General features: G+C 70.1%; 57 protein-coding genes and 1 pseudogene (2 of these 58 only partly in view). 30 read left to right on the top strand and 28 right to left on the bottom strand.

Annotated features, from left to right (window positions below):
• On the top strand, positions 1 to 5760 hold the 3' portion of the coding sequence (locus LBW94_RS36915; RefSeq protein ID WP_416277026.1) for a fatty acid synthase subunit beta domain-containing protein. Its footprint begins 3558 nt before the window's first position; the window shows 5760 of its 9318 coding nt (coding positions 3559-9318); its start codon lies beyond the left edge, outside the window; it ends in the stop codon at positions 5758 to 5760.
• A gap of 136 nt (positions 5761 to 5896) precedes the next feature.
• Positions 5897 to 6319: a holo-ACP synthase gene (locus LBW94_RS36920; protein WP_225060455.1), complete on the top strand. Its 423-nt coding sequence runs from the start codon at positions 5897 to 5899 to the stop codon at positions 6317 to 6319.
• Positions 6320 to 6358: 39 nt separating this feature from the next.
• Here the strand turns inward: LBW94_RS36920 and LBW94_RS36925 are convergent, their stop codons facing one another.
• Positions 6359 to 6985 carry a TetR/AcrR family transcriptional regulator gene (locus LBW94_RS36925; RefSeq protein WP_225060484.1) on the bottom strand — a complete coding sequence of 209 codons (627 nt, stop codon included), beginning with the start codon at positions 6983 to 6985 and terminating at the stop codon, positions 6359 to 6361.
• Between the two features lie 233 nt (positions 6986 to 7218).
• On the opposite strand from LBW94_RS36925, the gene LBW94_RS36930 reads away from it, so the two are divergent.
• Positions 7219 to 8898, top strand: a complete 1680-nt coding sequence (locus LBW94_RS36930) for a hypothetical protein (RefSeq protein WP_225060454.1) — start codon at positions 7219 to 7221, stop codon at positions 8896 to 8898.
• 59 nt (positions 8899 to 8957) lie between these two features.
• Here the strand turns inward: LBW94_RS36930 and bcp are convergent, their stop codons facing one another.
• The gene (bcp, locus tag LBW94_RS36935; protein WP_225060453.1) at positions 8958 to 9431 is read right to left on the bottom strand and encodes a thioredoxin-dependent thiol peroxidase; all 474 of its coding nucleotides are present in this window, start codon (positions 9429 to 9431) and stop codon (positions 8958 to 8960) included.
• Between the two features lie 121 nt (positions 9432 to 9552).
• On the opposite strand from bcp, the gene LBW94_RS36940 reads away from it, so the two are divergent.
• Positions 9553 to 9777, top strand: a complete 225-nt coding sequence (locus tag LBW94_RS36940; protein WP_225060452.1) for a DUF3618 domain-containing protein — start codon at positions 9553 to 9555, stop codon at positions 9775 to 9777.
• Positions 9778 to 9854: 77 nt separating this feature from the next.
• Here LBW94_RS36940 and LBW94_RS36945 read toward each other — a convergent pair whose 3' ends face one another.
• Positions 9855 to 10166, bottom strand: coding sequence for an excalibur calcium-binding domain-containing protein (locus tag LBW94_RS36945; RefSeq protein WP_225060451.1), 312 nt, complete (start codon positions 10164 to 10166; stop codon positions 9855 to 9857).
• Between the two features lie 182 nt (positions 10167 to 10348).
• Positions 10349 to 11326 carry a pirin family protein gene (locus tag LBW94_RS36950; protein ID WP_225060450.1) on the bottom strand — a complete coding sequence of 326 codons (978 nt, stop codon included), beginning with the start codon at positions 11324 to 11326 and terminating at the stop codon, positions 10349 to 10351.
• 61 nt (positions 11327 to 11387) lie between these two features.
• On the opposite strand from LBW94_RS36950, the gene LBW94_RS36955 reads away from it, so the two are divergent.
• Complete coding sequence (locus tag LBW94_RS36955; protein ID WP_225060449.1) at positions 11388 to 11849, top strand: MarR family winged helix-turn-helix transcriptional regulator; 462 nt, start codon at positions 11388 to 11390, stop codon at positions 11847 to 11849.
• Position 11850: 1 nt separating this feature from the next.
• Here the strand turns inward: LBW94_RS36955 and LBW94_RS36960 are convergent, their stop codons facing one another.
• Together LBW94_RS36960 and LBW94_RS36965 are read right to left on the bottom strand one after the other, a co-directional pair.
• Positions 11851 to 12189 (bottom strand): hypothetical protein, encoded by a 339-nt coding sequence (locus tag LBW94_RS36960; RefSeq protein WP_225060448.1) that lies wholly within the window; start codon positions 12187 to 12189, stop codon positions 11851 to 11853.
• Between the two features lie 70 nt (positions 12190 to 12259).
• Positions 12260 to 12706, bottom strand: a complete 447-nt coding sequence (locus tag LBW94_RS36965; protein WP_225060447.1) for a MarR family winged helix-turn-helix transcriptional regulator — start codon at positions 12704 to 12706, stop codon at positions 12260 to 12262.
• A gap of 83 nt (positions 12707 to 12789) precedes the next feature.
• On the opposite strand from LBW94_RS36965, the gene LBW94_RS36970 reads away from it, so the two are divergent.
• The 10 genes from LBW94_RS36970 (at position 12790) to LBW94_RS37015 (ending at position 20913) form a co-directional block, all read left to right on the top strand.
• Positions 12790 to 13164, top strand: a complete 375-nt coding sequence (locus LBW94_RS36970) for a cupin domain-containing protein (protein ID WP_225060446.1) — start codon at positions 12790 to 12792, stop codon at positions 13162 to 13164.
• Between the two features lie 135 nt (positions 13165 to 13299).
• Entirely contained in the window at positions 13300 to 13887 is a 588-nt protein-coding gene (locus LBW94_RS36975; RefSeq protein ID WP_225060445.1) for an RNA polymerase sigma factor, read from the top strand.
• Positions 13888 to 13939: 52 nt separating this feature from the next.
• Positions 13940 to 14617 carry a Rieske (2Fe-2S) protein gene (locus LBW94_RS36980; RefSeq protein ID WP_225060444.1) on the top strand — a complete coding sequence of 226 codons (678 nt, stop codon included), beginning with the start codon at positions 13940 to 13942 and terminating at the stop codon, positions 14615 to 14617.
• Between the two features lie 102 nt (positions 14618 to 14719).
• Positions 14720 to 15223, top strand: a complete 504-nt coding sequence (locus tag LBW94_RS36985; RefSeq protein ID WP_416277028.1) for a cupredoxin domain-containing protein — start codon at positions 14720 to 14722, stop codon at positions 15221 to 15223.
• A gap of 14 nt (positions 15224 to 15237) precedes the next feature.
• The gene (locus LBW94_RS36990) at positions 15238 to 16146 is read left to right on the top strand and encodes a metallophosphoesterase family protein (RefSeq protein WP_225060482.1); all 909 of its coding nucleotides are present in this window, start codon (positions 15238 to 15240) and stop codon (positions 16144 to 16146) included.
• Positions 16147 to 16294: 148 nt separating this feature from the next.
• A complete protein-coding gene (locus LBW94_RS36995) occupies positions 16295 to 17545 on the top strand; it encodes an amidohydrolase family protein (protein ID WP_225060443.1) in 1251 nt (416 codons plus the stop codon).
• A gap of 27 nt (positions 17546 to 17572) precedes the next feature.
• Positions 17573 to 18850, top strand: coding sequence for an NADH-ubiquinone oxidoreductase-F iron-sulfur binding region domain-containing protein (locus tag LBW94_RS37000; RefSeq protein ID WP_225060442.1), 1278 nt, complete (start codon positions 17573 to 17575; stop codon positions 18848 to 18850).
• Positions 18847 to 19056, top strand: a complete 210-nt coding sequence (locus LBW94_RS37005; protein ID WP_225060441.1) for a ferredoxin — start codon at positions 18847 to 18849, stop codon at positions 19054 to 19056. The genes LBW94_RS37000 and LBW94_RS37005 overlap by 4 nt, the downstream gene beginning before the upstream one ends.
• A 128-nt stretch (positions 19057 to 19184) precedes the next feature.
• On the top strand, positions 19185 to 19811 hold the full coding sequence (locus tag LBW94_RS37010) for a TetR/AcrR family transcriptional regulator (protein WP_225060440.1): 627 nt from the start codon (positions 19185 to 19187) through the stop codon (positions 19809 to 19811).
• Between the two features lie 25 nt (positions 19812 to 19836).
• Positions 19837 to 20913 (top strand): XdhC family protein, encoded by a 1077-nt coding sequence (locus LBW94_RS37015; protein WP_225060439.1) that lies wholly within the window; start codon positions 19837 to 19839, stop codon positions 20911 to 20913.
• Positions 20914 to 20965: 52 nt separating this feature from the next.
• Here LBW94_RS37015 and LBW94_RS37020 read toward each other — a convergent pair whose 3' ends face one another.
• The 6 genes from LBW94_RS37020 to LBW94_RS37045 form a co-directional block, all read right to left on the bottom strand.
• Positions 20966 to 21823 carry a class I SAM-dependent methyltransferase gene (locus LBW94_RS37020; protein WP_225060438.1) on the bottom strand — a complete coding sequence of 286 codons (858 nt, stop codon included), beginning with the start codon at positions 21821 to 21823 and terminating at the stop codon, positions 20966 to 20968.
• Position 21824: 1 nt separating this feature from the next.
• The gene (locus tag LBW94_RS37025) at positions 21825 to 22169 is read right to left on the bottom strand and encodes a VOC family protein (protein WP_225060437.1); all 345 of its coding nucleotides are present in this window, start codon (positions 22167 to 22169) and stop codon (positions 21825 to 21827) included.
• A 4-nt stretch (positions 22170 to 22173) separates the two neighbouring features.
• The gene (locus LBW94_RS37030) at positions 22174 to 22338 is read right to left on the bottom strand and encodes a ribbon-helix-helix protein, CopG family (protein ID WP_225060436.1); all 165 of its coding nucleotides are present in this window, start codon (positions 22336 to 22338) and stop codon (positions 22174 to 22176) included.
• A gap of 39 nt (positions 22339 to 22377) precedes the next feature.
• Positions 22378 to 23265, bottom strand: a complete 888-nt coding sequence (locus LBW94_RS37035) for a class I SAM-dependent methyltransferase (protein WP_225060435.1) — start codon at positions 23263 to 23265, stop codon at positions 22378 to 22380.
• Positions 23266 to 23337: 72 nt separating this feature from the next.
• Entirely contained in the window at positions 23338 to 24213 is an 876-nt protein-coding gene (locus tag LBW94_RS37040) for a TIGR03621 family F420-dependent LLM class oxidoreductase (RefSeq protein WP_225060434.1), read from the bottom strand.
• A gap of 88 nt (positions 24214 to 24301) precedes the next feature.
• Entirely contained in the window at positions 24302 to 24754 is a 453-nt protein-coding gene (locus tag LBW94_RS37045) for a PPOX class F420-dependent oxidoreductase (protein WP_225060433.1), read from the bottom strand.
• A gap of 65 nt (positions 24755 to 24819) precedes the next feature.
• Here LBW94_RS37045 and LBW94_RS37050 point away from each other — a divergent pair, with 65 nt between their 5' ends.
• Both LBW94_RS37050 and LBW94_RS37055 read left to right on the top strand, forming a co-directional pair.
• Entirely contained in the window at positions 24820 to 25239 is a 420-nt protein-coding gene (locus LBW94_RS37050; RefSeq protein ID WP_225060432.1) for a MerR family transcriptional regulator, read from the top strand.
• A gap of 135 nt (positions 25240 to 25374) precedes the next feature.
• Positions 25375 to 25812, top strand: coding sequence for a hypothetical protein (locus tag LBW94_RS37055; protein WP_225060431.1), 438 nt, complete (start codon positions 25375 to 25377; stop codon positions 25810 to 25812).
• Here the strand turns inward: LBW94_RS37055 and LBW94_RS37060 are convergent.
• Positions 25784 to 26986 (bottom strand): FAD-dependent monooxygenase, encoded by a 1203-nt coding sequence (locus tag LBW94_RS37060; protein WP_225060430.1) that lies wholly within the window; start codon positions 26984 to 26986, stop codon positions 25784 to 25786. The genes LBW94_RS37055 and LBW94_RS37060 overlap by 29 nt on opposite strands.
• Before the next feature lie 93 nt (positions 26987 to 27079).
• On the opposite strand from LBW94_RS37060, the gene LBW94_RS37065 reads away from it, so the two are divergent.
• Entirely contained in the window at positions 27080 to 27826 is a 747-nt protein-coding gene (locus LBW94_RS37065; protein WP_225060429.1) for a TetR family transcriptional regulator, read from the top strand.
• 9 nt (positions 27827 to 27835) lie between these two features.
• On the opposite strand, the gene LBW94_RS37070 is transcribed toward LBW94_RS37065, so the two are convergent.
• Positions 27836 to 28411, bottom strand: coding sequence for a TetR/AcrR family transcriptional regulator (locus LBW94_RS37070; protein ID WP_225060428.1), 576 nt, complete (start codon positions 28409 to 28411; stop codon positions 27836 to 27838).
• Positions 28412 to 28490: 79 nt separating this feature from the next.
• Here LBW94_RS37070 and LBW94_RS37075 point away from each other — a divergent pair, with 79 nt between their 5' ends.
• A complete protein-coding gene (locus LBW94_RS37075; RefSeq protein ID WP_225060427.1) occupies positions 28491 to 29405 on the top strand; it encodes an oxidoreductase in 915 nt (304 codons plus the stop codon).
• A 308-nt stretch (positions 29406 to 29713) separates the two neighbouring features.
• On the opposite strand, the gene LBW94_RS37080 is transcribed toward LBW94_RS37075, so the two are convergent.
• On the bottom strand, positions 29714 to 30634 hold the full coding sequence (locus tag LBW94_RS37080) for a LysR family transcriptional regulator (RefSeq protein WP_225060426.1): 921 nt from the start codon (positions 30632 to 30634) through the stop codon (positions 29714 to 29716).
• 93 nt (positions 30635 to 30727) lie between these two features.
• Here LBW94_RS37080 and LBW94_RS37085 point away from each other — a divergent pair, with 93 nt between their 5' ends.
• Positions 30728 to 31915: a YbfB/YjiJ family MFS transporter gene (locus LBW94_RS37085; RefSeq protein WP_225060425.1), complete on the top strand. Its 1188-nt coding sequence runs from the start codon at positions 30728 to 30730 to the stop codon at positions 31913 to 31915.
• Between the two features lie 100 nt (positions 31916 to 32015).
• On the opposite strand, the gene LBW94_RS37090 is transcribed toward LBW94_RS37085, so the two are convergent.
• A complete protein-coding gene (locus tag LBW94_RS37090; protein ID WP_225060424.1) occupies positions 32016 to 32603 on the bottom strand; it encodes a winged helix-turn-helix transcriptional regulator in 588 nt (195 codons plus the stop codon).
• A 92-nt stretch (positions 32604 to 32695) separates the two neighbouring features.
• On the opposite strand from LBW94_RS37090, the gene LBW94_RS37095 reads away from it, so the two are divergent.
• On the top strand, positions 32696 to 33907 hold the full coding sequence (locus LBW94_RS37095; protein ID WP_225060423.1) for a pyridoxal phosphate-dependent aminotransferase: 1212 nt from the start codon (positions 32696 to 32698) through the stop codon (positions 33905 to 33907).
• Position 33908: 1 nt separating this feature from the next.
• Here the strand turns inward: LBW94_RS37095 and LBW94_RS37100 are convergent, their stop codons facing one another.
• From LBW94_RS37100 to LBW94_RS37135, 8 genes are all read right to left on the bottom strand, one after another.
• Positions 33909 to 34601, bottom strand: coding sequence for a cupin domain-containing protein (locus LBW94_RS37100; RefSeq protein ID WP_225060422.1), 693 nt, complete (start codon positions 34599 to 34601; stop codon positions 33909 to 33911).
• A gap of 173 nt (positions 34602 to 34774) precedes the next feature.
• Positions 34775 to 35602: a Fic family protein gene (locus LBW94_RS37105; protein ID WP_225060421.1), complete on the bottom strand. Its 828-nt coding sequence runs from the start codon at positions 35600 to 35602 to the stop codon at positions 34775 to 34777.
• A 533-nt stretch (positions 35603 to 36135) separates the two neighbouring features.
• Positions 36136 to 37029: a helix-turn-helix domain-containing protein gene (locus LBW94_RS37110; RefSeq protein WP_225060420.1), complete on the bottom strand. Its 894-nt coding sequence runs from the start codon at positions 37027 to 37029 to the stop codon at positions 36136 to 36138.
• 77 nt (positions 37030 to 37106) lie between these two features.
• On the bottom strand, positions 37107 to 37910 hold the full coding sequence (locus tag LBW94_RS37115) for a siderophore-interacting protein (RefSeq protein WP_225060419.1): 804 nt from the start codon (positions 37908 to 37910) through the stop codon (positions 37107 to 37109).
• A gap of 23 nt (positions 37911 to 37933) precedes the next feature.
• Entirely contained in the window at positions 37934 to 38515 is a 582-nt protein-coding gene (locus tag LBW94_RS37120) for a PadR family transcriptional regulator (protein ID WP_225060418.1), read from the bottom strand.
• A 202-nt stretch (positions 38516 to 38717) separates the two neighbouring features.
• A complete protein-coding gene (locus LBW94_RS37125) occupies positions 38718 to 40220 on the bottom strand; it encodes an FAD-dependent monooxygenase (RefSeq protein ID WP_225060417.1) in 1503 nt (500 codons plus the stop codon).
• 238 nt (positions 40221 to 40458) lie between these two features.
• A complete protein-coding gene (locus LBW94_RS37130) occupies positions 40459 to 41496 on the bottom strand; it encodes an LLM class flavin-dependent oxidoreductase (RefSeq protein ID WP_225060416.1) in 1038 nt (345 codons plus the stop codon).
• On the bottom strand, positions 41496 to 42008 hold the full coding sequence (locus LBW94_RS37135) for an SRPBCC family protein (RefSeq protein WP_225060415.1): 513 nt from the start codon (positions 42006 to 42008) through the stop codon (positions 41496 to 41498). The genes LBW94_RS37130 and LBW94_RS37135 overlap by 1 nt, the downstream gene beginning before the upstream one ends.
• Before the next feature lie 90 nt (positions 42009 to 42098).
• On the opposite strand from LBW94_RS37135, the gene LBW94_RS37140 reads away from it, so the two are divergent.
• A complete protein-coding gene (locus LBW94_RS37140; RefSeq protein WP_225060414.1) occupies positions 42099 to 42623 on the top strand; it encodes a winged helix-turn-helix transcriptional regulator in 525 nt (174 codons plus the stop codon).
• 90 nt (positions 42624 to 42713) lie between these two features.
• On the opposite strand, the gene LBW94_RS37145 is transcribed toward LBW94_RS37140, so the two are convergent.
• Complete coding sequence (locus tag LBW94_RS37145; protein WP_225060413.1) at positions 42714 to 43343, bottom strand: TetR/AcrR family transcriptional regulator; 630 nt, start codon at positions 43341 to 43343, stop codon at positions 42714 to 42716.
• Positions 43344 to 43681: 338 nt separating this feature from the next.
• Positions 43682 to 43921, bottom strand: a pseudogene (locus tag LBW94_RS37150) (cytochrome P450); the annotation flags it as partial.
• 598 nt (positions 43922 to 44519) lie between these two features.
• Between LBW94_RS37150 and LBW94_RS37155 the strand changes: the two are divergent.
• The gene (locus tag LBW94_RS37155) at positions 44520 to 44852 is read left to right on the top strand and encodes a histone-like nucleoid-structuring protein Lsr2 (RefSeq protein ID WP_225060412.1); all 333 of its coding nucleotides are present in this window, start codon (positions 44520 to 44522) and stop codon (positions 44850 to 44852) included.
• A gap of 143 nt (positions 44853 to 44995) precedes the next feature.
• Here LBW94_RS37155 and LBW94_RS37160 read toward each other — a convergent pair whose 3' ends face one another.
• Entirely contained in the window at positions 44996 to 45649 is a 654-nt protein-coding gene (locus LBW94_RS37160) for an Lrp/AsnC family transcriptional regulator (protein WP_225060411.1), read from the bottom strand.
• A gap of 227 nt (positions 45650 to 45876) precedes the next feature.
• Between LBW94_RS37160 and LBW94_RS37165 the strand changes: the two genes are divergently transcribed.
• Genes LBW94_RS37165 through hydA form a run of 5 tightly spaced genes read left to right on the top strand, consistent with a single transcriptional unit; the run spans position 45877 to position 51535 of the window.
• Complete coding sequence (locus LBW94_RS37165) at positions 45877 to 46965, top strand: ABC transporter substrate-binding protein (RefSeq protein WP_225060410.1); 1089 nt, start codon at positions 45877 to 45879, stop codon at positions 46963 to 46965.
• Positions 46962 to 47780, top strand: a complete 819-nt coding sequence (locus tag LBW94_RS37170) for an ABC transporter ATP-binding protein (protein ID WP_225060409.1) — start codon at positions 46962 to 46964, stop codon at positions 47778 to 47780. Before LBW94_RS37165 ends, LBW94_RS37170 begins: the two co-directional genes overlap by 4 nt.
• Positions 47777 to 49399 carry an ABC transporter permease gene (locus LBW94_RS37175; RefSeq protein ID WP_225060408.1) on the top strand — a complete coding sequence of 541 codons (1623 nt, stop codon included), beginning with the start codon at positions 47777 to 47779 and terminating at the stop codon, positions 49397 to 49399. The genes LBW94_RS37170 and LBW94_RS37175 overlap by 4 nt, the downstream gene beginning before the upstream one ends.
• A gap of 55 nt (positions 49400 to 49454) precedes the next feature.
• Positions 49455 to 50150, top strand: coding sequence for a GntR family transcriptional regulator (locus LBW94_RS37180; RefSeq protein ID WP_225060407.1), 696 nt, complete (start codon positions 49455 to 49457; stop codon positions 50148 to 50150).
• Positions 50147 to 51535, top strand: a complete 1389-nt coding sequence (gene hydA / locus LBW94_RS37185; protein WP_225060406.1) for a dihydropyrimidinase — start codon at positions 50147 to 50149, stop codon at positions 51533 to 51535. The genes LBW94_RS37180 and hydA overlap by 4 nt, the downstream gene beginning before the upstream one ends.
• A gap of 45 nt (positions 51536 to 51580) precedes the next feature.
• On the opposite strand, the gene LBW94_RS37190 is transcribed toward hydA, so the two are convergent.
• A complete protein-coding gene (locus LBW94_RS37190; protein ID WP_225060405.1) occupies positions 51581 to 52006 on the bottom strand; it encodes a DUF732 domain-containing protein in 426 nt (141 codons plus the stop codon).
• A gap of 274 nt (positions 52007 to 52280) precedes the next feature.
• Here LBW94_RS37190 and LBW94_RS37195 point away from each other — a divergent pair, with 274 nt between their 5' ends.
• The gene (locus tag LBW94_RS37195; protein ID WP_225060404.1) at positions 52281 to 53609 is read left to right on the top strand and encodes a salicylate synthase; all 1329 of its coding nucleotides are present in this window, start codon (positions 52281 to 52283) and stop codon (positions 53607 to 53609) included.
• 32 nt (positions 53610 to 53641) lie between these two features.
• Positions 53642 to 55234: the 5' portion of a (2,3-dihydroxybenzoyl)adenylate synthase gene (locus tag LBW94_RS37200; protein ID WP_225060403.1), read on the top strand. The gene runs 39 nt beyond the window's last position; the window shows 1593 of its 1632 coding nt (coding positions 1-1593); it begins with the start codon at positions 53642 to 53644; the stop codon falls past the right edge of the window.

Below are 55234 nucleotides of genomic sequence, written 5' to 3' on the forward strand. Positions count from 1 at the left end.
ACCGTGGGCGCCATGCGCGATCACGGGCTGGAGGCCCGGCCGGTGGCGAATCTGGTGGAGCGCTTCGCGATTCGCGGCCGCAACGGGGCCGGCTTGCTGGCCGATCCGCCGCGGGCCGCGGGCACCGTGTCCGAGGCCGCCGTGGACACCCCGCGCCGGCGTCGCCGCGACGTGGTGCTGTCCGCGCCGCGGGCGATGGCCGCGTTCGCCGCGGTCTCCGGTGACCACAACCCGATCCACACCAGCGATGCGGCCGCCAAGCTGGCCGGGCTGGGCAGCCCGATCGTGCACGGCATGTGGCTGTCGGCCGCCGCGCAGCACGCGGTGTCGGCGGTCGATCCGTCGGCCGCGCTGCCGCCGCGCACCGTGACCGCCTGGACCACCCGCTTCCTGGGGATGGTCCGGCCGGGCGCGCAGATCGACGTTCGCGTCGAGCGCATCGCCGTCGACACGGGCACCGAGATCGTCGAGGTGTCCTGCCGGACCGGTGGTGATCTGGTGATGACGGCGACGGGCCGGTTGGCCGCGCCGAAGACCGTCTACGCGTTCCCGGGACAGGGCATCCAGACCAAGGGGATGGGCCTCGATGCCCGGTCCCGGTCCAAGGCCGCCAAGGAGGTCTGGGACCGCGCCGACAAGCACACCCGGGAGGCGCTGGGCTTCTCCATCCTCGCGGTGGTGCGCGACAACCCGACCTATCTGAAGGCGCGCGGCGTCGAGTACCGGCACCCGCAGGGCGTGCTGCACCTGACCCAGTTCACCCAGGTCGCGATGGCGACCCTCGGTGTGGCGCAGGTCGCCGAGCTGCGGGAGGCGGGCGCCTTCGTCGAGGGCGCGATGCTGGCCGGTCACTCGGTCGGTGAGTACAACGCGCTGGCCGCCGTCGCCGGGGTGCTGCCGCTGGAGGCGGTGCTGGAGGTGGTGTTCCAGCGCGGTTCCGCGATGCACGAGCTGGTGCCGCGGGATGCGCAGGGCCGCAGCGACTATCGGATGGCCGCCATCCGGCCGTCCCAGGTCGGGCTGCCGGATGCCGAGGTCGTGGACTTCGTCGCCGGGGTCGGTCAGGCCGCCGGTGAGTTCCTGGAGGTCGTCAACCTGAACCTGCGCGGCTCGCAGTACGCGATCGCCGGCACGGTGGCGGGCCTGGAGGCGCTGGAGGACGAGATCGAGCGCCGCCGTGCGGAATTCGGCGGCAAGCGGGCCTTCGTGCTGGTGCCCGGCATCGACGTGCCGTTCCACTCGACCGTGCTGCGCGAGGGTGTGCCGGAGTTCCGGACCAAGCTCGAGGAGCTGCTGCCGCAGGACGTGCATCCGGAAATCCTTGCCGGACGCTACATTCCGAACCTGGTGCCGCGGCCGTTCTCGCTGGAGCGCGAATTCATCGCCGAGATCGCCGATTACGTGCCCTCGCAGCCGCTGCGGGACGTGCTGGCCGACTGGGACTCCTGGGCGGCCCGTCCGACCGAGCTGTGCCGCGTCGTGCTGATCGAGCTGCTGGCCTGGCAGTTCGCCAGCCCGGTGCGCTGGATCGAGACCCAGGACCTGCTGTTCGGTGAGCTGGATGTCGAGCGGTTCGTCGAAATCGGTTTGGCCGCAACGCCGACCGTGGCGAACCTGGCCTCCAACACGCTGAAGCTGCCGCAGTTCACCACCGCCCGGGTCGAGGTGCTCAACATCGAGCGCGAGGCCGCCGTGGTGTTCTCCACCGACACCGATCCCGCGCCGGTCGACGAGCCGGAAGAGGTTGTCGCCGAGACCAGTTCGGCTCCGGCCGCGGCTGCCGCCCCCGTGGCCGCCGCTCCGGTCGCTGCCTCCGGTGGCCCGCGTCCCGACGACATCTCCTTCACCGCCGCCGACGCCACCCGCGTGCTGATCGCGCTGTGGACCAAGCTGCGGCCGGATCAGATCGGCCCGGTGGACACCATCGAGGGCCTGTGCGACGGCGTGTCCTCGCGCCGCAACCAGCTGCTGGTCGACCTCGGCTCGGAGCTGTCGCTGGGCGCCATCGACGGCGCCGCCGATGCCGACATGGGCGCCCTGGCGGCGACCGTGCAGCGGCTGGCCCGCACCTACAAGCCGTTCGGCTCGGTGCTGTCCGACGCCATCGGCGACCACCTGCGCAAGGTGTTCGGCCCGTCCGGCAAGCGTCCGGCCGCGATCGCGGATCGGGTGAAGAAGGTCTGGCAGCTCGGCGACGGCTGGGCCCACCACGTGACCGCCGAGGTGTCGCTCGGCACCCGCGAGGGCGCCAGCGTCCGCGGCGGTGACCTCGGTGGCCTGGTGTCCGGTGCGCCGGCCGACGGCGGCGCCGTCGACGCCGCGATCGACGCCGCCGTGCAGGCGGTCGCCGCGCGGCGCGGTATCAGCGTGGCGCTGCCCGCGGCCGGCGGTGGCGGCGGCGCCACCGTGGACGCCGCGGCGCTGGGTGAGTTCACCGAGCAGATCACCGGCAAGGACGGCGTGCTGGCCACCGCGGCCCGGGTGGTGCTGGAGCAGCTCGGCCTCGCCGAGCAGGTCTCCGCGCCGGAGAGCAGCGACGATTCGCTGGTCGATCTGGTCTCGGCCGAACTCGGTTCGGACTGGCCGCGATTGGTCGCACCGGTCTTCGACGCCAAGAAGGCCGTCCTGGTCGACGACCGCTGGGCCAGCGCCCGCGAGGATCTGGCCCGGCTGTGGCTCGGCGACGACGCGGAGATCTCCGACAGTGCCGTGGACGGTTTCCGCGGTGCCGGCGAAGCCGTTGCGGCGCAGGCCGGTTGGTGGCGTGAGCGCGCGATGGGGGAGGCCCGCTCGGTGCTGGCCGGAACCTACGAGCGGATCGCCGCGGCGGCGGTCGACACCGCGCAGCCCGGCATCTGGTCGGACGAGGTCGCCGTGATCACCGGCGCCAGCAAGGGTTCCATCGCGGCGGCGGTCACCGGGCGGCTGCTCGGTGGCGGCGCGACCGTGGTGGTCACCACCTCCAAGCTCGACGACAACCGGCTGGCCTTCTACAAGCAGCTGTACCGCGACAACGCCCGCCACGGCGCGGCGCTGTGGGTGCTGCCCGCGAACATGGCCTCCTACCAGGACATCGACGCGCTGATCGAGTGGGTCGGCACCGAGCAGACCGACAACGCCGGTGGCGCGAAGGTGCTGGTGAAGTCCGCCTTGCAGCCCACGCTGCTGCTGCCCTTCGCCGCGCCCCGCGTGGCCGGTGACCTCTCCGACGCCGGCGCTCGCGCCGAGATGGAGATGCGGGTGCTGCTGTGGTCGGTGGAGCGCCTGATCGGCGGCCTGTCGAAGATCGGCGCCGACCACGACGTCGACGCGAAACTGCATGTGGTGCTTCCCGGTTCGCCGAACCGCGGCATGTTCGGCGGCGACGGCGCCTACGGCGAGGCCAAGGCCGCGCTGGACGCCGTGGTCGTCAAGTGGCGGGCGGAGAAGTCGTGGTCGCGCCGGGTCACCCTGGTGCACGCGCTGATCGGCTGGGTGCGCGGCACCGGGCTGATGGGTGGTAACGATCCGCTGGTCGCCGCGGTGGAGAAGGCCGGGGTGCAGACCTGGTCGACCGTCGAGATGGCCGACGAGCTGCTGAAGTGGGCCGGTGAGCGGGCCCGCCGCGTCACCGCCGACGGACCGCAGACCATCGACCTGACCGGTGGCCTGGCCAACGCCAAGCTGGATCTGCCCGCACTGGCCAAGCAGCGCGAGGCCGAACTCGAGGCGGAATCGGCTGTGGCGGTGCAGGAGAACCGGACCATTCCGGCGCTGCCGGCCCCGCCGACCCAGTCGTCGGCGCTGCCGGTGCCGCAGTGGGGCACGGTGACCGCCGATCTCGCCGACATGGTGGTCATCGTCGGCGCCGCCGAACTCGGCCCGTGGGGTTCCTCGCGCACTCGCTTCGAATTCGAGGTCGAGGACCGGCTGACCGCCGCGGGCGTGCTGGAGCTGGCCTGGACCACCGGCCTGGTGGTCTGGGAGAACGAGCCCAAGGCCGGCTGGTACGACGTCGCCTCCGGTGACTACGTCGACGAGTCGGAGCTGGTGGACCGCTACCACGACATCGTGGTCGAGCGCTGCGGCGTGCGCCGCTACGTGAACGACGGCGCCATGATCGAGAACGCGGCCCCGCTGCTCACCTCGGTGTTCCTCGACAAGGATCTGACCTTCGTGGTCACCAGCGAGGCGGAGGCGCGGTCGTTCCTCGCCGCCGATCCGGAGCACACCGTGGTCGCCCCGGTCGCCGATTCCGGCGACTGGCAGGTGACCCGTAAGGCGGGCACCGAGATTCGGGTGCCGCGCCGGGCCAAGCTGTCGCGGACCGTCGGCGGCCAGATCCCCACCGGCTGGGATCCGACCAAATACGGCATCTCCGCCGACATGGCCGGCTCCATCGACCGGGTGGCGCTGTGGAACATCGTCTGCACGGTGGACGCGTTCCTGTCCTCGGGCTTCACCCCGGCCGAGCTGATGAGCTGGGTGCACCCGGCGCTGGTCGCCAACACCCAGGGCACCGGCATGGGCGGCATGTCCTCCATGCGGTCGCTGTACATCGACAACCTGCTCGGTGAGCCGCGGGCCAACGACATCCTCCAGGAGGCGCTGCCGAACGTGGCGCTGGCGCACGTGGTGCAGTCCTATGTGGGCAGCTACGGCGGCATGATCCACCCGGTCGCGGCCTGCGCGACCGCGGCGGTGTCGGTCGAGGAGGGTGTGGACAAGATCCGCCTCGGCAAGGCCGACGTGGTGGTGGCCGGTGGCTACGACGATCTCGGTATCGAGGGCATCGTGGGCTTCGGTGACATGTCCGCCACCGCCGATTCGGCGGCCATGAGCGCCAAGGGCATCAGCGATCGGTACTTCTCCCGAGCCAACGACCGCCGCCGCGGCGGCTTCGTCGAATCCCAGGGCGGCGGCACGATTCTGCTGGCCCGCGGCGACGTGGCGCTGGCGGCGGGGCTGCCGGTGCTCGGCGTGGTCGCCTACGCGCAGTCGTTCGCCGACGGCGTGCACACCTCGATCCCGGCCCCGGGCCTCGGTGCGCTGAGCGCCGGTCGCGGTGGCGCGGAGTCCCGCCTGGCGGCCGCGCTGCGGAAGCTGGGTGTGGCGCCCGACGAGATCGCGGTGGTGTCCAAGCACGACACCTCCACGGCCGCCAACGATCCCAACGAGTCGGAGCTGCACGAGCGGCTCGCCGACGTGCTCGGCCGGACCGGCGGTGCTCCGCTGTTCGTGATCTCGCAGAAGTCGCTGACCGGGCACGCCAAGGGCGGCGCCGCCGCCTTCCAGCTGATCGGCCTGTGCCAGGTGCTGGAGCAGGGCGTCATCCCGCCGAACCGCAGCCTGGACTGCGTCGACGAGAAGATGCAGCAGTACCCGCACCTGGTGTGGCCGCGGCAGCCGCTGCGGTTCGGAGATCGGTTCGCGCTCAAGGCCGGTCTGGTCACCTCGCTGGGCTTCGGGCACGTGTCCGGGCTGCTGGCGGTGGTGCATCCGCAGGCGTTCATCGAGGCGATCGCCCCGGAGCAGCGCGACGAGTACCTGCGCCGCGCCGAGCAGCGTCAGCTCGACGGCCGGCAGCGGTTCGCCGAATCCATGTGCGGCGGCGCCCCGCTGTACGAGCGGCCGGCCGATCGTCGCCTCGGCGGCGACGGCACCCCGGCGGCCAAGATCCGGCAGCTGGAGGCCGACGTGCTGCTCTCGGATCAGGCGCGGCTCAGCGCGGACGGGGTCTACATCCCGACCGGCTGCACCACCACGCCGGCTCCGCGGTAAGTAGTCACTGCGACAATCGAAATCGCCGTCTCAGCGCGACCGGTGCCCCCGTACCGGTCGCGCTGGTATGTTGCTGCCTGGTATGCCTGCCGCGCGAACACATTCGCCGCACGAACGACGAGGAGCCTCCCCCGCTGTGACCATTCTCGGAATCGGCTTGGACCTGGTGACCATCTCGGAATTCACCGAACAGATCGAACGCACCGGAACCACGATGCTCCGGGAGAGTTTCACCGCCGGTGAGCGTCGCTACTGTGAGGGCCGGGCCACCGATCGCTCCCGCAGCTACGCCGCCCGCTGGGCGGCCAAGGAGGCGGTGCTGAAGGCGTGGGCCTCGTCGCGTTTCGCTCGCAGCCCGCAGATCGGTGACAATCCGTATCCGCTGATCGAGGTCGTCAACGACGCCTGGGGACGGCCCAGCATCAAATTGCACGGCCTCGCAGCCGAATTCCTGCCCCGGGTCCGGGTGCACCTGTCGCTGACCCACGACGGCGATACCGCCGCCGCGATGGTGGTGCTGGAGGATCCGGGCGAACTCGCCGACCTCATCGAGGGGTGAGCGGTCCGGTTGCCCGCCGCGGCAACCGGATTCACACCCTCAGTCCGGGCGCTGCCCGCCCATCCGGGATTCCTTCTCGGCGACCAGCAGATAGGCGACCATCAGCCGCTTGAGCTCGGCGACGGCATCCTCGTGGCTGAGCCCGTCCTGCACGGAGAAGTTCAGCATCGAATAGACCACGTGCACCAGCACCTGCGCCATGATCGCGCGCCGGGCCGGCGGGGTGCGCGGCATCAGCGGGCGCAGCATCTGCTGCACCACGTCGGCGAACTCGTTGAGATGCAGTGCGCCCGTGGCCCGGGTGGACGGGGTGGACTGCATGGCCAGCCACACCTCGCGCCGCGACGGATCGGTCAGCCACAGCCCGGCCAGATGGTCGACGAGCTTGTTCATGTGCCGCAGCCAGTCCATCGACGGGACCTCGCCGTGGAATTCCGACAATTCCTGGGTGACGGCCACCAGATCCTGGCGATTGAGTTCGCAGACGATCACGTACTTGTTGGCGAAGAACTGATAAAGCGTTCCGATCGGAACCTCGGCGCGGGCGGCGACTTCCTCACAGGTGAACGACTCGAATCCGACCTCGACCAGCAATTCCCGCGAGGACTGCAACAGGGCGTCGAACTTGCGCTTGCTGCGTTCCTGGGTGGGGCGGCGGCGGGGCATCAACTCCTGCGGATCGTCCTGCAACTCCACCGCGGGGTCCGGACGCCGTTTCTGCTTCGTCGCCGTGTGCACTTCCACCACATTCACCAGGCTAGCGGTAGCGACACACGGATGACACGCGCCAGTGCCACTGATATTCCGTTTCGTGGCCGCGCGCAGCCCATCCGGGCTGCTACCGGTGACGAACCCCTTCCACATTTTCATTGGAATCCACCTTGCGGAAGGCATTTCTTGTGGCTGTATCCGTGTTGACTTTCGGCGTTTCCACCGAACGCGGCACCGTCCACGCGGTGGCTCTGACCTGCCCCGGCGACGGCCCCGACGGTACGGAGGCGGCCAAGCTGCCCGACCGGGTCGTGGTGCATCGCACGCGCGAGGTCGGCGAGGCCGCCGACCTCGGTGTGCTGGTCGCCGAGATTCTCGCCGAACTGGCCGACGAGGTCGGGCCGGACTCGGAGATCGCCGGCACCGCGGTCACCTATCGCGATTCCGCGCAGCGGCGCGCGATCGTCACCGCCCTCGCGGGCGGGCGCTGGCACGACGCCTCGCTGGTGTCGGCCAGGTCCGCGCATCTGAGCCTGGCCGGCGCGCTGGCCTGGGCCGACGATTTCGACCATCTGATGGTGTGCGAGGTGTCGCCCGGATATCAGGCGTTCACCGTCGTCTCGCCGGATCGCGATCGGGTGCTGGCGACGTTCGCGGCCGCCTGCCCCGCGGTGACGGAGACGGCGCTGCGGCCCGTCGTGACGGCGGCCCGGGATCAGCTGGAGGCCGAGGACCTGCGACCGGACGCGGTGGTGCTGGTCGGTTCGGCGGCCCCGGAGGCGCAGGTCGCCGCGGCATTGAACGCGGGCTTCACCGCACCGGTGATCAAGTCCCGGATGGCCGCGAGCGCGGCGGCGATCGGGGCCGCGCTGGTGGTGCAGCCGGAACCGGCCGCCGCCGCGGGACCGGGCGGACGGCGGCGCGCCGCGCGCGGCAGTACGGCGCTGTTCGCGGCGGCCGGCGTGCTGGCCGGTGGGCTGGTCGTGGGCGGCGCCTACCAGATGTCGGTGTCGCACCGATCCGTCGAGCCGGTCACGAGCGACCCGCAGGTGGCCGCCGAGAACCATCGCGTGCTGCACCAGGCCCCGGAACAGCCGGAAACCCGCCCGGAAGGCGATCAGAGCGCCCCGACCGCGATTCCGGCACCCGGAACCGCCGCCGACCCGTCGACCGGCGCAGGCGACACCGAGACGGTCACCGTCGACCCCTCCGGGCTGCCCTGGAACACGGGCCGCAACGCGACGGCCACCGGACACGGCCGCTGGCCCATGCCGTTGAAGCCCGAGCGGGCGGGCGCGGACGCGGGCACCCCCGCCACGGACCCCGGAGCGGGCAGCCCGGACCCCGGTACGGCCGGGACGAATCCCGGCGCAGCCGGAACGGATTCCGGTACGGCCGGGACGAATACCGGGGCAGCCGGAACGGATTCCGGTACGGCCGGGACGAATACCGGGGCAGCCGGCGCGGATTCCGGGGCCGGTGGAGCCGATACCGGCGCGGGCGGTACCAGCACCGGGGCCGGTGGCGCAGGGGCCTCGAATTCCGGCGCGGGGGGAACGGATGCTGGTGCGACCGCGACGAATTCCGATGCGGCGGCCGGGCGGCACGGTGCAGACACGGGCGCCACCGGCGCGAATTCCGGAGTGGCCGGCGCGGATTCGAGTGCGGCGGGTTCGACCAACGCGGACGCGATGGTCATGATCCCTGCCGCGCAATCCAGTGTCGCCGCCGACACCCCCGGCGAGGGCCTGCTGTTTCCGGGCGAGACGGCCCCGCCCACCCCGGACAACCCCGAGTTCGGTCACTGGCTGGACAACCACTGGCGGATGACGATGCAGGCTGTGCTGTCCGCCATGCCCCGAACCTGATCAGCAGCGCACGACCCGGCCCGCGGCCCACCCGGCCGCGGGCCTTACGTCTTCGGCTCCTACACCGACAGGTCGCGGCGCAGTTTCGCGACGTGGCCGGTGGCGCGCACGTTGTACTGGGCGAGGGCGATCTTGCCCTCCTCGTCGACCAGGAAGGTCGAGCGGATCACGCCGGTGACGGTCTTGCCGTACATGGTTTTCTCGCCGAAGGCGCCCCACTCGGTCAGCACCGCGCGGTCGGGGTCGGACAGCAGCGGGAAGGTGAGCTGCTCGGCGTCGCGGAATTTGGCCAGTTTGGCGGGCTTGTCGGGGGAGATGCCGACGACGTCGATGCCCGCGCCGTCGAGCTCGGCCAGGCTGTCGCGGAAGTCGCAGGCCTGCTTGGTACATCCGGGGGTGCTCGCCGCCGGGTAGAAATACACGATCACCTTGCGGCCGCGATAGTCGGCGAGCGACACCGGTTTACCGTCGGCGTCGGGGAGGGTGAACGCGGGGGCGGTGTCACCGGTAGTCAGGCGGTGGTTCTCGGTCATGACCGAGCACGGTAGCCGACGGCGGTGACAATCACGCAGGCCCGCCACGACATCCCGGCGGTCGGATAAGCGCGGCTAGACTCGCGTGTCGACGGCAGCACACGAGAACACAGGAGACGACGTGGCGAGAGATACCGAGAGTATCGAGCGGGAGATCGAGGCCGCACGCAACCGGCTGGCGAACACACTCGACGAGCTCGCGGTGCGCGCCGACCCGCAGCGGATCGCCGACAACACCAAGCGTGCGATTCTCGCGAAGCTGGACCAGCCGAAGGTGAAGTACAGCCTGATCGGCGCCGGTGCGCTGGTCGTGCTGGTGACGGCGGTGCGGATCTTCCGGCGCTGACCTCGGGCGCTCGAAACACGAACACCCGGTGCGGATTCCGCACCGGGTGTTCCGGTCTCTGCGGCCGGGTGGGTGAATCAGACGGTCGGGCAGGCCATTCCGGTGCCGTCGGGATCCAGGTGCGGCGAGTAGCCGGGCTCGCCGCGGAACAGCGGCGCCCGGCCGGCCGCGCGGGCCTCGTCGCAGTTCTTGAACGTGCCGCCCGCCGAACCGGTCTGGGTCAGACCAGACGAACCGGTGGATCCGATGACATCATCGATCCCGGACGAGCCGGTGCCGGCCGAGCCGGTGATGATGGGGTCGGCCAGTGCGGCCGGGGCGGTGAAAGCAATCGGGGCTGCGAGGGTGATCAGTCCCGCGCCGGTCACGATGAGCCTGCGAACGTTCATGTAGTCCTCGATAGGTTGCGGTGGGTTCGGGCGAGCCGACCGGCGCTCCCCGTTGCGCCCGCCGCCTCGGAGCTGTATCCGGTGACTGCTGGACAGCGGCCCGGCCGCGAGCCGCCGAGTCCACCTTTCTGATGGGCCGCGCCGTTGTCAACTCGGGCGGCCTGAAGCCGCTTACCGGCGAGTCACTCGCCGAGCCGCCGGGCCGCCAGGTGCTCTGCGGGGATCGTACCCATCCGACCGGCCTCGAAATCCTCGATCGCCTCGATGATCTCCTGCTTGCTGTTCATCACGAACGGCCCGTACTGCACCACCGGCTCCCGGATCGGCTCGCCGCCGAGCAGCAGCACCTCCAGATTCCCGGTGGGGGTGTCCTGCCGCGCGTCGGCGGTCACCGTGATCGCGTCGCCGGCGCCGAGCACCGCGAGCTGCCCGGCGCCGATCGGCCGGCCCTCGGTCCCGGCCGTGCCGCTGCCGGACAAGACGTACACCATCGACGAGAAGTGCTGTGGCCAGGGCATTTCCAGCCGGGCTCCGGGGCTGATCGAGGCGTGTGCGTAGGCGATCGGGGTGTAGGTGGATCCAGGACCTTCGAATCCGTCGACCGTGCCCGCGATGAGGCGTACCAGCGCGCCACCGTCGTGCGTGGTGACCAGGGTGAGTTCGCTCGCACGCAGATCCTGGTAACGCGGCGGCGCCATCTTCAGCGCGCGCGGCAGATTCACCCACAGCTGGATGCCGTGAAAGAGGCCGCCGGAGATCACCAGCGGCTCGTCGGGCAGTTCGTCGTGCAGGATGCCGGAACCGGCCGTCATCCATTGGGTGTCGCCCTCGCTGATCATGCCGCCGCCACCGTTGGAGTCGTGGTGGACCATCGTCCCGTCCAGCATGTAGGTGACGGTCTCGAAGCCGCGGTGCGGATGCCAGGGCGCGCCCTTGGCCTCGTACGGCTGATAGGCGACCGGTCCCATCTGGTCGAGCAGGATGAACGGATCGGCCGAGCGCAGATCCATACTCGGGAACGGCCGGGTGACCTGGAATCCGGCGCCCTCGCGCTGGGTCTGCCCGGTGACGACGGCACGCACCGGCCGCTGCCGCTGGGTCTCGGCCGGGCGGGACAGCCGCGGCAGCACCAGGATGTCGTCGACGGTGATGGCGGGCATGGGGACCTCCTCGAACAGGTTTGGTGTCCATGTCAACTAAAAGCTGACTAGGATCATTCCCATGGTGCGATGGCTCTCCGCGGAGGAGCAGACGACCTGGTCGGCGTACATCCGGATGCGGCAGCGGCTGGAGGCCGCGATGACGGCCGGCCTGGCCCGCGACGGGCTCTCGATGCCGGACTACGAGATCATGGTGGCGCTGTCGGCCGCCCCCGGCGGCCGCCTGCGGGCCCGCGATCTGGCGGCGGAGATCTGCTGGGACAAGAGCCGGCTGTCCAAGCACCTGGCCCGGATGGACGCCCGCGGCCTGGTCGAACGCGCCCCCGCCGCCGACGACGCCCGCGGCATCTCGGTCTGCCTGACCGAGCACGGCCGCGACGCCCTGCACCGCGCCGCCCCCAATCACGTCGAACTGGTCCGCGAACTGTTCGTGGACGAGCTCAGCGCCGACGAATCGGTCCTGCTGCGCACCCTGTCCGAGCGTGTCGCCACCGCCGCCGAACGACTCACCGATCTGGACTGAATCAGGATTGCGCGGTCCAGGGCCGCACCGGGGGCTTGACCCAGAGGATCTTCTCGTCCGGGTTCTCCCGGCGGGCGGCGGGGTGGTTCGGATTGCGTTGCGCCCAGGCGTCTTTCTCGTCCAGCAGGTTCGTGACCAGGGTCCAGGTCTCGTCGGTGCTGGGTGGGTTGATCCCGGCGGCGCGGGCGAGTTTGCGGCGGGTGGCGGCGGGGACCTCGTGCAGTTCGGCACCGGTGATCCCGCGGTGCCACAGGTAACCGGCCAGCCGCCGGGCTTTCTCGGCGCGTTCTTTCGAGGCGTGCCCGGTGTGGGCCCAGTCGGTGTGGTCCGGGTCGGTCATGGCGGCGGTCATCCTGGCGGCGCGGGTGTGGACTGGGCGGCGGCGCCCGGCGTCGAGCGTAGCGGGCGGCTCACCAGAGGGCCGGGCGCACCCGTCCGGGCGTGACCACCCGGGCCAGCCGGTCGCGGGTCTCGCCGACGGCCTGCGGGCCGAGTATCGATGCCCAGCGCTGCGCGAAGCCGTTCGCGGCGGCCTCGGCCGCGCGGGTGACCGCCCAGCCGCGGTCGGTGAGGGTGATCAGCCGAGCACGGGCGTCGCGCGGATGCGGGTTGCGGACCGCGTAGCCCTTCGTCACCAACTCCTCCACCAGCTGGCTGGCCGCCTGTTTGGTGACGCCGAGATGGTCGGCGATCTCGCCGACGGTGGCCCCGACCGGGGCCATCCGCACGAAGGCGAAACCGTGGGCGGGGCGCAGGTCGGTGAATCCGGCCGCCGTGACGCCGGCGTGGATGGCGTCGGTGACCTCCGCGGCAGCCGCCAGCAATAGCAGGGGGAGATCGGTGGCAGGTGCGGACATGAGTACATGGTGGCACTTGACAGATTGGTCAACTAGATTGACTATATGGACAAGCTACTTGTCTATCTGGAGGAGTGATCCCGATGCCCGTCATCCATGCCGCCGACGCCGAGGTCCGCGATCTGCACAACGCCCGCTTCACCTCCTACATCCGGCCCGCCACGGGCAGCGCCGAACTGTGCCTGTGGCGGCTGGAGGTCCGGCCCGGCACCGGCGGTCAGGGCCACCGCATCCTGCGCGAGGAGGTGTTCTTCGTGCTGTCCGGCACGGCTACGCTCACCGTCGACGACGAGGCCACGGTGCTGGCCCCGGGCGATGCCGCCGTCGTGCCCGCGGGCTCGATGCTGCGGATCGACAACGCGGGTCCGGAGCCCGCGGAGTTCGTGGTGGTGGCGCCGGTCGGATTCACCGGCGAGTTGCCCGACGGCACCACCATCACCCCGCACTGGGTGAGCTGAACCCGCCTGCCGCGGCAACGGGCCGGGCGCATCGCGACGGCCGCTACACCGCGACAATGGGTGATGTAACCCGTCGCCCTATCTCTCTACAGGCGCGGCTGAAGCGCCGACAACCGTGTGGTGGAGGGGCGGCAGATGGCCGGACGACCGGGGCCCGAGCATCGGGCCGAACGTCCGCGTGCACGTGAGTTGCGACTGGTGCCCGCCGACGGGTACCCCGACTGGGAGTCGGTCTACCGGGACAATGTCACCTGGGTCTACGGCCTGATGTTCGGCAAGGTCGGCAATCGGCCCGATGCCGAGGACCTGACCGCCGAGGTGTTCACGACGGCGCTGCCGCCGCTGCGGCTGACCGCGACGGCCCCGGAGGTGCGCGCCTATCTGCGGGCCACCGCCCGCACGGTGCTCGCGGCGCATTGGCAGGCCCGGCTCGGCCGCGAGATCACCACCATCGACCCGGAGGACATCGACTCCGGCGCGCTGGGATCCGCGCCCGAGCCGGCGGCGGAGCCCGAACCCGGCGGCGCGGCGGAACGGCGGGCGCGGGCGGTGCTGGACCGGCTGCCGCCGCGGTACCGGCGCATACTGGAGCTCCGTTTCTTGCAGGGACTTTCGGTGCGCGATGCGGCCGCCGCGCTGGAGGTCACCGTCGCGAACGCGAAGGTGTTGCAGCACCGGGCATTACAGATGGCAGCGCGATCGGACGAGGAGGGTGCGTCGTGATCGGATCGTCGGCCCCGCGCGGCACGGCCGAATTCGATGCGGAGGTGACACTGTGAGCGACAGGGACGTCGAGCGTTACGTCGAGGATCTGCTCGCCGGTCGCCGGCCGCGCTCGTGGCAGCCCACCGAGGAGGAGGCGGAGCAGATCCGTGCCGCCATCGCCCTGCGAGCGGGCCGGCCCGGCGGCACCGAACCCACCGAGGAGTTCCGCACCGATCTGCGTCGCCGGCTGGCGGCCGAACTCGGCGAGCCGGCGGCGCCGTCCGCCGCTGGGACGCCGCGGCGGCGCTGGCTGATCGGCACCTCCGCGGCGGCGGTGGCCGCGGCGGCGGCCGGTGCCGTGGCCGACCATGCCCTCACCGGCGGTGCGCTGCCCGCCGCGCAGCCCCAGCCGACCCTGGTGCCCGCCCGAGGGGAATGGCGCACGGTGGCCACCTCCGCCGACCTGCCCGAGGGCGGCACCGTCGCCTTCGATGTCGGCACGACCCGCGGATTCGTCTGCCGCCGTAACGATGTCGTGTACGCGCTGTCGGGCATCTGCACCCATCAGGGCTGCGCGCTGTGGTTCGACGCGCCGGTGCTGCGCTGCCCCTGCCACAGCACCTCGTTCGACACCGCGGGTGCGGTGGTCACTCATGCGCTGCCGCAGGCGCCGGCGCCGCTGCCGCGCCTGGAGGTGCGTGAGAACAACGGTGCGATAGAGATTTTCGCGCCGATCCGGCAAGCATGACGGATCTTGTAACCCGCTCCGCTATCTCCTCACGACGACATCGAGTCGCCCGCCCGTCTGTGCGTCGGTGGCCGGTGTCGTTGCCTACCAAGGAGATCGCGAATGAAACCCTCGCCTCGAACGGCCCGTCTCGCCGGCTGCGCCTTCGCCGTGGCCGCTCTCGCCCTGGCCGCGACCGGTTGCGGCACAACGAATTCGAATACCACTCCGACGGATCCGACGCCGGTGTTCGCCTCCGGCGCACCGACCCCGGGTTTCCCGGGCAAGGGCACCCCGATGCCATCGATGCCCGGCATGTCGGCCCCGCCCGCGAGCGCCGCGCCCGCGGGCACCGGCACGGCCGCCGTCCCGGTCGCCGGGACCGCGGTGTCCATCGACAACTTCGCCTTCGCCCCGGCGAGCCTGACCGTCCGGGTCGGCAGCACGGTCACCTGGACCAACCACGACGAGGAACCGCACACCGTGGTGAGCGCCGACGGCACCCTGCATTCGCCCGGAATGGGTACCGGCGCAACGTATTCCTACACTTTCACCAAGGCGGGCACCGTCGACTACGTGTGCTCGATCCACCCGTTCATGCACGGCACCGTGGTGGTGACCCAGTGATCGGGAACGAGGGAATGAGCCGCCGCGGATTCCTGCACCATTCGGCCTGGTTCGGCGCCGCGGTCGGCCTGGCCGTGGCCGGTGGCGAGGTGGTTTCGCAGGTCGCCGGGGCCCCGATGGCGCGGGCCGAGTCCGGACGCCCGGAGTTGCGGTTCGTGCAACTGTCCGACAGTCACCTCGGTTTCCAGGGGCCGGCCAACACCGATGTGGTGGCCAGCTTCGCCGAGTCCATCGCGCGGGTGAACTCGCTGGGCTACACCCCGGATTTCGTCATCCACACCGGCGATCTCACCCATCTGTCCACCCCGGACCAGTTCGATCAGGTGAAGCAGATGCTGCTCGGCCTGAACACGCCGCACGTGTTCACCGTGCCCGGCGAGCACGATTCGGTGGACGACGGCGGCCAGAAATACCGCGCGGCGTTCGGTCAGGGCACCCGCGGCGACGGCTGGTACAGCTTCGACATCGCCGGCGTGCACGTGATCGCGCTGGTCAACACGCTGAACTTGCAGAGCCTCGGACATCTGGGGACCGATCAGGTGGACTTCGTCCGCAAGGACGTCCAGGGGCTGCACAACGACACCCCGATCGTGGTGTTCAGCCACATCCCGCTGTTCGCGATGTATCCGCAGTGGGGCTGGGGGACCGACGACGCCGCGCAGGTGCTGAGCCTGCTGAGCCGATTCGACTCGGTCACCTGCCTCAACGGCCATGTGCACCAGCTGTTCAGCAAGACCGAGGACAAGGTGGTCTTCCACAGCGCCACCACCACCGCGTACCCGCTGCCGCATCCGGGTGACGGCCCGGCGCCGAAACCGGTGACGCTGCCGCCCGGACAGTTGCACGCGGCGCTGGGGGTGCGGGAGGTGACCTACCGCAAGGGGCAGCAGGCGCTGGCGGTCACCGACACGCCGCTGCCCTGACGCACATCGCCGCCCTGGCAGCTCGGGAATCCACCGCTTCCACTCTCGCTGGAGAGTGATATTCTCCGATAAAGAGATGAGCAATCTCAGGGATGTATACGGGGTCGCTGGACGCGAGCAGGCGGCCCCGGGAGCAGTGAGGTGCCGGGTGAACATCGACGACATGATCTTGGTGAGCATCGACGACCACGTGGTCGAGCCGATCGATATGTTCGAAGGCCGGGTCCCGTCGAAGTGGGTGGATCTCGCTCCCAAGGTCGTCGTCGACGAGCAGGGCATCGATCGCTGGATCTACCGCGGCCGGCCCACCGGCGTCGCGGGCCTGAACGCGGTGGTCACCTGGCCGGCCGAGGAATGGGACCGTGACCCGGCGGGCTACGCCGAGATGCGCCCGGCGGTCTACGACATCCACGAGCGGGTGCGGGACATGAACGTCAACGGCGTCTTCGGGTCCATGTGCTTCCCGACCTTCACCGGATTCTCGGCCGGGCACCTGACCCACCTCAAGGACGAGATCACCGTCGGCATGATCTCCATCTACAACGACTGGCACATCGACGAGTGGGCCGGGGCCTATCCGGACCGGTTCATCTCGATCGCCATTCTGCCGCTGTGGGATCCGCAGCTGGCCGTCGCCGAGATCGAGCGGGTCGCCGCGCGGGGGGTACGCGCGGTGACCATGCCCGAGCTGCCGCACATCGACGGCCTGCCCAGCTACTTCGACGTCGAGTACTGGGGCCCGGTGTTCCAGGCGCTCCAGGACCACGACGTGGTGATGTGCCTGCACATCGGCCAGGGCTTCGGCGCCCTGAAGCTGGCCCCCGACGCCCCGATCGACAACCTGATGGTGCTGGCGCCCAGCGTGTCCCAGCTGGCCATCCAGGACCTGCTGTGGGGTCCGGCGCTGCGCAGCTACCCGGGCCTGAAGATCGCGCTGTCCGAGGGCGGCATCGGCTGGATCCCGTTCTACCTGGACCGCTCCGACCGCCACTACACCAATCAGAAGTGGCTGCGCCGCGACTTCGGCGGCAAGATGCCCAGCGACGTGTTCCGCGAGCACGTGCTGGCCTGCTACGTCACCGACAAGACCTCGCTGAAGCTGCGCCACGATATCGGCATCGAGAACATCGCGTGGGAATGCGACTACCCGCACTCGGATTCGTACTGGCCGGACGCGCCGGAACTGGTGCTGTCGGAGTTGCAGGCCGTCGGCGCCGACGACGCCGATATCGACAAGATCACCTGGCAGAACGCCTGCACGTTCTTCGGCTGGGATCCGTTCGCTCGCACCCCGCGTGAGCAGACCACCGTGGGTGCGCTGCGCGCGCAGGCCACCGATGTGGATGTCTCGACCCGCACCCGTGCGGAGTACGCGCAGCGCTACGCCCAGCGCGCCTGATCCCGTCCCCGCCGAGATGGAAGATTGATGACCGGACAATTCAATGTCGTTGTGGCCGACGGCTGTACGCCCCGGCTGTTGCGCGACCTCGGTGACACCGAGTCGCTGGACTCCTACCGGGGCACCGGCGGCTATGCCGACCTCCCCGATCCGGAGCCGTTCGTGGCCACCGTGACCGACGCGGGCCTGCTCGGCCGCGGCGGCGCGGCATTCCCGTTGGGCCGCAAGCTGTCCACCGTGCGCAATGCCGGGGTGACGCCGGTGCTGCTCGCCAATGGTGAAGAGGGCGAACCGGCTTCGGTGAAGGACCGCTGGTTGCTGCGGTACCGGCCGCATCTGATCCTGGACGGCATGCGCCTGGCCGCGCACACCGTCGGCGCCGATCGGGCCGTGCTGTACGTGTCGGATCCCGCCGGGGCCGAGGCCGCCTCGGCCGCGATCGCCGAATTCGACGGCCTGCTCGGTGGCGTCCGGCTGGAGCTGGTCACCGTCGCCCCCGGTTACGTGGCGGGGGAGGAGACCGCGGCGGTGCGCGCGGTCAACGGCGGTCCGGCCAAGCCGTCCGACAAGCCGCCGCGGCCGTTCCAGGAGGGTGTGGACGGCCGGCCGACGCTGGTCAGCAATGTGGAGACGTTGTCGCATCTGCCGTTCCTGCTCGCGCACGGCGCCGCGGAGTTCCGCTCGGTCGGCACCGCCGGATCACCGGGCACCTTCCTGTCGACCGTGACCGGGGCCGGCGCGCCCGTGACCTACGAACTGCCGCACGGCACCCCGGTGTCGGAACTGCTCGCCCAGCACGGTGTTTCGACCGACCAGGTGACCGGCCTGCTGCTCGGCGGCTACTTCAACGGCATGATCAACCGCCGCGCGCTGGACGCCACCCTGGACCACGAGACCCTGCGCGGCCTCGGTTCCGGCCTGGGCTGCGGTGCGGTCGCGGTGCTGACCGCCGAGACCTGCCCGGTCGCGGTGGCCGCCGCGGTGCTGCGGTACTTCGACCGGGAGAACGCCGGGCAGTGCGGCTCCTGCTTCAACGGCACCGCCGCCATGGCCGCGGCCGCCGAGGCGCTGCGCGACGGCCAGGCCACCGACGACGATCTGGACCGGCTGCGGCGCTGGTCGACGGTGCTGCGTGGCCGTGGCGCCTGCGGCACACTGGATGCGGCGACCAATGCCGCGGCGACCCTGTTCGCGGAGTTCCCGGACCAGGTGGCCGCCCACCGCCGGGGTGCGTGCCCGGTGTGTACCGCGCATCCGTACACCGCCGCGCGACCGTTCGAAGTGGAAGCTGGGGACCTGGTATGAAAGTCCGTCTGGATCGCACCCTCTGTGACGGGTTCGGCATCTGCGCCAAGCACGCCCCGGAGTACTTCCCGCTGGACGACTGGGGCTACGCCTCGATGGAGCGCAACGGCGACGACGTCCCCGCCGGTGACCACGACGCGGTGCAGCGCGCCCTGCTCGACTGCCCCGTCCACGCCATCATCGAGATGAACAACGGCGCACAGTAGTTCGATCGGCCCGCCCGTCTCGCAGGACCTCACACGACCTGCGCTTGAACGGTGAAATTCGCACTCCGACCAGGTAGGCTGAACAGGTGTTAAGCGCGCCGAACGGGACTGTCGAGCAGAATGTTCGCATGACCACGCCGCGCCGCATGGGTACCGAGCAGTCCAAAACCCGTCACCAGTTGCTCGACATCGTCGAACGGCTGATGCTCGAGGAGGGGTACGCCGCCGTCGGTATCCGGCGGGTGGCGCGCGAGGCGGGTGTCACCCCGCCGCTGGTGCACTACTACTTCCAGACCCTGGACGACCTGTTCATCGCCGCCCTGGAACGCCGCGCCGAGCAGTTGCTGACCCGCCAGGCCCAGATCCTGGAATCCACCGAACATCCGTTGCAGGTGATGTGGGAGCTGGCCGGCCAGCCCGCCGGGATCACGCTGACCAACGAGTTCGCCGCCCTGTCGGCCCACCGCAAGAACATTCGCTCCCATCTGGCCGAGTACGCGCGGCGCTACCGCGCGCTCCAGGTGACGGTGCTGACCCGGTATCTCGAGCGCACCGGCCGCAGTATGGACGGCATCTCGCCGGAGGCCGCGATCTTCCTGATGACGGCGATCTGCCAGGTCCGCATCCGGGAGGAATCGATGGGCATGACAATCGGCCACGCCGAGGCGCTGCTGCTCGTCGACGAGTTCATCCGACGGCTACAGGGCGAGGTGCCGCCCGCCGCCCCCGCACCGGCCGTCACCGTAGACGGCTGACCTGGCTGTCGAGAGGATGTGTGCGATGCGAGAATTGGCCGCCGAACTGTCGGCGTGGCATGCCGCGGGGCGAAGCTTCGCGGTGGCCACGATCGTGGACGTCACCGGCAGCGCACCCCGGCCCGTCGGCGCCACCATGGCCGTCGACACCGACGGCCGGGTGCTGGGCAGCCTCTCCGGCGGCTGCGTCGAGGGCGCGGTGTACGAATTGTGCCGGGAGGTCCTCGAATCCGGTCAGCCCGTGCGGGAGACCTTCGGCTACAGCGAATCCGACCCGTTCGCGGCCGGATTGACCTGCGGCGGTGCGCTGGACGTGTTCGTGCACCGGGTCACCACGGCCGATCGGGCCGTTCTCGACGCGGTCCTGCACGGCCCGGAACCGGTTGCGCTGGTACGTGATCTGAGCACCGGGCGATTGCTGGCGCTGGCCGGCGACGAGACGATCGGCGACCCGTTCCCTGCCGAGGTGATCGCCGCGGCGGCCGCGATGCTCGACACCGGCGCCACCGGATTGCGCACGGTCGGTTGCGAACCGGAGGAGATCACCGTCTTCGTCGAGTCCTTCACCCCGCCGCCGCGGATGATCGTGGTGGGCGCGATCGACTTCGCCGCCGCGGTGGCCGGGATCGGCCGCTTCCTCGGCTACCACGTGACGGTGTGCGACGCTCGCCCGGTCTTCGCGACCCCGGCCCGGTTCCCGGACGCCGACGAGGTGGTGGTCGACTGGCCGCACCGCTATCTGGCGAGTACCCGGATGGACTCGCGCACCGTCGTCTGCGTGCTCACCCACGACCCGAAGTTCGACATCCCGGTGCTGGAACTGGCCCTGCGGCTGCCGATCGCCTACGTCGGCGCCCTCGGCTCCCGCCGCGCCGACCGCGACCGCCGCGCGCACCTGCGCGCGGCGGGTCTCACCGATGCCGAACTGGCCCGGCTGCATTCACCGATCGGCCTGAACCTCGGCGGCCACACGCCCGCGGAGACCGCGGTCGCCATCGCCGCCGAGATCGTCGCCCACCGCCGTGGCGGCACCACCCGCCCGCTGTCGGCGACCGACGATCCCATCCACGCACCACGACCGGTTCCGGTGCCGCCCGGGTAGGCGGCGGCCCTCTGGCACCGGAAATCACTGTGGGACAGCGTTTCCGGGCCGCTCAGGTCCGGGCGACGAGCAGGTCCTCTCCGCTGGAGGGGTACAGACCGTCGCTGCGGCCGGTGAAATAGCGGTCGCCCAGCGCCTTTCCGGAGACGTGCGCGACCTCGGCGAAACCGCACGCGCGGGCCAGATCCAGCATGTCCTCGGGGGCGTAGAAACTGAGGAAAGGGGTTCCGGCGGCCGCGGCGCCGCGTTGCGACATCTCCAGGCCCGCGCGATCGGGCTCGTCGACGAGCTCGGCGGGCAGCAGGAAGGTCATCACCACCGTGGAACCCGGTGCGAGACCGGCGAGTTGGCGCAGGGTGGCGGCGGTGGTCTCCCTGGTGAGGTACATCGAGACGCCGGCCGAGGCCGCGACGGCCGGGCGGGTGGTGTCGAAACCGTTGGCGGACAGCTTGTCCCACCAGCTCTCCCCGGCCTCGAAGTCGACCGGGACCAGCCGCAGCCGCTCGGCCACCCCGTAGCCGAGTTCGATCAGCCGGTGCCGCTTCCACGCCTGGGTGCCCGGCCGCTCGACCTCGAAAACCGTTACCCGGGAACCGATATCGGTGCGGCGCTCGGCGAAGGTGTCCAGCCCGGCGCCGAGCAGCAGGTACTGGTCGACGCCCAGCTCCGCCTGCTCGGTCACCAGATCCTCGATGAACCGGGCGCGGGCCACGATCGACGCTCGGAAGCCGGCGGTGCCCTGCGGGTGCATATCGCCGCGGTCGCGCCACCCCGGCTCCGGATCGACCAGTTTCAGGCCGACCTCGTCCACCAGCACCGGCGGCGCGGCGTCGACCTCGGCGTGCAGCGCTCGCCACAGCGCGACCCGCACCGCGGTGTTGTCCGGCGGGTCGAGACGTTCGGTGGCCATCTCAGTTCCGCCCCGGCGCCTGGATGCTCCACAGCCGCCCGTCGGGATCGCGGACGGTCATCTCCCGGGTGCCGAAGTGGGTGTCCTCGAATTCGGTGACCACCTCGACCGCCGGATCGGGCCGGAAGGCGTCGGCGTCGGCGACCTTCAGCACCAGTTGCGCCTGCGGCGGCTGATCCTCGGGCACCTCGGCGACGAATATGTACGGCCCCTCGGCGGCGCGCAGCTGCCCGGAATTGTGGCCGGTCTCGAAATCGAGCGTGAAACCCAGGGCCTGGAAGAACTTCGCGGCTCGTCCCCAATTGTGCGTGGTGAGGAACACCGCCTCGATCCCGTCGGTGGTCATCGGATCACTCCTTGTGCGTCGATTGCTGTGCGTGTGCCTCGAGGTAGGCCCGTAGCGCTGTGGCGACCAGGGCCGACAACGACGAGCCCGACTCGATGGCGTGGAGCTTGACCTGCTTGATCAGTTCGACCGGCAGGTACACGTTGAACTGTTTGACGTCCTCGCCCACGCGCCGACACTAGCATGCTAGCAATCTAGCAACAAGAGGTCAGTGCTCGGGACGGCGCGCGACGTGCACGGTCTTGGCGGTGAGCAGGAAGACATCGGGTCGCCGATCGATGCCGGCCGGGTCGGCGGGGTCCAGCAGCCGGTCCAGGGTGGCGAGATCGTCGGCGTCGAGCAGGTCGGCCAGCGAGTCCCGGGAGCGTTGCAGATCCTGGCGCACCCAGTGCCGCGGCCCGCCGGTCAGCGGGGCCGGGCGGTCCACCAGATAGCTGCGGCTGCGGGCGTCGATCAGACCCGCCGCGCGCAGCATCTCCGGCCAATCCTCCACCACCGCAACCGATCCCGGCAGCTCCTCGCGCATCACGTCGAAGCGCGCGCTGACCAGCGCGTCCAGCCGGACCTGCAAGCCGGGCCGGCCGAAGCCGATATCGCGCGGCAGCATGCGCCGCGGCAGGCCGCCCTCGGCCACGGCCAGCACACCGCCGGGCCGCAGCCGCCCGGCCAGCGCGGTGAGCGCCCCCACCTGATCGCCGACGTGGTGCATCACGTGCGAGGTCCAGATCAGGTCGGCCTCGGGCAGGGCGGCCAGGTCGTCGGGGAACTGCGCGTGCACGGTGGTCAGCCGCACCCCGAGCCGGTCCGCGCGCCGCGCGGCGTGCTCCAGCAGTTCGGCCGTGCCGTCCACGGCGACGACCTCCGCCTGCGGGAACCGCTGGGCCAGCAGGCACGCCGCCACGCCGGGCCCGCTACCGATGTCGAGCACCCGCTCCGGCTTCAGCTCGGCGAGGTCGGCGAAGGCGCCGTCCAGCACGGGCTGGAACGCCTCCGCCTCGCCGACCAGTACTTCGGCCATCCCGGCCCAGTCGAAGTCGACGGTGGGCGCGTGGTGATGATGGTGGTGGTGAGGGGTGGAGTCATGGCTGTGCGTCATGCCACGACTGTGCGTGACAGCGTGGCGGTTCGGCAAATTTCGTTGCCGAATCGGCAAAAACTACCGGATCGATCAGGACCGCAGCAACGGAATCAGCGGGGCGAACTTCTCCATGTTCGGCTCCAGCACCGTCAGGTAACCGATGCCGAACCGCTCCCGCCGGGCCCGCACGGTCTCGGCCATCTCCGCATGGTCACCCACCAGCAGCATGGGCACCTCCTCGAGCCGGTCGGCGAGTTCCGGCGGCAGATGATCGGACATCCGCTCCCGCAGTATCGGCCGCTCCTGCGGCGCGGCCAGCGCCTGGATCAACAGGTTGAACTCGACCCGGTCCCGGCGCGGGCCGAGCAACTCCCGCACGTACTGGACCTTCTGCGCCAGCTCCTGCGGACCGGCCCCGGTGAGATGCCCGCTGTCGTCGGTCCCGCCGCCGGTGAAGGCGATCACGTCCGCATGCTCGGCGGCCACCCGCAGCAGCCGCTGCCCCCAGCCGGCGATCAGCAGCGGCGGCCCGCCGGGCTGCACCGGCTGCGGCTCGTACTCGCTGTCGCCGAACAACTTCCGGAAGGTGAGCGCCGTCTCCGCGACCGCTTCGACGCGCTGCCGCGCGGTCGGGAACGCGATCCCCGCCGCCTCGAACTCGGCCTTCACATAGCCCGCGCCGAGCCCGATCTCGGCCCGCCCGTCGGTGAGCCGATCGACGGTGGCCACCTCGCGCGCCAGCAGCACCGGATTGTAGAAGGGCACATTGAGCACGAAGCTGTTCACCCGGACACGTTCGGTGACCGCGGCCGCCAGCACCATCGCCGGCAACGGCGAGGGCAGGCCGAGATGATCCGGCACCCCGATCACATCGAACCCGAGTTCCTCGGCGCGGCGGCACTTTTCGATCCATTCCGCCCGCGAGCCGAGGGAGAGCATGTTGACGCCGAACCTGAAGTCGCCCATGGCTCCTGCCTACCACGTCCCGCGCGGCGGCGCCCGTGACGGGCGTCAGCGGGCCGCCGCGCGCGAGCGCCGCGGTGGATCGGGCCGATCAGGCGGCCCCGTCCAGCTCCACCCGCACGATCGCGCTGTCCGCCCACAGGCTGGTCGTCCGGATCCGCCGCAGCTTCTCGATCGGGCTCAGGTCGCGGTGGACGGCCACCACGCCGGGTATGCGGAGCATCGGAACCACATTCCATTGCCAGCCGTACCGCTGGTGCAGGGCTCGGTTCCCGGCCTCCGCGTCGGGTCCGGTGAGGATCGTGGCCTGTCCGGTCACCGCCACCGGGTCGCCGGTGACCCGGCCGCGATAGTCGCACGGCCGCAACTCGACTCGCGGGGATGCGGCCAGGCGGCGGGTCTTCGGGCCGATCTTGGTGCGGAACAGGACGGTGCTGCCGTCGATCCGGAACCAGATCGGAGTGTCGACGGCGGTGCCGTCCCGCCGGAAGCTGCGCAGCAGGGCGTATCGGGTGCGGGTCAGATCGGCAGGGGGGTTCGGCATACCGACTATTCGACTACTTCGAGCCGACTGGAAGTCAACCCCCGGCGCGCATCATGATCGATGTCATGTCGGCACAGCTGTCCATCGGTGAGATCGCCCGCCGCTCCGGTGTCGCGGCCACGACCCTGCGGTACTACGAGGATCGCGGGTTGTTGCGCGCACCGGAGCGGGTCGGCGGCCGTCGGTGCTACGACGAATCGGTGCTGATCCGGCTGCGGGCCATCGAGATCTGCAAGGCCTCGGGATTCAGTCTGGACGAGATCACGGTGCTGCTCGACGACGAGGCTCCCGGTCGTCCCGCGAGCCGCGCGCTGGGGGTGGCCAAACTGGCCGACATCGACGCCCGGATGGCCGTGCTGGCCGAGGCGCGTTCCATCATCGAAACGGGCCTGCGCTGTACCTGCCCCTCGCTCGAGGCCTGTACCTGCGGTGTCTACCCGCCGGTGGGAACCCGAACCGTCCGTTTGCCCGGTCCGGTTGGTTAGGCTCCGATACGCTTGGTACCGGAACGACTCCCGCTTGCGCACCGGTGCGATGTCGTTGGGGGTCCGCCCGGGTGGGTTATGGCTGGATCGGGTAGTACGGCGACGAGAGTCGTTACGCGGGAAGGACATCGACTGATGACGGTGCGTCGGATGGCAGCGGGGGTTGCGGCGGCGGCGGGAATCGCCGCGGCGGTGTGCGGTACGGAACCGGCGCAGGCCGATCCGTTGCCGCAGTTGCCGCCGTTCGGTACGACCTTGTTCACCTTCGGTGACGCGAATTTCTGTGCGGGAGCGATCAATATCGCGATGGAGGCCGCCCCGCGCGCCCCCGGTCACGTGCTCGCGCACGTGACACCGGCGGGTTACTTCCACGGCCCCTGCGGAAATCACGTGTCGATCGGCTGGCTCGGTTCCCAGGGCCTGCGCTCGGCGGACGTCTATGTGCGCGCCGACGCGAAGCCCGGCCAGACCGTCACCACGGACCTGTGGGTGGGCATGGGCATCGCCAAGATCATGGCCGCCAGCTGGCCGATGCAGGGCAACTTCACGGAGTGGTACCTGTACGTGCCGTAGCCAGCGGTGCGGTGTCGCGGGGAGCCATGATGCGCTCCATCCCGGCCAGCGATTCCAGCACCGGCAGCCGGGTGACGATGTTGCGCAGTGTGATACCGAGCCGTGTCCGCGGCATCAGCAGGCGCACATTCGGTCCGACCTGTTGCCTGCGGGCGACGGCCGGCCGATGCTCGCGCTCGTAGTGCGCGAAGGCCTGCCGGTGATCGCCGTCGGCGGCGGCGAGTGCGTCTGCCAGCCGGTACGCGCCGGTCAGCGCGAGTTCGGCGCCGCCGCCGGAAACCGGTGAGGCGCAATGGGCCGCGTCGCCGGTCAGCGCCACGCGGCCGTCCGACCAGGCGGGCATGTGTACCTGGGCGAGCGCGTCGAAGTACAGATCGTCGTCGGCGAGTGCGCCTGCCAGCAGGCGGGCCACGTGCCAGGCCCGGCTGCCGCCGAACCGCGCGGTCAGCGCGCGGCGCGCGGCGTCGAGGTCGCGCGGATCGAAATCCATTCGGGGACTGCGGAATGCGAGATACGCCTTCGCCTCCGGATGGTTGCCGGAGCGGTAGACACCGGCCATCGCCCCCGGAGTGTTGTAGACGGTGATCCAGCGATCCGGTCCGAGGCCGGAATCGGCCGTGGCGAAGGCGAAATAGTGATCCAGGTGGCGCACGAACCGCTGCTCGGGGCCGAAAGCACAGCGCCGCACCGCCGAATGCAGCCCGTCGGCACCCACCACCAGATCGAAGCGCCGCTGCCCCGCGCGGTCGAAGCCGACGGTGACCCCGTCCTCGTCCTGTGCCAACGTCCGGATCGACTCGCCGAACAGGTATTCCACGGTGCCGCTGTTGTTCTCGTGCAGCAGCCGGACCAGGTCGCCGCGCATGATCTCGACCTCGCCGCTGCCGATCCGTTCCTGGATCCGCTGGATGTTCACCTCGGCGCGGCGGCGGCCGTCGGCGCCGACGAAACGCATGCCGAGCACATCGGTGGCGGCCGCGCGCACCCGCGGCAGCAGTCCCATGCGCTCGACCACCTCGATGGCCTGCTCCCGCACATCGACGCCCTGCCCGCCGGGCCGCGGCGCGGCGGCGCGCTCGACGATCGTGGGCCGGAAACCGTACCGCGCCAGCCAGTATGCGAGGGTCTCGCCCGCGATGCCGGCGCCGGAGACGAGTATCCGCGGATTTCTCATAATCGAGTCCTGTCTCAAAAATATTGACCATCGGTCAGTCAACTCACCCTAGGATGCTGACCCGTGGTCAGTCAAGGCGTACTATCGGTCACCGTGACCGACGATTCCCGCGCGCGCATCCTGGCGATCTCGCTCGAGCTGTTCGCCGAGCGCGGCTGGCACGCCGTCACCGTCCGGGAGATCGCGGACCACGTCGGCCTGACGAAAACGGCTGTGCTGTACCACTTCCCGAGCAAGAACGAGATCGTCACGGCACTGGTCGAGCCGCTGCTGGCCGACAGTGAGACGGTGGTGGCGGCCGCCCGGGCCGTCGGCGACCCGCGGGAACGGGCCTGGGCGGTGGTCACCGGCCTGCTGGACGTATGGCTGCGGCACCGCACCCTGCTGCGGATCCATATGCAGGACCAATCCCTGGCCGCCGACGAGCGGACCTTCGTGCGCCTGCGGGATTTCGCGCTGGCGGTGCAGGAGGCGATCGCCGGGCCGGCGGCCGATTTCACCGCGCGGGTCCGGGCTGCGCAGGTGTACGCGGTGCTCAGCGATCCGGTGGTCATCTTCGCCGATCAGCCCGCCGAGCCGTTGCGGGCGGCGATTCTGGACGGCGCCGCCCGGCTGCTGGGCCGGTCCGAATCGGTTCCGCCGCCGGTTGAATCGGGGCCGCTAGCGGCCCCGCCGCCGCCACGCCCGGCACGGCGTGGGCGGCCCGGCGTGATGACCGCCGAGATGATCGAAGCGGCGCGCCGGATGCGCGACGAGGGTACGGCCTCGATCGACGAGATCGCGGCCCGGCTCGGGGTCTCCCGGGCGACGCTCTATCGGCATCTCACCGAGTCTCGATAAGCCGAGTATTTATGAGACAGATTCCGAGACGTCGCGGGGGAGCGGGCCCAGGGCCCGGCGGGCGAGGTCCAGCCAGCGCAACTGCTCGGATTCCGGCACGGCATCGCCGGGTGCGGTGGCCAGCAACAGGATCACGTCGTCCACGGTGACATCGGCGTACAGGGCGCCGCTGCGGTGGGCGGCGGCGACCAGCCGTTCGACCACGTTGCGGCCGCGCTCCTGAACCCGGCGCAGCGCCTCGGCGGCGGTGTCGGCCACGGTGAAACGCAGCAAGCGCTCTTGACGTACTTCCAGCGCCAGCAGCGCGGTGATCTCGTCCTCGGCCCGGCTCGCCCCGTCGTCGACGCGATCCGCTGCGGCGGTGAGGGATTCGTCGATCGAGGCCGAGAGGTCGTCCACGATCGCTTCCAGGAGAACCGCTTTCGAAGGGAAGTGACGGTAGAGCGTGCCGACCGCGACGCCGGCCTCGGCCGCGATCTCGTCCATCCCGACCTCGGGGCCGACCGTCATCACCAGATCACGCGCCGCCTCGGCGATCGCTGTTCGATTGCGCTGCGCGTCTGCGCGACGGCGCCTGTCGGTCATCCGCACACCTTACTTGCCCAGAACATGAACTGCTGGTTCACTTTAAAAGTGAACTGGGGGTTCATGTTAGGAGGGCGCAATGAGCACCTGGACCGAGGCCCAAATTCCCGACCTGCACGGCTGCGTCGCCGTTGTCACCGGCGCCAACACCGGAATCGGATTCGAGACGGCGCGGGCGTTGGCCGAACACGGCGCCACAGTCGTGCTGGCCTGCCGGAACGCGGATCGGGCCCGCGCCGCGGCCGACCGCATCACGGCATCCGTGCCGGACGCACGGGTGGACACCGAATTGCTGGACCTGGCCATGCTGGGTTCGGTGCGCACGGCCGCCGCCGCATTGCGCGATCGCTACGACCACATCGATCTGCTCATCAACAATGCCGGCGTCACCGGCCTGCGCGGTGTCACCGGGGACGGTTTCGAGAACCAGTTCGGCATCAACCATCTCGGCCACTTCGCGTTCACCGGCCTGCTGCTGGATCGCGTGATCGCGGCGCCCGCGGGCCGGGTGGTCACGGTCAGCAGCCTCGGACACCGCATGGGCCGCATCGATCCGGCCGATCCGGCCGCCGCCGGTGGAAACACCTACGGCAAGTCCAAACTCGCCAATCTGCTGTTCACCTATGCTCTCGACCGCCGGCTCTCCGGCTCTCCGGCACGCGCCCTGGCCGCGCATCCCGGCGGTGCGGACACCGACGTGGCGCGGTATTCGCCTGTCCCCGTGCGCGTCCTCAACCGCGCCCTGACCCGCGCCCTGGGCCGGACCCCGGCCATGGGCGCCCTGCCCACCCTGCGCGCCGCCGCCGATCCCGACGCCGCCGGTGGTGAATTCTATGGTCCCTCCGGTCTTTTCGAAGTTCGCGGCTACCCGGCAGTCGTCGAGCCCGCCGCCCCCGCCCGCGACCGGCAACGCCAGGACCGGCTGTGGGAGGTCTCCGAGGAGCTGACCGGCGTCCGCTACCCCGAACTGCACGTCGCCGACCAGCTGGGCTGAGCCAGCTCGACTGCCGGAATCGATTGCCGTGCAACAGGAGTACATGTGCTGGTGTGTGGCAGCCCGGAAGATGCCGGTCGGACACGACCGGCATCTCGCCGTGTGCATGTCACCGCCGGTGAGTGGGTCGTCCGTGTCGGCGATGATCGTCGTCGTCACCGTGCGCGCGCACGGCGTGTACCGCATACCGGGTCGGTGGGATCGGTTGTCCGGCCGGCGATCGGCACCGGCAGCTCACCGCTCGGCGCGCGGTCGATGCCGCACGGACGTAACAGGTTGTCCTGGAGCGCAATACATAGGCTGCACGGTTATGGCCCGGTCCGGTGCGGGTCGTCGGCCGGCAGCCACGTGCCGGGCGAGGTGAGTCCGAGATCGCCCACGCCCCGGCAGATCGCGTCGGCGGCGGCGGTCACGGCGGGCCGGTCGCCGTCGGCCCGGGTCACCAGCGACCACGTCCACACCGCCACGGGGTCGACAACCGGATGCCGGACGAGATCCGTTGGCAGCGAGGCATTCTGACCCTTCGGACTGTTCAGCACCGGACGGCCCAGCACACGTGCGTGGTCGAAGAAGGCCGGGCCGGTGATCCCGCCGTCACCGATGCGGAGGACCGTCGCGCCGGTGTCGGCGGCGAACTCCTGTGCGAACCGATTCCAGGACAACCAGGCCGTATCGTCGTCGTCCACCAGGACGACAACATCCCGGGCCCGGATCGGCGTGCCGTCTCGGGCGGTTGACACCGCATAGAGCCGGTCGGCGCCGAGCGGCCGGGCCCGCAAATCGTATCGCCGGAGGTCGTCGGTGCGGACCCCGCACACGGCGAGGTCCAGGCTGCCCTCGCCGACCCGCGCGACCTGGGTGTGCGAGGGCCCGACCCAGGTGTCCAGATGTAGCCGGGCCACCCCGGCCACCCGCTCGCTCAGATCCGCGGGCAGCCAGTTGACATAGCCGAGGCGCACCGATTCCGAACCCGCGAATTGCGCTGCGCGGCGGCGCAACTCGTCGGCGCGCTCCAGCAGCCCCCGGACCTGCGGCAGCAACGCCGCACCGGCCGGGGTGAGGGCCACGCTGCGCCGGTCCCGCACGAACAGTTGCACCCCGAGGTCCCGCTCCAAGGCTTTGATCTGCTGGGACAGCGACGGCCCGGCGATCAGCAACCGCTTCGCGGCCCGGCCGAAGTTCAGTTCCTCGGCGACGGCGACGAAATATCCGAGCTGACGCAGCTCCATACACCCGATGCTACGTGCGGTGGGAGGTTGTGCCTATCAGACGGGAGTATGCCGGTCGTGGCGCTCGCGCGGGCGGCGACCACACCATGAGGCATGACTCTGATCGCCGGGAGCGTCACCCTCGACGAGCGCGCGAACGCGTGGGGGACCGTGGTCCGTGGTGGCGCGGCCCTCGCCGCCGCGATGGGGGTCGGCCGCTTCGTCTACACCCCCATCCTGCCGTTGATGACGGCGCAGGCCGGATTGGCCCCGGCCGCCGGCGCGAGCCTGGCCACCGCCAACTACCTCGGTTACCTGCTCGGCGCGCTGGCCGCGGTGGTGGCGCCCGGCCCGATGCGATCGCGCACGGTGTTCCGGGGCTCGCTGGTGCTGCTGATTCTCACCGTCGCGGCGATGCCCGCCACGCGCAGCATCGCGGCGTGGTGGACGCTGCGCCTGCTCGCCGGAGTGGCGAGCGCGGTCGTCTTCGTGATCGCCGCTGGAGTGTTGCTGGACCAGTTGCGCGACCGTCGTGCTCATCTGGCCGGCTGGGGAATCGGCGGCGTCGGCGTGGGGATCACGGGGTCGGGGCTACTGGTGCTGCTGATCCGGCAGATCGGCGACTGGCGGTCGGCCTGGTGGGCGGCGGCTGTCCTGACCGCACTGTTCGCCGTGGCGGGCTGGTCCCTGCGCCTCGACCGCGCTACCGCGGCCACCGACTCCACCCCGACCGCGCCCTCGCACCGATGGTTCGCCGCCCTGTTCACCAGCTACACCCTCGAGGGCATCGGGTACATCATCGCGGGCACCTTCCTGGTGGCGGCGATCGACCAGGGTGCGCACGGCGCACTCGGCACCGTGGCCTGGGTACTCGTCGGAATATCGGCCGCCCCGTCGGCGGCCGTGTGGGCATGGCTGCAACACCGCTGGTCCCGCCCTACCCTGCTGCTGACAGCACTGGTGTTACAGGCCGTGGGAATCGCCCTGCCCGCCATGATCGGCGGCATCGCCACCGCGGCGCTCGCCGCAATCCTGTTCGGCGCCACCTTCCTCGGCGTCGCCACCCTCGCCCTGGCCGTCGGCGCCCATCTGAACTTCCCCCGCTCGGTGGCCCTGCTGACCACGGGCTATTCCGTCGGCCAGCTCCTCGGCCCACTGGTCGTCACCCCTTTGCTGCGGCACGGATACCACCAGGCCCTCCTGCTCGCGGCACTGACAGTCCTCGCCTCCGCCGGAGCCGCAGCACTGCTGCGCATCGGCTACCCCCACCACCTCGCCGCCGAGCAGCCGCGAGAGGTATAGCGGCACATACTTGTTGCCACGGTGGGCCGGATCGGGCCACCTTCCGGGCGGAAGTTGTTTCAGGACAGTCGTTCACGCAGCAGGCCGAGGCCGTCGCCGGTCAGGTCGGCTGCGGGATCCATTCGGCCGCGTCGGCCAGCGATTTCGCGCCGGTGGCCACGGCGGTCGCGGCGGTCCAGTCGAGGCGGAGTTCGGCATCCGGCTCGGCGGCGGGGCCGTCGTGGTGGGTGATCCCGTGCTCGCCGACCACGATGTGGAAGGTGGTGTCGCCGAGGTGCACGGTGACCGTGCCCGTGCCGATCCGGTCGGCGACGGCCCGCCCGAGCGGGAGGGCGAACCACTGCGGGCGCATCGCGTCGGTGGGCCGGCGCTCGCCGAGTAGCGTGGTGCCCCAGGTCGACAGGGCGTCGAGGACCGGGCGCAGCGCGGCGCCGGTGGGGGTGAGTTCGTAGACGGCGGTCGTCGCGCGCGGTCCCACCCGGTGCCGGGTCAGGATGCCGTCGTGTTCCAGGTCCTTCAGCCGGGCGGCGAGCACATCGGTGCTGATGCCGGGCAGATCGGCGAGCAGGTCGCTGTAGCGGCGCGGGCCCGCGCACAGTTCGCGGACCACCAGCAGCGCCCATCGGTCGCCGACGACGTCGAGGGCCCGGCTGGCGGCGCAGTAGTGGTCGTAGCTTCGGCGTGGCACATGCCTACTGTAGGCCACTGCTTGGAAATTCCAAGCACAAACTTGGAAAAACCAAGTAGAGTGTCGTCAACCGCACCGGAAAGAGGATGTTCATGCAGGTCAAACAGTCGAGCAAGCTGACGGGCGTTTCCTACGAGATTCGCGGCCCGGTGGCCGAACAGGCGGCACGACTGGAGGCCGAGGGGCACCACGTCATGAAGCTCAACACCGGCAACCCGTTGCTGTTCGGCTTCGAGGCGCCCGCGGAGATCCTCCAGGACATCGTGCGCTCGTTGCCCGGGTCCAGCGGCTACTCCTCCTCGAAGGGCCTGCTGCCCGCGCGGCGCGCGGTGGTGCAGTACTACCAGACCCTCGGGGTGGAGGGGCTCGAGGTCGAGGAGGTGTTCCTCGGCAACGGGGTCTCCGAGCTGATCATGATGGCCATGACCGCGCTGCTGGAGAACGGTGACGAGGTGCTGGTCCCGGCCCCGGACTTCCCGCTGTGGACCGCCGCGACGACGCTCAACGGCGGCCGGCCGGTGCACTACCTGTGCGACGAGCAGTCCGACTGGTACCCGGACCTCGCCGACATCGAGGCGAAGATCACCGACCGCACCCGCGCCATCGTGATCATCAACCCGAACAATCCCACCGGCGCCGTCTATCCGCCGGAGGTGCTGCGGCAGATCCTGGAGATCGCGCGCCGGAACAATCTGGTGGTGTTCGCCGACGAGATCTACGACAAGATCCGTTACGACGGCTCCGCCCACACCGCCGTCGCCGCGCTCGCACCGGATCTGTTGTGCCTCACCTTCTCCGGGCTCTCGAAGGCGTACCGCTGCGCCGGCTTCCGCTCCGGCTGGCTGGCCGTCTCGGGCCCGACCCAGCACGCGGAGAACTACCTGGAGGGCCTGGCGATGCTCGCCGGGCTCCGGTTGTGTGCGAATGTTCCTGCGCAGCAGGCGATTCAGGCGGCACTGGGCGGGTATCAGAGCATCTACGACCTGACCCTGCCCGGCGGCCGGCTGCGCGAGCAGCGCGACCGGGCCTGGGAGGCGCTCAACGCGATCCCGGGCGTGTCCTGTGTGAAGCCGGCGGGTGCGCTCTACGCCTTCCCTCGCATCGATCTGTCGATGTATCAGATCCACGACGACGAGCGGTTCGTGCTGGATCTGCTGTTGCAGGAGAAGCTGCACATCGTGCAGGGCACCGGGTTCAACTGGCCGCGCCCCGACCACTTCCGCATCATCACCCTGCCGCACGCCGACGAGCTGGAGGCCCTGATCGAGCGGATCGGCCGGTTCCTCGCCACCTACAAGCAGTAGCTCAGCTGCGCCGGGTCACCACGACGGGCCGCACGTCCTGCGGAATCCGATCGAAGGCCGACACCGGCACGCCGAAGGCCGCGGCCAGCACCTCCCGGGGCATCGCGTTGAACGCGGCGACGATCCCGATGTCGTCCTCGGCCTCCCGGGCGGCGGTGTTGAACACGATCAGCACCTCCAGCGGGATGTCGGCGGCGTTCTCGAAGTAGTGGAAGAACCCCTGGGGCGCGAACACCAGATCGCCCTGATGCGCCTCGAACACGTCGGTGCGGTAGCCGCTGCCCGGATGGGTGCCGAGCACCGTCCACTTCGCCGACCCGGACACCACGTAGTTCAACTCCCAGGCGGACGGATGCCAGTGCGGCTCCCGGACGCCGCCGGGCTCCAGCCGGACCAGATAGACCGAGCCGCGCTGGCCGGTGAGCACCGGGAAATTGCCCTCGTGCGCGCCCCGCAGCTCGCCACCGGCGAAACTCTCCGGCGCCGACGCGGCGAGCCGGAACACGTGCTCCGCGCTGTCGAGTCCCTCGTCGAGACCGCCCTCGCCACCGGGTGCGGCGCGAGTCGAATCGGTCTCCGCCGCAACGAGTCCCGCGCCCAGCGCGGCGCCGCCGAGGGCCGCTACCCCGGTGCTCAGCGCCGTCCGGCGGCCGATGCGGGGCCGGTCGCCCTCGGGCGTGGTGTCGTCCGTCATGGCTCGCTCGTCTCCGTTCCGGGTTCCGGCCCTGCGGGTGGCGTGTGCGGCCTGTCGAACGGATCGGTCCGAACGGACGCGCGTCGGTCATCGTAGCCGCCGATTCACGGCAGCAGGTGCAGGCGCCGGTCCGCAGCGGCGGTCGGCCGCTGCGGCCCACCCGGTGGTGACTGTCAGGATTTGTCCCCGGCCTCGAGGACGTCGAGGAATTTCTGCACGCTGTAGATGTCGTGGTCGTCGCCGGCCCGAAGCGGTGCGATGTAACCGGAGTGGCCGTTGTAGAGCGCTCGCAGGCGTTGCAGCCCGAAGATCTCGACGGGATCGGCGGAAGCTCCGAGTCGATCGAGACGATCCGCGCGCTCGGCGAACGTTCGACTGCCCGCGCGCACCGTTTCGGCCCATTCATCGGAGGTGGCCAGAATATCCCTGTCGAAGTTCGGCAGGACGCTCGGTGACAAGCCTTCGCGTTCCAACGCCCAGTTCATCAGGAGCCGTGAGGACCGGCCGTTGTAATCGGTGAACGGGTGAATGGACACGAAACGCTGTTGAAGCTCGGCGGCGAGTCGGTAGGGGTCGGTCCCGGGCGCACCGCGTGCGTTGTTGTACCAATCGGACAGGGACTGTAGCTCGTTCCGTATCGCGGCAGCGTCTTTGCGCTCGTAGGAGACGGCGCTCATGTTCCCCAGCGGTGGGGTGCCCGGTTCGATGTGCAACAGATGGGGATTGGCCTCCACGGTGTGCGCTTCTTCCGCGGTGAGCGGCCTGCCGAGGACGGCCCATCGCGTGCCCTCGGCGAAAACCCCGCTGTCCTGCGGCCCGAACTGTCCGGCCCGCTGATTGATTTCGGTCATGAACCGCACGGACAATTCCTGATCGCCGTAACTGCGAGTGAAGGCACGTGCATCGAGATAGCCCGCCCAATCGCTCTCACCGAACATCAACTCCGGTGTCGGATGACCCGAGACGAGGGCCGTTCGATGGAGGGGCTCGTCGATGAACAAACTGGACTCGAGTGCGCGCTGGGACGGTGTGCGCAACCCGAGTTCGGCCGACCGCCGTTCGATCAGCGTCGCCGGGTCCTCGACGGGTTCGACGGGTCGCGGCACCAGTGTGCTTCCCGCCGTGGAATCGGCGTCGACTGCGCCGATTCGGCTCGCACTCACCAGATCGGCTCGCTCGGCTGCCTGTGCCGCGTTCCGGCTGGTGTCACCGACCTCGCGCATGAGCCGCGCATCGTCCTCGGCGGCCAGTTTCGCCCGAAGGACCCGCGGTCCTATCCGCTCACGAATCAAATCCGTAATAGCGCTGCTGATCTGCACTCTGGTCTCGCTCGGTACACACCGCGGAGCCGAATTCGGCGCCGGATCGCGTCAACGCCCGACAGAGCGACGCTCTTCCTCCCCGCTGGCCGTGGGGTGACGAGGCAACGATTCTCGTCGCTGCACAGGTTACCGCATCCGAGGTGAGCGTTCGGAATGATGCTCTGGACGGTGGTCGTGCCCGGTGGAGGCGGAGACTCGTTCCGGCACGGCGGTCAGGACGGGAGGCTGTCGGCCCGCGGCGCCCGGCCGACATCGTCGATGGCGGTCATGGTGGTGGCCCATTCCGCGAGCAGTCGCAGTCGTTCGTCGCTGGGTGTGCCGGGTTCGGCGGTGTAGGCGAACAGGGTCAGGCCCGGATCGGCGGGCAGTTCCAGGGCCTCGTAGGTGAGTTCGAGCTCACCGACGATGCGGTGGTGCAACCGCTTGCGGCCGGTGCGGTGGAAGCGGACGTTGTGCGCGGCCCACCGGGTGCGGAATTCCTCACTGCGCGTGGCCAATTCGCCGATCAGATCCATCAGGGCGCGATTGTGCGGGCTGCGACCGGCATAGCTGCGCAGCACCGCGACGATATCGGCCGCGACGTCCTCCCACTCGGGGTAGTACGCCCGCGCGGCCGGATCGAGGAAGACGAAGCGCGCGGTATTGGCCGGCCGGATCGGGCTGGCCAGAATGTCCGAATACAGGGCCCGGCCCCTCTCGTTGGCGGCGACGAAATCCATCCGCTCGTTGCGGATCCATGCCGGGGCGCCGACGGCGTCCAGGAACCGTTGCAGGCTGGGCCGGATCTGGGTGGCCGCGGTGCGCCGGCGCGGCACCGGTCTGCTGTTGGCCGCGCGGGCGAGATCGAACAAATGTGCGTACTCGGCCTCGTCGAGCTGCAATGCCCCGGCGATCGCGGCCAGCACCTCGTCGGAGACGCCGCTGAGGTTGCCGCGTTCCAGCTTCACGTAGTAATCGATGCTGACTCCGGCCAGCAGTGCCACCTCCTCGCGGCGCAGCCCGGGGACCCGGCGATTGGTGCCGTGCCGGGGTAGATCGGCCTGCTCCGGGGTGATCCTCGCCCGGCGAGAACGGAGAAACTCCCGGACCTCCGAGCGGTTGTCCATGACTCCACGCTACGACCGATCCGCCCCTGCCGGGAGGGTCTGCCGGTACCCGGCAGCCCGCGGGCAACCGGCCGCCGTCAGTCCATGCCGCGGCGGCCGGGGGTCCAGAACGGCTTGGTACGGATCGCGCGCCGGGGCCAGTTGCGCTCGTGCACAAGGTGTTTGGAGATCAGCTGGATGGTGCGTGCCTCACCGGCCAGGTAGGCCGCGCCCGGCTCGTCCGGCAGGTCGAGTGCGCGCACGGCGGTGAGCAGGATCTCCGAGGAGGCGGCGGAGGCGGACCCGCGCAGCGGCTGGGCCAGGGTGGCGGCGCGGTGCAGAGGCAGTCGGTCGGCCTCGGTCGCGGTCTCGATCGCGCCGTGGACGGGCACGTGCGAGGGCACCGTGCGCAGCATCGGGCCGAAGGCGACCGCGGCGGTCTCCTCACCGGCGAACAGGTGGTAGGGCGCATCGTCGCGCAGGGTGAACGAACCCTCGGGGCCGCGGAAGCGCACCTCCTGGCCGACCCGTGCGGTACGGCCCCAGCGCGCGCCCGGACCGTCGCCGTGGTCCAGCACGCACAGGTGCAGCTCACCGGCATCCGGGTCGTGATGCCACACCGAATAGGTGCGCAGGTCACCCATCCGGGACAGCGCGCTGCCGCCCTCCCCGTCGCCGGTGGCGATCCGGACCTGCTGGCCGGGAATCCAGGTCAGTTCCCGCACCTGCGGCCCGCCCAGCCGGATGCGGGTGGTGCGGGCGGCGATCTGCTCGGTCTCCAGCACGTGCGCGGTGTGGAGGAACCGGTCGAGTAGCCGGTCACCGAGGGTGCGCGACCGTCGTCCGGAGGACGGCTGCTCGGGGGCTTCGGGGGTTTGCGCGGGATTACCGGGATGCGCCATGGGAATACCTTCGCTCGGGGTGATCATTCGCCGCGCCGGCCGCGTTGCCGGCGGTGATGCTGATGGTGTTGGTGATGCAGTCGTTTGACGTCGGCCTTCACCTGCTGGAGTTCGCGGGTCGCCGCGGCGAGCACATCGCGGACCTGATCGACGACCGCGGGGTCGCCGTGGGCGTGCACGATGGTCGAGACGGCCGTCTTGAACAGCCGCAACGCGGGCCCGATGATCTCGGCGGCGTCCGGATCCCGGAACATGCCCCATTCGCCACGCTCGGTGGCGCGGGCCCAGATCCGGTCGATGTCCTCGCCGTGCTCGCCGACCTCGGCCAGCCCGGTCGGGGTGGGGTGGAAAACCTTTCGCCCACTGTCGATCTCGAGCCGGACCAGACCCTCGTCCTCGAGCTGTTGCAGGGTCGGGTAGACCGCCCCCGCACTCGGCCGGTAGGCCCCGCCGCAGCGCTGCTCCAGCCTGGACATCAGCTCGTAGCCGTGCCCCGGCGCCTCGGCGACCAGCGCCAGTAGCGCCAGCCGTAGTTCGCCGGGGCCGAAGAATCGACCGGCCCCCGGGCCGATGCCACCGAGATCGGCGGGACGTCGCGGACTCACTGTCCCAAGTTATATCTTAAGATATAGCGGAAGCAAGAGGTTCCCGGATCGGCCACCGGCGCCGCAGGGTGGCTTCGTGCTGTCGGTGACACCTCGAATGATCCGTCCGGGATTCGGTGTCCGCACCTGCCAGGCGCGGATCCTCCCGCCGCATGATTCCTCGATCGGCGGGTGCTCGCACCGAATGTGTTGCCCGGCAAGGCTATCGGGGCAGAGCCGAGTTCCGGTGGCCGGTGGCCGCGGCGACCGGGCCGACCCAGGTCGTCAATGCTGTTTCCGGGGTGTCCGCGGGATCGTCGGTGGCCCAGGCGACATGGCCGTCGGGCCGGACGAGTACGGCGGCCGGAGTGGTGATCTCACCGAGGCCCGGCACCGTCCAGTGGGTGGCGTCGCACCGGGCGTCGACCTGGTCCACCCGGTCCTGCCATCCGGTGATCGGCACCCGAGTCCCGTTGAGCGACAGCAGTATCGGGTGTCCGGAGCGCAGCAGCGGGTGTATCCGAGTGGGGGCGCCGGAGACGGTGAGGTCGGCATCCGGGACGCGATGGCCGGACAGCGGATGGTCGTCGCCGGTGTCGTAGCGGATGTCCAGCCCGGAGAGCATGTGGCCCAGTCGATTCCGTACCTCGCCGAGGTCGAGCAGCCCGGCCAGGGTGTCGCGCAGCGCCTCGGCGTGCGGGCCCGGCCGCAGCAGCGCGGTCTGGGCGCGGGTGTTGTGCAGGACGCGGGCGGCCACCGGGCGGCGCTCGCGATCGTAGGTGTCCAGCAGTGATCCGACGCCGTCGCGCAGCACGGCCGCGAGTTTCCAGCCGAGATTGGCGGCGTCCTGTACGCCGGTGTTCAACCCCTGTCCGCCCGCCGGATAGTGGGTGTGGGCGGCGTCGCCGGCCAGCAGCACCCGGCCGGCGCGGTAGCGGTCGGCGAGCCGGGCCGCATCGCCGAACTGCGAAACCCAGCGCGGGCTGTGCATTCCGTAGTCGGTGCCCGCGACTTCGCGGAAGTCGGCGCGGAACCGCTCGAAATCGGGTGGGTCGGCCGGGTCGATCACGCGATCGTGGCGCTGCACCATCAACCGGAACCAGCCGGGCTGCAACGGAATCACCGAGAAGTCGCCGGGGCCGCGCCGCCGCGTCAGCACCCATTCGGCGGGCGGGTCGGTGAGTTCGGCGTCGCAGATCATGCCGGCCATGGTGGCGTCGGTGCCCGAGAAGCCGATTCCGGCCAGCTTCCGCACGGTACTGTGGCCGCCGTCGCAGCCGACCAGGTAACGGGCCCGGATCGACTCGCCGCCGTCGATGCGGACCTCGACACCGTCGGCGTCCTGCTCGAATCCGGTGATCGCCGCCGACCAGCGCACCGGCGCGCCCGATTCGGCGGCGTACGTGTCCAGCTGGTTTTCCAGCACGGTCTGGGTGAGGGCCAGCCCGTACGGGTAGCGGGTGGCGAGGCCACCGACATCCATGCGCAGTCCCGCGAAATGACCGGCGCCCTCGAAGATCCGGCCGTGCGGCAGCAGACGATCCAGGATGCCGCGCTGATCGAAGATCTCCATCGTCCGCGCGCCGATCCCGCCCGCGCGCGACTGCCCGGCCCGCTGCGGCAGCGCGTCGAGCAACACCACGCCGATCCCGGCCGTCCGCAGTTCACAGCCCAGCGTCAACCCGGTCGGCCCGGCCCCCGCGATCACCACATCGGTCGTTTCCATGCACGCCTCCGTCTCACCGTTGTGAACATTGTTCACCACGCGAGAGGTTAGGCCGGTGGGCTCGACCCGTCAATCGAGCCCGCCCCGGCGGGCCGAAAGCCGCGAGCGGCATCGGCGGCTGTCGTGCCCCGATCGGCCCGGCCTTGCCGCTCGGTGCCACCGCACCGGCGGCGCGCCGAATTATATTGTGCTGGTGCATGTTCGACGCATCGTGTGGATTGTTCGCCGGGAGGGCCGGTCAGTCGCCCAGGGCCCGGATCAGGTCGATGCCCCGGCCGAGGTTGTCCAGGCGGGCCGCGAGTGTCGCACCGGCGGGGTAGAGGCGGACGGTGTCGACGCCGGTGGAGCGCCAGGTGCGCAGCCGGTCGCGGACCATCGCCTCGGTGCCGATCAGGGTGGTGGCCAGGACCATGTCGTCGGTGATCAACTCGGTCGCGCCGGACCGGTCGCCGGACTGCCAGCGTTCGCGGACCGCGGCCGCGACCCCGGCCCAGCCCTGGCGGCTGTAGGCGGCGTTGTAGAAATTGGTGGCGCCGGAGCCCATACCGCCGAGGGAGAAGGCCAGTTCCTTCTTGCGGCCGCGCACGACCTCGGCGAGCCGGTCCTCGGGCACGATGTCGATCTCCGCGCCCTGGCAGATGTCGAGGTCGGCGCGGTCGCGGCCGGCGCGGGCCAGTCCGGTGTCGAGATGGTCGAAATAGGCCGCCGCACCCTCCGGGACGAAACTGGTGCCCAGCCAGCCGTCCGCGATCTCGCCGGTGAGTTCCAGCATGCGCGGCGACAGGGTGGCGAGGTAGATCGGCACCGCGACCGGGTCCAGGCTCAGCCGCATCGGACGGCCCTCGCCGCCGGGCAGCGGGATGGTGAAATGCTTTCCGCTGTAGGCGATCTTCTCACCGGTGGCGGCCGCGCGGACGATCTCGACGGTCTCCCGCATCCGGGTCAGCGGGCGCGCGAACGGGATGCCGTGCAGGCCCTCCATCACCTGCGGCCCGGAGGCGCCGAGGCCGAGCAGGAAACGACCGCCGGACAACCGCGACAGGGTCATCGCGGTCTGGGCGATGGTCACAGGGGAGCGGGTGCCGAGCTGGATCACCCCGGAGCCCAGCAGGATTCGTTCGGTGCGGGCGGCCAGCCAGCCGAGCGGGGAGGGCGCGTCGGCGCCCCACGCCTCGGCCACCCAGCAGATGTCCAGGCTCAATTTCTCGGCCTCGAGCACGAATTCGGCGGTTTCGCGCCAGTCGCCGGACGCCTCGACCGTCGTCGCCGTCCGCATCACGATCCCTGCTCCAGCAGCCGCTTGATCCCGGCGAGGTTCGACTCGATGCCGCGCTCGAATTCGCGCAGCCGGACGAACACGATCTTCTCCTCCTTCTCGGGCATGGCGTCGATGGCGAAGCTCAGGCCCGATCGTGCCGGGCCCATCTGCATCCACTGTTCCAGCACGGTGCCGGTGCCCTCGGGCCGCAGCGTGAATCGCCACACGCTGGAGGGATGTTCGGGATCGCCGACGGCCCAGGCGAAACATTGCGGCGCCCGGTAGTCGACGATGGTGCTGGTCGTCTCCCAGCTGCCGAGCGCCTCGTGCGCGCTGCGCCCGACGAACCGGCCGCCCACCCGCGGGGCCTCGGCCCCGTCGAGCCACCGCACCTCCTGGAGTTCGGCGCTGAGGGTGGGCATGAGCCCGATATCGCTCACCCGCTCCCACACCCGCTCCGGCGGCGCCTCGATATAGGTCTCCGCCGCCACGGTCGGGGTGTCGGCATACCGTGCCCCGGTCCATTCCATGGCGCACTCCTTTCACCAGCTTCGTCGACAGTTCCCCCTCAGGTTAGCTCTACCTGCTGAGTCCAAAGAATAGACTCGTACAATTGCGTCATGAAACGCACGTCTTTCGGGAACTGGCCCTGCTCGGTGGCCCGGGCGCTGGACCTGGTCGGCGACACCTGGACACCGCTGGTGCTGCGGGAGGCGTTCTACGGCATCCGCCGCTTCGACGACTTCCAGCAGGAACTGGGCATCGCCCGCACCACCCTGGCCGACCGGCTGGCGCGGCTCGTCGACGCCGGTCTGCTGGAGAAACACGTCTACGACACGGCCCCGATCCGGCACGAATACCTGCTCACCGAGCCCGGCCGGGACTTCTACGGGGTGCTGCTGGCCCTCACCGCCTGGGGCGACCGCTGGTTGTCCGGGGAGGCCGGTCCGCCGGTCGCCACCCGCCACGACACCTGCGGCCACGACACCGGCGCCGAGGTGGTCTGCTCCCACTGCGGGCAAGCCCTGACCTGGGCCGAGGTCACCCCCCGCCCCGGCCCCGGCTACCCGCCGAAACTGTTGAGCCGCCCCGACATTCGCCGCCGCTTCCACCTCGACCCGGAACCGGTCGCGGGCGCGCACTGAGTGACCGGTGCCCCGGCCGGTGACGGTCGGCTGCCGGTCGACCGTGCCGAGGGCGGCCGTCGGTTCGCGGTCGGCGCGGACAGCCGCCGATCAGCTGTCGGCGGGGGTGACCAGGGCGATGGCGGCGGCGACGGCTACGTCGGTGATGGTGGTGATGTCGTCGCCGGATTCGACGGTGGAGGCGATGAGTTCGCGGAAGCCGCCGTAGAGCACGGTGGCCAGTTGCCGGGTCGGGGGCGCGATGCCGGCGGACTCGAATCCGACTGTGCCGGTGAGGCTCCGGATGAGACCGATGAACGCTTCGGCGGTGTCGCGATGCAGTTGCCGGGCGGCGTCACCGAGGGCGGGGGTGTCGCGGATCCAGGACAGGGTCACCGAGGGGTCCTGGCGGGACGACTCGATCCAGGCCTCGACCGCCTGCCGCACCTGAGTACGCCACGGGGCCGACGGGTCCGGTGCGGCCGCGATGGCCTGGATGGTCTCGCGGTTGCGTTCGGACAGCAGTGCGACGAAACAGTCCTGCTTACTGCTGAAGTGCTCGTAGAAGGTGCGCCGCGAGGTGCGCGCGCCGCGGACCACGTCGGCCACCGTGGTGTCCCGGTAGCCGCGCTCGCGGACGGTGTCGGCCATCGCGTCCAGCAGACGGCGCCGGAATCCGGACTCGGTGTCCGGCGCCGGTGGGTCCGGTGCGGCGCGGGTGTCGGGTTCGGCGGGGCTCACGGTCGTCAGCGTAGTGGCCGGTGCCCGGACCGGCGCATCGTGCCCGCGAACGTCGAGCATGGTTCAGGATGCGGGGACGGTCGCCGAACCGAAGCGCAGGGCGCCGTCGTCGATGCGTCCGTGCCGCAGTGTGACCCACGTCCTGGGCACAGTTCATGCCCAGCCGCCACGAACCCGCCTTCGGGAAGCGGTCGACGGCCCGCAGCACGTATCCGGCCTGGAAATCCAGCAGCGGGGTCGGCGCGACCGCCGGATCCGGTTGCGGCACAGCGTAGTCCCGGCCGTGATCGGCCAGGTGCCGCAGCAGGCGGCAGACGAACTCAGCGACCAGGTCGGCCTTCAGCGACCAGCCGCCGCCGCACCTCCGGATGCCGCCGCAGCCGCTCCACCGTCCAGGCCAGGGTGGTGGCGGTGGTCTCGTGCCCCGCGGTGAGCAGCGTGAGCAGTTCGTCGGCGAGGTGGCCGCGGCTCATCGCGGTCCCGTCGTCGTACCGGGCCTGCGACAACATCGCCAGCACGTCGTCCCGCTCGCCGAGGCGCGGGTCCGCGGCCGCGCACTCGATCAGCCGGCCAGCAACACCTGCGCTCCCTGCGCGACCCTGGGCGACGTGGGCCCGCCCGGCAGCTCCCCGACCCCGTTCATCCGTACCTCCGATACGTGGTACTTCTATGTACCGCCCAACGGTTCGCGTAGGTACCAACCGTGGTGGGACCGAAATGGTGCCGACGTTCCGGAACCATTCTCTGCGCGGCCGGCCACCCGGCGGACGGATCGAATACTTTGCTCGCGAGAACCGCTGCCGGGTGCTATCTGCCACGTGCGTGCCGTACGCCCGGGTAATGAGTGGGCCCAGTCGTGGCGACCAAATCCGGAACCGTTCCCGCGGCGGTGTGCCGCATCGCCGATTTCCGGCGGAAGCCGGGTGAACGGCCCGGTCGACGCGCTGCTGTGTGCCTCGGATTGCAATTGCACCGAAACGGGGCGGCGCCTGTCCGGTCACTCCGATCGGAATTGTTCCGCGGATATCCCGTGCGGGGTTTCGATCACTCCGGACCGGGTTCTCCGACCAGCCGGTGCGTATGTGAATGGCGCGAGTGAGCCGGGGTTTGGCACGGGCCGATATGCTGCGCTAATGTATTTACCTGTCTGGGTCATACGTACCGAAGGGGTAGTACATGGCGAAAAAGATTGTTGTCGAGTTGCTCGATGATTTCGACGGTGAGTCGCAGGCCGCGGAAACAGTGGTGTTCGGAATCGACAGCGTGACCTACGAGATCGACCTCAGTATGACCAATGCCGAGCGGCTGCGCGGTCTGTTCGAGCAGTGGGCGCCGCACGCGCGCAAGCTGGGGCGGGCGCCGAAGAGCAAGGATGTGCCGCAGCCGGCGGGCCGCCGGGCGGATACGGCGGCGATCCGGGAGTGGGCCCGGAAGAACGGGCACCCGATTCCGTCGCGGGGCCGGCTGCACAGCGACATCATCCGGGCCTACCAGACGGCCAACGCCTGATCCGGCCGGTAGCCGGTGCAATGCGGTGTGAGCGACGAATGGGCAAGCGCCACACGGTATTTGCACAACGCAGCTGTTGAGCCTGCTCTCGTGGCGGGCGCAACAGCGCTACCGGGGGCGGACCCGCGCGGCGGGCTGCCCGATCAGTCGTGCCCGGCCCACACCTCCAGCGGAATCGCCCCGGTCGCACGGCCATCGGGGCCGAGCAGCCGGCCCGCATGTTCGACCACGCGCAACGTCACCGAGCGATCGACCACCCGGGCGGCGGCGCGTCGAGACATCTCCTGCTCGAATTCCAGGACGTCCCCGGCATTGCGCAGCCGGGCCGTCACGGCCGGATTCTGCGGCCCGGTCACCGCCGGCACCCTGCGGCATTCGGATAATTCGGCGATCGCCCGGCCGACGGTGTCCATGTCCAGCGGCGGCACATCCAGCCAGAACGTGGCGGCGATCTCGTTCCCGGAGACGCTGCGGGCCGGATCCAGCCGGACCGCCATGGCGCCGCTGCCGAGCGGCCGGTCCAGGCGGCGGCGCACGGTGTTCACGCTGACCCCGAGATCCTGTGCCGGCTCGGTCGCCGACCGCCGTCCGTCGGTGCTGAGATTCACCACCAGCCGCTGATCCCACTCGGTCGATTCCGGCGCCGGCTCACCCGCGGTGGTCCGGCTCAGCGCGGCCGGCCGCCGCTGCTGTTCACGGCCGGGATCGGCGATGCCGAGTCCCGCTCCGCCATGATCGAAAAGACTGACGCGGCCCGGGTCCGGGTGCTGTGGCCGCCGATGGCTACCGCGCGGCAAACAATGGTACCAACAGGTTTCGTCGGCGTATCGCAGCCGTGCCCGGTGCTACTTCCAGGTTAAGTTATGGGATCCCAAAACCCCTTCGGTTGACAGCGGATCCGGGCGAACCCAGGCTGTCTACGGGATCCCATATTCGAGGATTTCCGGGGTATCGCGGAAGGCGTCACGATGAGCAGAGCGGTCCGTCACCGAGCTCCGAAGGTAAGCGACAACAAGGAAATCCGATGATCGGCAAAGTGAATCCGCACATCTTCGATCGGCCCGTCTCCCGTCGGGGTCTGCTGGTTCGTGGGGCACAGGGCCTTTCGGCCATCGCCGTGGCGGGCGGCGTGGGCAGCGCCCTCGCGGCCTGCTCGTCGTCGAGCAGTTCGGGTACGACAGCGGGCGGCCTGACCAAGGCCGCCGTCCAGTTCTGCTACCTCCAGAACGTGCAGTTCGCGGGCAGCTACTTCGCGACGACGAAGGGCTACTACAAGGCGGCCGGCCTCGAGGTCACGCTGCTGCCCGGCGGCCCGAGCCTGGCTCCCGAGCCGATCGTGCTGTCCGGCAAGGCCAATGTGGCCATCGGTCACACCGCCGAGGTCGTCTCGGCGATCAACAACGGGGCCAAGCTGACGATCATCGGCGCCTGCTTCCAGAAGAACCCGACCTGCATCCTGTCGCTGGCCGGGAATCCCATCACCAAGCCGACCGACATGTACGGCAAGAAGATCGGCGTCAGCGACACCAACGCACCGATCTGGAAGTCCTTCGTCAAGGCCAACAGCCTGGACGAATCCAAGATCACCGTGGTCACCGTCGGCTTCGACGTCACCTCCGTGGCCACCAAGGAGATCGACGGGATCGTGGCGTTCGCCGCGAACGAGCCCACCATCTTGAAACTGAAGGGGCTCGATCCGGTCACCATGCTGCTCGGCGATTTCAACTATCCGCTGCTCGAGGACCTCTACATGGCCAAGAGCGCCGATCTCGAGGATCCCGCGAAGATGAAGACGCTGGTCGGCCTCATGAAAGCCGAGTCGCTGGGCTGGGCCGACGTGGTCGCCGATCCCGACGCCGCGGCCACCCTGACGGTCGACACCTTCGGCAAGACGCTGGGACTCGATCCGGCCCAGCAGAAACTCGACGCCGGCATCCAGAACACCTTCGTCGCCGACGCCGACACCAAGGCCCACGGCCTGTTCTGGATGACCGACGAGAAGATCGCCGGGACGATCAAATCGCTCGCGCTCGGCGGCGTGACGGCGACCCCGGCCATGTTCAGCACCAAGGTCCTCGAGCAGGTCTATCAGGGCAGGAACGTGCCCGCGTGAGCACCGATCGGTCGACGGTCGCCGCGCCCGCGCGCGGCGGCCTGATGCTCGAGAACGTGTCCAAGACCTACGGCCACGGGAGCAAGGCGCTGCTCGCGCTGCAACCGACCTCGCTGCGCATGCCCGTGGGGAGCTTCACCGCGCTGCTGGGCCCCTCGGGCTGCGGCAAGTCGACCCTGCTCCGCCTGCTCGGCGACCTCGAAATCCCCAGCGCCGGAACCATCCAGGTCAACGGTGTCAGCCCGGCACAATTGCGGCGCGAGCACAAAACCGGTGTGGCCTTTCAGGATTCGGCGTTGCTGCCGTGGCGCAGCGTGGAACGCAACATCGGGCTGCCGCTGGAACTCGCCGGGCGCGGACACGACGGCGAGTCGATCCAGGACCTGATCGAGCTGGTCGGGCTCGGCGGTTTCGAGAAGGCCAAGCCGAGCCAGCTCTCCGGCGGTATGCGGCAACGGGTCGCGATCGCGCGCGCACTGGTGCTCAAACCGCACCTGCTGTTGCTGGACGAGCCCTTCGGCGCACTCGACGAGATGATGCGCCAGCGGCTCAACATCGAATTGCAGCGGATCTGGATGCAGCGCGCCACCACCACACTGCTGGTCACCCATTCGATCCAGGAGGCCGCGTTCCTCGCCGACACGGTCGTGGTGATGAGTCCGCGACCGGGCCGCATCCTCGAGGAGATACCGATCCCGTTCGAACGTCCGCGCACCACGGAACTGTTGTCCTCCAGCGACTTCCACGCGATCTGCGATCGCCTCGCCCGGGTGCTGTTCGGTGGCGGCGCCGAGATGGATACGAGCGCCGCATGACCACCGTGGAGCGTTCGTTGCCGGTCGCGAGCGCGCGACCGAATCTGCTGCGGGAGATGAGCCATCGCGGCCGCAGACTGATCGGCCACGTGGCGGTCGTGGTCGCCGTCCTGCTGGCGTGGCAGTTGCTCGCCGTCACCGTGTTCGCGGGCCGGTTCGTGGTCCCGTCGCCGACCTCGGTGTGGTCGACGATCGTCGCGGACGGCTTCTACGTCCACGACGCGGCCTCGACACTGGCGATCTCGTGGAAGGGCTGGCTGCTCGGGAACGGGATCGCCCTGATCCTCGCCGCCGTCTGCCTGCTGCTGCCGGTCGCGGAATCGGGCCTGATGGCGCTGGGCGTCGCGACCTACTGCGTACCGACCATCGCGGTCGGGCCGCTGCTGGTCGTGCTGTACGACGTGGCCGGGGCGAAGATGGTCATGTCGGCGCTGTCGGTCTTCTTCGTCACCCTGACCGCGGCGGTGTCCGGACTGCGCGCGGCCTCACCCACCACCTTGCAGGTGGTCACCGCGTTCGGCGGCGGCCGCTGGGCCCAGTTGGTCAAGGTCCGGCTGCGGGCGGGTATCCCGCTGCTGGCCGGCGGTCTGAGCGTGTCCGCGCCCGCGGCGATCCTGGGCACCATGATCGGCGACTACCTGGGCGGGCAGGACGGCCTGGGCGTGATCATGCTCCAGGCGCAGCAGCAACTGGCCGTCGAACGGACCTGGGGTATCGCGGTCGTGAGCGCCGCGATCTGCGGCGCGGCCTTCGCCGTCACCGCTCTGCTGGCCCGGCTCGCCGGTGCCGATGTCGAAGCCCCGCTGGATTCCGGTCTGACCACCTCCCGGCGCCACCGCGGCCGATCGGTGACGGCCGGGCTCGCCGCCGCGAAACTCGTCGCCGCGGTGGCGGCCTGCCTGGTGGTCTGGCAACTGCTGGTCGCCACCAGCGGACTCGACAGCTACTTCGTCAAGACACCCGGCGACACCTGGCACTACCTGTTCAGCGCTCCCGGTTCGAGCGCGCACCGCGGCCTGCTGCTGGGCCACCTCGGTCAGACCCTGGCCGACGCCGGGCTGGGCTGGGCGGCCGGCACCGTCCTGGCTGTCGTGGCGGCGATCGCCATCGTGCTGATCCCGCCCGCCGAGGCGGCCGTGATGCCGTTCGTGGTGGTGCTGCGCTCGGTCCCCCTGATCGCGATGTGCCCGCTGCTCGGGCTGGTGTTCGGCCGCGGCGTCCTGGGTGTCACCGTCATCGCGGGCATCGTCACCTTCGTGCCCTCCCTGGTCACCATCGTCGGCGGGCTGCGCGCGGCGCCGTCGGCGGCGATGGACATCGTGCACTGTAGCGGCGGGCAGCGGTGGTCGATCCTGGCCAAGGTCCGCGTCCCCTTCGCGACAGCGGCCCTGTTCGCCGCCGCCAAGATCTCGATGCCGGGCGCGATCCTGGGTGCGGTACTGGCCGAATGGCTCATCACCGCACGGGGGCTCGGCAAGGCCATGTCCTACGACATCATCTCCAGCGATTTCAACGACCTGTTCGCGTCGATCGCGGCGCTGCTGGCGGTCTCGCTGGGTCTGTACGCACTGGTCGCCGCACTGGAAACCGTGGTCCGCAACAGCGGCCGCGGAATCTGACACCGACATTTCGCGGGAGGAGGGAGCCGATATGCCGGGCCCGATACTGGACAATGTGACAGGCCGACCACTCGAGGTGCCCACGGGCCGCCCGCTGCGGGAATTCATCCACGACCGCATCCGTGACCGGATCTGCGACGGCACCTATCCGCCGGGCACCCGCCTGGTGGAACGGGACCTGGCCGCGGACTTCGAGGTCTCCCGGCTGCCGGTACGCGAAGCGCTGCGCATGCTCGACACCGAGGGTTTCGTGGAGATGCTGGCCACCCGCGGCGTGATCGTGCGGCGGCTGTCGCGCACCGACGTCGAGGAACTGTTCGACGTGCGAGAAGCCCTGGAGACCATGGCCTTCCGCCGCGCCGCCGAACGGGCCACCAAGGGCGACATCCGCAAACTCGAGGCCCTGGTCCGGAAAGCGGAGCGCGCGTTGCGATCCGGCGACCGCGACACCCTCTATGCCAGCAACATCGAATTCCACGATCTGGTCCCGCAGATGGCCCGCAACAAGGTGCTCGTCGGCATGCTGGAACCGATCGAGGGCCGACTGCACTGGATCAACCTGCAGAACGACGAACCCGAGACCCTGTGGGCCGAACACCGGATCATGGTGGACGCCTTGATCAGTGGCTCGGTCGAACTGTCCCAGCAGCTGTCCCACGAACACATCGCCGTGAACCGCGCGCGAGTGCTGAACCATCTGTTCGGCACCACCCGCACCCGTCCGGACCCCGAACCCAGGACCTCACGATGACGACGACCGTGATCCGCGGCGGCACCGTCGTGACCCCCACCCAGCGTTTCGCCGCGGACCTCTACCTCCGCGACGGGACGATCGTCGCGGTGGGCGGCGACATCGACATCCCCGCCGACACCGTGATCGACGCCACCGGCTGCCTGTTGCTGCCCGGCGGCGTGGATCCCCATGTCCACCTGGACTTCCCGTCGCTGTCGACCACCACCGCCGACGACTCCCATTCGGGTACCGCAGCGGCCGCGCTCGGCGGCACGACGACCATCGTCAACTTCGCCCTCCAGCGCCCCGCCGAGCCCCTGCCCGCGGCCTTGGAACGATCGCTGGCCCAGGCCGAGGGCCGGGCGGTCGTCGACTACGGATTCCACGTCGTGGTCCGCGATCTCGGCGGCGACCGGGTCCGCGACATCGACGAGATCGTGGCCGCCGGCGCCAGCAGCATCAAACTGTTCATGGCCTACCCCGGCGAACTGATGGTCGACGACGCCACCCTGCTGCGTGCCATGGAACGCATGTCCGCGGCCGGCGGCCTCACCATGGTGCACGCCGAAAACGGTTCCGCCATCGACGTTCTCACCCAGCGAGCACTGCGGGCCGGCCACACCTCCCCGCAATGGCACGGCAAGACCCGCCCCACCATCCTGGAGGCCGAAGCCGTGCATCGCGCCACGGTCCTGGCCGAACTGGTCGAAGCCCCCACCTATTTCGTGCACATCAGCTGCGAGGAGGCCCTCGCCGAGGTGGCGGCGGCGAAGGCCGAAGGCTTGCAGATCCACGCCGAAACCTGCCCCCACTACCTCACTCTCGACAGCTCCGTCTACGACGGCGACTCCTTCGAGATCGCCAGATACGTCATGACACCCCCACTGCGCGACCCGCACCACCAGGACCGCCTGTGGCACGGCATCCGCCGCGGCGACGTGGACGTCGTCTCCACCGACCACTGCCCGTTCTGCATGGTCGGTCAGAAGGACGCCGGCGCCGACAACTTCCTGAAGATCCCCAACGGCGTCGGCGGCGTCGAATACCGCCTCCTGCTCCTGTTCGACCGTGGCGTGCGACAAGGCCGCATCACCGTGGAACAACTGGTCGCCATCACCGCCGCGAACCCCGCGAAACTCTTCGGCCTGTTCCCCCGCAAAGGCAGCCTGATGGTGGGATCCGACGCCGACATCGTGATTCTGGACCCGGACGGCGAAACCCACCTATCGATCGACACGTCGCCGTCCAAGGTCGACTACAGCCTCTACGAAGGCTGGACGGTCGCCGGCGCGATCGAATACGTCCTCAGCCGCGGCACCCCGGTCGTCACGAAGGGAGTGGTCGGAGACCACCGCGGCCACGGCCGCTACATCCCCCGCGGCCCCACCGCACCCACCCCGTGACGTGTCGGCGCAGGTGGGCCGTTCGTGCCGGCGGCTCTGTGGTGCCTAGAACGCGGAGCCCGAGGGGGGTCGTCCGGTGCGCAGTTGCAGGGCCGGTGGCACCTGCGGGGGTTGGGGTGAGTACTGGAATCCCGGTGTGTCCAGGCCCTGGCCGCAGAAGTGGTCGACGGCTGTCGCGATGAAGTCCTCGGCCTGGGTGGGGGAGGCGCCGTCGTACAGGTGCAAGATGGTGGTTTCGATCTGGCGGCGGGACTGTGTCGCCGAGGCGCCGCTCAGGTAGTCGTGCAGGGCCCATTGGCAGACATCCTGGCCCGCCTGATCCAGGTGTGAGTCCGGAACCTGGTTCCAGATCGGGTCGTGCCGACGCATCTGATCAGCGAATTCGCTGGAGGCGACGGCGTAGGCGGCCACTGTCAGCGGTGCCATCGCGAGCGCGCCGCACACCATCGAACGCTTCAAGATCGAATTCATTCCCATAGCGGGAACGGACGTTAGCACATCCGGCACCTGCCTCCGGCGTGTCGCCGATACCGAAACATATTGTGGCGCTGGTCATCCGTGCTGCATCGTCGGGTTGTGTGGGCGACGGTTGCGGCCGTTCGAGGTGAACCCGGTGGCCGGGCGCAAGTATCACCGGGTGAACAGCTGTTCGTGTCGGTCGCTCGTCCCGTGTGCAATTTCCCCCATAGAAGGTAATGCTAACCTAAAACGCAGGAGTTAGGTTAGCGTTACCTCGGAGGTGGCTATGGCAGTGCTGGGTGAGCCGGTGCGGATTCTCGATGCGCCGGCGGCGGTTTCGGCGCTGGCCGCTGCCGGGGCGTTCGGCGACTATGTCGTCTACGAGCGGCCGGGGGAGTGGGTGTTCGCGGCCGATCCGATCGGCGGTATCGAGCTCACCGGCGACGAATTGCGGGTGCGCTGGGGTGGGCGGCACACGGCCGGTGGATGGGCGGGCAGTCCGGCGCGGGTGCTCGATCGCGCTCTCGCGGAGCTTCCGTCGGGTGGGCGGAACATCTACGGGTGGCTGGCATTCGAGTTCTGCGCGTGGTCGTTCGAGGCGGTCGCGCATGTGCCGCCGGGTGCGGTGCTGGCGCAGTTGATGGTGCCGCGGCTCGAGGTGTGGCTCGGTGCGGCGGGGGTCGAGGTGTCCGGGGCCACACCGGAGGAGGCGGACCTGATCCACGATCTGATCGAGCGGGCGCAGCGGGCCGAACTGCCGCGATCGCGTGCGGTCGATGTCAGCGTGGACCCGACCGGGTATCGGGACCGGGTGGCGACGGCGATCGGCGAGATCCGTGACGGCCGCTATCAGAAGGTGATCCTGTCGCGAAAGGTGGAGCTGCCCTTCGGGATCGACATTCCGGCCAGCTATCGGCTGGGTCGCGCGCACAACACCCCCGCGCGCTCGTTCCTGCTGCGGCTGGGCGGGCTGGAAGCCGCCGGGTTCAGTCCCGAGCTGGTGGCGTCGGTGGATGCCGAGGCCATGGTGACCGCACTGCCGCTGGCCGGTACCCGGGCATTCGGGCGCGGCGAGGCGGCCGATCGGGCCGCGCGCGCCGATCTGCTCACCGACCAGAAAGAGGTCGCGGAGCATGCCATTTCGGTCCAGGCGGCCTTCGCGGAGGTGGCGGCGGTGGCCGAGCCGGGCAGCACCGCCGTCTCGGATTTCATGGCCGTGCGCGAACGGGGCAGCGTGCAACACCTGGCCTCCACGGTGCGCGGCCGGCTCGCCGCGGGCCGCGGCCCGTGGGATGCACTGGCGTCGTTGTTCCCGTCGGTCACCGCGTCCGGAATCCCCAAACGCGGCGGCGTGGACGCGGTGTTCCGGCTCGACCACGACACGCGCGGCCTGTATTCCGGTGCGGTGGTGACGGTTTCACCGGCCGGGCAGCTCGAGGCCGCGCTGGTGCTGCGCGCGGTGTACCAGACCGCCGAGGGCGCCTGGCTGCGCGCCGGCGCGGGTATCGTCGCCGCCTCCACCCCGGACCGCGAGTTCGAGGAAACCTGCGAAAAGCTCGGCAGCATCGCGCCCTATCTGGTGGCGAGCGAGCCGGCCGCGCCGGAGTCGTTGTGAAGCAAGCACATTCGTCGATCGTGAGGTAGCTCGTGACATCCGTTTCCCCCGCCCCCGGCACCCATCGCGACGGCTTCGTACCGATCCCCGCCGCATTCGCCGCCGCCTATCGCGCCGCCGGATACTGGACCGGCGACACCCTCGGCGACCTGCTCCGGGACGCCGCGCGGCAGTGGCCGGACCGGCCCGCCCTGCACACTGCCGACGGCGTCCGCGACTACGCCCGGCTCGACACCGAGGCCGACGCCCGGGCGCACGGCTTCCGCGCACACGGCATCACCCCCGGCGATCGTGTCCTGGTGCAGTTGCCGAACACCCCCGAATTCGTCCTCGTGTTGTTCGGCCTGCTGCGCGCCGGCGCCGTCCCGGTGCTGGCCCTGCCCGCGCACCGCCGCGCCGAGATCGAGCATCTGGCCCGCCTTTCCGGCGCGGTCGCCTACGTGATCGCCGATCGCACCACGGATTTCGACTACCGCGAACTCGCGGCGACGCTCCAGCGACAACTCCCCGCCCTGCGCCGGGTCTTCGTCCAGGGTGACCCCGGCCCGTTCGTGAACCTGAACACGGTGACCGGGCACGGCGATTCGCTGCCCACCCCCGAATCCGGCGACATCGCACTGATGCTGGTCTCCGGCGGCACCACCGGCCTGCCGAAACTGATCGCGCGCACCCACGACGACTACGTCTACAACGCCCGCCACAGCGCGGCCGTCTGCGCACTCGATTCCGGCGACGTCTATCTCGTGACCCTGCCCGCCGCGCACAACTTCCCCCTGGCCTGCCCCGGCATCCTGGGCGCGATCGCGGTGGGCGCGTCCGTCGCCTTCACCGCCGACCCCAGCCCCGAAGCCGCTTTCGCCGCGATCGCCCGGCACCGGGCGACGGTCACCGCCGTCGTCCCGCCGCTGGCCCAATTGTGGTGCGCCGCGGTGGATTGGGAGGAGGCCGACCTGTCGTCCCTGCGGCTGCTCCAGGTCGGCGGCGCCAGGCTGCCCGATGTCAACGCCCGCGCGGTACACCCCGCGCTCGGCGCACGCCTGCAACAGGTCTTCGGCATGGCCGAAGGCCTGCTGAACTACACCCGCCTGGACGACTCCGACGAGCTGATCTGCACCACCCAGGGCCGCCCACTGTCACCGGCGGACGAACTGCGCGTCGTCGACCCCGAAGGCCGTGACGTCCCCCCCGGCGAGGAAGGCGAACTCCTCGTCCGCGGCCCTTACACCATCCGCGGCTATTACCGTGCCCCGGAACACAATGCGCGCGCCTTCACCCCCGACGGCTACTACCGCAGCGGCGATCTCGTCCGCCGCCCGCCCACCGGTCACCTGATCGTGTCCGGCCGCCTCAAGGACGTCATCAACCGCGGCGGCGAGAACATCTCCTGCGACGAACTGGAAGAACACCTGCTCGCCCACCCCGCAGTGCGCCACGCCGCCGCGATCGGCCTGCCCGACCCCGCTCTCGGCGAAAAGGTCTGTGCCGTACTGGTGGTGGCCGGCCCCGCCCCCGCCCTCACCGACCTCAAACGCTTCCTCACCGCCCGCGGCCTGGCCCCCTACAAATTCCCCGACCTGCTCCGGACCACCGCGACCCTGCCCGTCACCGCGGTCGGCAAAATCGAC

The organism is Nocardia sp. alder85J (assembly GCF_020176955.2).
Lineage (GTDB): Bacteria > Actinomycetota > Actinomycetes > Mycobacteriales > Mycobacteriaceae > Nocardia.

Coding starts and splice junctions, on each gene's coding strand:
- LBW94_RS36925 (WP_225060484.1), bottom strand. CDS start 6,985: ATGCCCCGCCGCCGCCCCACCCAGGAACGCAGCAAGCGCAAGTTCGAC.
- bcp (WP_225060453.1), bottom strand. CDS start 9,431: ATGACCGAGAACCACCGCCTGACTACCGGTGACACCGCCCCCGCGTTC.
- LBW94_RS36945 (WP_225060451.1), bottom strand. CDS start 10,166: ATGAACGTTCGCAGGCTCATCGTGACCGGCGCGGGACTGATCACCCTC.
- LBW94_RS36950 (WP_225060450.1), bottom strand. CDS start 11,326: ATGCCCGCCATCACCGTCGACGACATCCTGGTGCTGCCGCGGCTGTCC.
- LBW94_RS36955 (WP_225060449.1), top strand. CDS start 11,388: ATGGTGCGATGGCTCTCCGCGGAGGAGCAGACGACCTGGTCGGCGTAC.
- LBW94_RS36960 (WP_225060448.1), bottom strand. CDS start 12,189: ATGACCGACCCGGACCACACCGACTGGGCCCACACCGGGCACGCCTCG.
- LBW94_RS36965 (WP_225060447.1), bottom strand. CDS start 12,706: ATGTCCGCACCTGCCACCGATCTCCCCCTGCTATTGCTGGCGGCTGCC.
- LBW94_RS36970 (WP_225060446.1), top strand. CDS start 12,790: ATGCCCGTCATCCATGCCGCCGACGCCGAGGTCCGCGATCTGCACAAC.
- LBW94_RS36975 (WP_225060445.1), top strand. CDS start 13,300: ATGGCCGGACGACCGGGGCCCGAGCATCGGGCCGAACGTCCGCGTGCA.
- LBW94_RS36985 (WP_416277028.1), top strand. CDS start 14,720: ATGAAACCCTCGCCTCGAACGGCCCGTCTCGCCGGCTGCGCCTTCGCC.
- LBW94_RS36990 (WP_225060482.1), top strand. CDS start 15,238: ATGAGCCGCCGCGGATTCCTGCACCATTCGGCCTGGTTCGGCGCCGCG.
- LBW94_RS37000 (WP_225060442.1), top strand. CDS start 17,573: ATGACCGGACAATTCAATGTCGTTGTGGCCGACGGCTGTACGCCCCGG.
- LBW94_RS37005 (WP_225060441.1), top strand. CDS start 18,847: ATGAAAGTCCGTCTGGATCGCACCCTCTGTGACGGGTTCGGCATCTGC.
- LBW94_RS37010 (WP_225060440.1), top strand. CDS start 19,185: ATGACCACGCCGCGCCGCATGGGTACCGAGCAGTCCAAAACCCGTCAC.
- LBW94_RS37015 (WP_225060439.1), top strand. CDS start 19,837: ATGCGAGAATTGGCCGCCGAACTGTCGGCGTGGCATGCCGCGGGGCGA.
- LBW94_RS37020 (WP_225060438.1), bottom strand. CDS start 21,823: ATGGCCACCGAACGTCTCGACCCGCCGGACAACACCGCGGTGCGGGTC.
- LBW94_RS37025 (WP_225060437.1), bottom strand. CDS start 22,169: ATGACCACCGACGGGATCGAGGCGGTGTTCCTCACCACGCACAATTGG.
- LBW94_RS37035 (WP_225060435.1), bottom strand. CDS start 23,265: ATGACGCACAGCCATGACTCCACCCCTCACCACCACCATCATCACCAC.
- LBW94_RS37040 (WP_225060434.1), bottom strand. CDS start 24,213: ATGGGCGACTTCAGGTTCGGCGTCAACATGCTCTCCCTCGGCTCGCGG.
- LBW94_RS37045 (WP_225060433.1), bottom strand. CDS start 24,754: ATGCCGAACCCCCCTGCCGATCTGACCCGCACCCGATACGCCCTGCTG.
- LBW94_RS37050 (WP_225060432.1), top strand. CDS start 24,820: ATGTCGGCACAGCTGTCCATCGGTGAGATCGCCCGCCGCTCCGGTGTC.
- LBW94_RS37055 (WP_225060431.1), top strand. CDS start 25,375: ATGACGGTGCGTCGGATGGCAGCGGGGGTTGCGGCGGCGGCGGGAATC.
- LBW94_RS37060 (WP_225060430.1), bottom strand. CDS start 26,986: ATGAGAAATCCGCGGATACTCGTCTCCGGCGCCGGCATCGCGGGCGAG.
- LBW94_RS37070 (WP_225060428.1), bottom strand. CDS start 28,411: ATGACCGACAGGCGCCGTCGCGCAGACGCGCAGCGCAATCGAACAGCG.
- LBW94_RS37075 (WP_225060427.1), top strand. CDS start 28,491: ATGAGCACCTGGACCGAGGCCCAAATTCCCGACCTGCACGGCTGCGTC.
- LBW94_RS37080 (WP_225060426.1), bottom strand. CDS start 30,634: ATGGAGCTGCGTCAGCTCGGATATTTCGTCGCCGTCGCCGAGGAACTG.
- LBW94_RS37085 (WP_225060425.1), top strand. CDS start 30,728: ATGACTCTGATCGCCGGGAGCGTCACCCTCGACGAGCGCGCGAACGCG.
- LBW94_RS37095 (WP_225060423.1), top strand. CDS start 32,696: ATGCAGGTCAAACAGTCGAGCAAGCTGACGGGCGTTTCCTACGAGATT.
- LBW94_RS37100 (WP_225060422.1), bottom strand. CDS start 34,601: ATGACGGACGACACCACGCCCGAGGGCGACCGGCCCCGCATCGGCCGC.
- LBW94_RS37110 (WP_225060420.1), bottom strand. CDS start 37,029: ATGGACAACCGCTCGGAGGTCCGGGAGTTTCTCCGTTCTCGCCGGGCG.
- LBW94_RS37115 (WP_225060419.1), bottom strand. CDS start 37,910: ATGGCGCATCCCGGTAATCCCGCGCAAACCCCCGAAGCCCCCGAGCAG.
- LBW94_RS37125 (WP_225060417.1), bottom strand. CDS start 40,220: ATGGAAACGACCGATGTGGTGATCGCGGGGGCCGGGCCGACCGGGTTG.
- LBW94_RS37130 (WP_225060416.1), bottom strand. CDS start 41,496: ATGCGGACGGCGACGACGGTCGAGGCGTCCGGCGACTGGCGCGAAACC.
- LBW94_RS37135 (WP_225060415.1), bottom strand. CDS start 42,008: ATGGAATGGACCGGGGCACGGTATGCCGACACCCCGACCGTGGCGGCG.
- LBW94_RS37140 (WP_225060414.1), top strand. CDS start 42,099: ATGAAACGCACGTCTTTCGGGAACTGGCCCTGCTCGGTGGCCCGGGCG.
- LBW94_RS37155 (WP_225060412.1), top strand. CDS start 44,520: ATGGCGAAAAAGATTGTTGTCGAGTTGCTCGATGATTTCGACGGTGAG.
- LBW94_RS37165 (WP_225060410.1), top strand. CDS start 45,877: ATGATCGGCAAAGTGAATCCGCACATCTTCGATCGGCCCGTCTCCCGT.
- LBW94_RS37175 (WP_225060408.1), top strand. CDS start 47,777: ATGACCACCGTGGAGCGTTCGTTGCCGGTCGCGAGCGCGCGACCGAAT.
- hydA (WP_225060406.1), top strand. CDS start 50,147: ATGACGACGACCGTGATCCGCGGCGGCACCGTCGTGACCCCCACCCAG.
- LBW94_RS37190 (WP_225060405.1), bottom strand. CDS start 52,006: ATGAATTCGATCTTGAAGCGTTCGATGGTGTGCGGCGCGCTCGCGATG.
- LBW94_RS37195 (WP_225060404.1), top strand. CDS start 52,281: ATGGCAGTGCTGGGTGAGCCGGTGCGGATTCTCGATGCGCCGGCGGCG.